The sequence below is a fragment of the Streptomyces sp. NPDC004266 genome (genome assembly GCF_042874095.1).
In the GTDB taxonomy this organism is placed as follows: Bacteria; Actinomycetota; Actinomycetes; order Streptomycetales; family Streptomycetaceae; genus Streptomyces.
The window spans coordinates 1-56357 of record NZ_JBIAMM010000003.1 but is presented as its reverse complement, the minus strand read 5'-3'; the positions used below and the strand labels follow the sequence as shown (position 1 = coordinate 56357).

General features: G+C 73.3%; 48 protein-coding genes, 1 pseudogene and 1 riboswitch. Of the genes and pseudogenes, 32 read left to right on the top strand and 17 right to left on the bottom strand.

Annotated elements, in window-relative coordinates; all coding sequences use genetic code 11:
• Positions 1-44: 44 nt before the first annotated feature.
• A complete protein-coding gene (locus tag ACFYUZ_RS08205) occupies positions 45-593 on the top strand; it encodes a DoxX family protein (protein WP_389307088.1) in 549 nt (182 codons plus the stop codon).
• Here ACFYUZ_RS08205 and ACFYUZ_RS08200 read toward each other — a convergent pair.
• Positions 503-763, bottom strand: a complete 261-nt coding sequence (locus tag ACFYUZ_RS08200; protein ID WP_389307087.1) for a hypothetical protein — start codon at positions 761-763, stop codon at positions 503-505. The genes ACFYUZ_RS08205 and ACFYUZ_RS08200 overlap by 91 nt on opposite strands.
• A complete protein-coding gene (locus ACFYUZ_RS08195) occupies positions 750-2090 on the bottom strand; it encodes a PspC domain-containing protein (protein ID WP_389307086.1) in 1341 nt (446 codons plus the stop codon). Before ACFYUZ_RS08195 ends, ACFYUZ_RS08200 begins: the two co-directional genes overlap by 14 nt.
• A gap of 156 nt (positions 2091-2246) precedes the next feature.
• Between ACFYUZ_RS08195 and ACFYUZ_RS08190 the strand changes: the two genes are divergently transcribed.
• Positions 2247-3509 carry a PspC domain-containing protein gene (locus ACFYUZ_RS08190; protein ID WP_389307085.1) on the top strand — a complete coding sequence of 421 codons (1263 nt, stop codon included), beginning with the start codon at positions 2247-2249 and terminating at the stop codon, positions 3507-3509.
• The gene (locus ACFYUZ_RS08185; protein ID WP_389307084.1) at positions 3506-4222 is read left to right on the top strand and encodes a LuxR C-terminal-related transcriptional regulator; all 717 of its coding nucleotides are present in this window, start codon (positions 3506-3508) and stop codon (positions 4220-4222) included. The genes ACFYUZ_RS08190 and ACFYUZ_RS08185 overlap by 4 nt, the downstream gene beginning before the upstream one ends.
• Positions 4223-4228: 6 nt before the next feature.
• On the opposite strand, the gene ACFYUZ_RS08180 is transcribed toward ACFYUZ_RS08185, so the two are convergent.
• Positions 4229-5344: an NlpC/P60 family protein gene (locus ACFYUZ_RS08180; protein WP_389307083.1), complete on the bottom strand. Its 1116-nt coding sequence runs from the start codon at positions 5342-5344 to the stop codon at positions 4229-4231.
• A gap of 344 nt (positions 5345-5688) precedes the next feature.
• On the opposite strand from ACFYUZ_RS08180, the gene ACFYUZ_RS08175 reads away from it, so the two are divergent.
• Both ACFYUZ_RS08175 and pcrA read left to right on the top strand, forming a co-directional pair.
• Positions 5689-6042, top strand: coding sequence for a hypothetical protein (locus ACFYUZ_RS08175; protein ID WP_389307082.1), 354 nt, complete (start codon positions 5689-5691; stop codon positions 6040-6042).
• A gap of 100 nt (positions 6043-6142) precedes the next feature.
• Entirely contained in the window at positions 6143-8590 is a 2448-nt protein-coding gene (pcrA, locus tag ACFYUZ_RS08170; RefSeq protein WP_389307081.1) for a DNA helicase PcrA, read from the top strand.
• Positions 8591-8665: 75 nt separating this feature from the next.
• Here pcrA and ACFYUZ_RS08165 read toward each other — a convergent pair whose 3' ends face one another.
• Together ACFYUZ_RS08165 and ACFYUZ_RS08160 are read right to left on the bottom strand one after the other, a co-directional pair.
• On the bottom strand, positions 8666-10261 hold the full coding sequence (locus ACFYUZ_RS08165; protein WP_389307080.1) for a M23 family metallopeptidase: 1596 nt from the start codon (positions 10259-10261) through the stop codon (positions 8666-8668).
• A 221-nt stretch (positions 10262-10482) separates the two neighbouring features.
• Positions 10483-11274 carry an esterase/lipase family protein gene (locus ACFYUZ_RS08160; RefSeq protein WP_389307079.1) on the bottom strand — a complete coding sequence of 264 codons (792 nt, stop codon included), beginning with the start codon at positions 11272-11274 and terminating at the stop codon, positions 10483-10485.
• A gap of 299 nt (positions 11275-11573) precedes the next feature.
• Here ACFYUZ_RS08160 and ACFYUZ_RS08155 point away from each other — a divergent pair, with 299 nt between their 5' ends.
• The gene (locus ACFYUZ_RS08155) at positions 11574-11981 is read left to right on the top strand and encodes a cobalamin B12-binding domain-containing protein (protein WP_389307078.1); all 408 of its coding nucleotides are present in this window, start codon (positions 11574-11576) and stop codon (positions 11979-11981) included.
• Between the two features lie 96 nt (positions 11982-12077).
• Here the strand turns inward: ACFYUZ_RS08155 and ACFYUZ_RS08150 are convergent, their stop codons facing one another.
• Both ACFYUZ_RS08150 and ACFYUZ_RS08145 read right to left on the bottom strand, forming a co-directional pair.
• Complete coding sequence (locus ACFYUZ_RS08150; RefSeq protein WP_389307077.1) at positions 12078-13769, bottom strand: DUF5691 domain-containing protein; 1692 nt, start codon at positions 13767-13769, stop codon at positions 12078-12080.
• 38 nt (positions 13770-13807) lie between these two features.
• The gene (locus ACFYUZ_RS08145) at positions 13808-15154 is read right to left on the bottom strand and encodes an SWIM zinc finger family protein (RefSeq protein ID WP_389307076.1); all 1347 of its coding nucleotides are present in this window, start codon (positions 15152-15154) and stop codon (positions 13808-13810) included.
• A gap of 144 nt (positions 15155-15298) precedes the next feature.
• Here ACFYUZ_RS08145 and ACFYUZ_RS08140 point away from each other — a divergent pair, with 144 nt between their 5' ends.
• The 6 genes from ACFYUZ_RS08140 (at position 15299) to sucD (ending at position 22973) form a co-directional block, all read left to right on the top strand.
• On the top strand, positions 15299-15712 hold the full coding sequence (locus ACFYUZ_RS08140; RefSeq protein WP_389307075.1) for a hypothetical protein: 414 nt from the start codon (positions 15299-15301) through the stop codon (positions 15710-15712).
• Between the two features lie 107 nt (positions 15713-15819).
• On the top strand, positions 15820-16977 hold the full coding sequence (locus ACFYUZ_RS08135) for an AAA family ATPase (RefSeq protein WP_389307074.1): 1158 nt from the start codon (positions 15820-15822) through the stop codon (positions 16975-16977).
• Entirely contained in the window at positions 16974-19334 is a 2361-nt protein-coding gene (locus ACFYUZ_RS08130; RefSeq protein ID WP_389307073.1) for a DUF5682 family protein, read from the top strand. The genes ACFYUZ_RS08135 and ACFYUZ_RS08130 overlap by 4 nt, the downstream gene beginning before the upstream one ends.
• A complete protein-coding gene (locus ACFYUZ_RS08125) occupies positions 19331-20494 on the top strand; it encodes a vWA domain-containing protein (RefSeq protein ID WP_389307072.1) in 1164 nt (387 codons plus the stop codon). Before ACFYUZ_RS08130 ends, ACFYUZ_RS08125 begins: the two co-directional genes overlap by 4 nt.
• A gap of 394 nt (positions 20495-20888) precedes the next feature.
• Positions 20889-22067 carry an ADP-forming succinate--CoA ligase subunit beta gene (gene sucC, locus ACFYUZ_RS08120; RefSeq protein WP_123454825.1) on the top strand — a complete coding sequence of 393 codons (1179 nt, stop codon included), beginning with the start codon at positions 20889-20891 and terminating at the stop codon, positions 22065-22067.
• 21 nt (positions 22068-22088) lie between these two features.
• Complete coding sequence (sucD, locus tag ACFYUZ_RS08115; protein ID WP_389307071.1) at positions 22089-22973, top strand: succinate--CoA ligase subunit alpha; 885 nt, start codon at positions 22089-22091, stop codon at positions 22971-22973.
• A gap of 201 nt (positions 22974-23174) precedes the next feature.
• On the opposite strand, the gene ACFYUZ_RS08110 is transcribed toward sucD, so the two are convergent.
• Complete coding sequence (locus ACFYUZ_RS08110; protein WP_389307070.1) at positions 23175-24476, bottom strand: sigma factor-like helix-turn-helix DNA-binding protein; 1302 nt, start codon at positions 24474-24476, stop codon at positions 23175-23177.
• A 119-nt stretch (positions 24477-24595) separates the two neighbouring features.
• On the opposite strand from ACFYUZ_RS08110, the gene ACFYUZ_RS08105 reads away from it, so the two are divergent.
• Positions 24596-26218: a DUF6350 family protein gene (locus ACFYUZ_RS08105; RefSeq protein ID WP_389307069.1), complete on the top strand. Its 1623-nt coding sequence runs from the start codon at positions 24596-24598 to the stop codon at positions 26216-26218.
• Positions 26219-26247: 29 nt separating this feature from the next.
• Here ACFYUZ_RS08105 and ACFYUZ_RS08100 read toward each other — a convergent pair whose 3' ends face one another.
• Positions 26248-26973, bottom strand: a complete 726-nt coding sequence (locus ACFYUZ_RS08100; protein ID WP_389307068.1) for a hypothetical protein — start codon at positions 26971-26973, stop codon at positions 26248-26250.
• A 220-nt stretch (positions 26974-27193) separates the two neighbouring features.
• Between ACFYUZ_RS08100 and purN the strand changes: the two genes are divergently transcribed.
• The 3 genes from purN (at position 27194) to ACFYUZ_RS08085 (ending at position 31008) form a co-directional block, all read left to right on the top strand.
• Positions 27194-27823 carry a phosphoribosylglycinamide formyltransferase gene (gene purN / locus ACFYUZ_RS08095; RefSeq protein ID WP_389307067.1) on the top strand — a complete coding sequence of 210 codons (630 nt, stop codon included), beginning with the start codon at positions 27194-27196 and terminating at the stop codon, positions 27821-27823.
• Positions 27798-29363, top strand: coding sequence for a bifunctional phosphoribosylaminoimidazolecarboxamide formyltransferase/IMP cyclohydrolase (gene purH, locus ACFYUZ_RS08090; RefSeq protein WP_389307065.1), 1566 nt, complete (start codon positions 27798-27800; stop codon positions 29361-29363). The genes purN and purH overlap by 26 nt, the downstream gene beginning before the upstream one ends.
• A gap of 211 nt (positions 29364-29574) precedes the next feature.
• On the top strand, positions 29575-31008 hold the full coding sequence (locus ACFYUZ_RS08085) for a DUF2079 domain-containing protein (protein ID WP_389307735.1): 1434 nt from the start codon (positions 29575-29577) through the stop codon (positions 31006-31008).
• 57 nt (positions 31009-31065) lie between these two features.
• Here the strand turns inward: ACFYUZ_RS08085 and ACFYUZ_RS08080 are convergent, their stop codons facing one another.
• Positions 31066-31644 (bottom strand): hypothetical protein, encoded by a 579-nt coding sequence (locus ACFYUZ_RS08080; protein ID WP_389307064.1) that lies wholly within the window; start codon positions 31642-31644, stop codon positions 31066-31068.
• 250 nt (positions 31645-31894) lie between these two features.
• On the opposite strand from ACFYUZ_RS08080, the gene ACFYUZ_RS08075 reads away from it, so the two are divergent.
• The 6 genes from ACFYUZ_RS08075 to ACFYUZ_RS08050 all read left to right on the top strand — a co-directional run bounded on the left by ACFYUZ_RS08075 (position 31895) and on the right by ACFYUZ_RS08050 (position 37986).
• A complete protein-coding gene (locus tag ACFYUZ_RS08075) occupies positions 31895-32755 on the top strand; it encodes a bifunctional methylenetetrahydrofolate dehydrogenase/methenyltetrahydrofolate cyclohydrolase (protein WP_389307062.1) in 861 nt (286 codons plus the stop codon).
• A gap of 1 nt (position 32756) precedes the next feature.
• Positions 32757-33269, top strand: a complete 513-nt coding sequence (locus ACFYUZ_RS08070; RefSeq protein WP_389307061.1) for a DUF3017 domain-containing protein — start codon at positions 32757-32759, stop codon at positions 33267-33269.
• Positions 33270-33608: 339 nt separating this feature from the next.
• Positions 33609-34598, top strand: a complete 990-nt coding sequence (locus ACFYUZ_RS08065; protein WP_389307059.1) for a malate dehydrogenase — start codon at positions 33609-33611, stop codon at positions 34596-34598.
• 194 nt (positions 34599-34792) lie between these two features.
• Positions 34793-36529 (top strand): hypothetical protein, encoded by a 1737-nt coding sequence (locus ACFYUZ_RS08060; protein ID WP_389307058.1) that lies wholly within the window; start codon positions 34793-34795, stop codon positions 36527-36529.
• Entirely contained in the window at positions 36522-36902 is a 381-nt protein-coding gene (locus ACFYUZ_RS08055; protein ID WP_389307056.1) for a hypothetical protein, read from the top strand. The genes ACFYUZ_RS08060 and ACFYUZ_RS08055 overlap by 8 nt, the downstream gene beginning before the upstream one ends.
• A 1-nt stretch (position 36903) precedes the next feature.
• Entirely contained in the window at positions 36904-37986 is a 1083-nt protein-coding gene (locus ACFYUZ_RS08050; protein ID WP_389307055.1) for a hypothetical protein, read from the top strand.
• On the opposite strand, the gene ACFYUZ_RS08045 is transcribed toward ACFYUZ_RS08050, so the two are convergent.
• The gene (locus ACFYUZ_RS08045; protein ID WP_389307054.1) at positions 37980-38753 is read right to left on the bottom strand and encodes an isocitrate lyase/phosphoenolpyruvate mutase family protein; all 774 of its coding nucleotides are present in this window, start codon (positions 38751-38753) and stop codon (positions 37980-37982) included. The two genes, ACFYUZ_RS08050 and ACFYUZ_RS08045, sit on opposite strands and share 7 nt — an antisense overlap.
• The gene (locus tag ACFYUZ_RS08040) at positions 38750-39256 is read right to left on the bottom strand and encodes a carboxymuconolactone decarboxylase family protein (protein WP_389307053.1); all 507 of its coding nucleotides are present in this window, start codon (positions 39254-39256) and stop codon (positions 38750-38752) included. The genes ACFYUZ_RS08045 and ACFYUZ_RS08040 overlap by 4 nt, the downstream gene beginning before the upstream one ends.
• 47 nt (positions 39257-39303) lie before the next feature.
• On the opposite strand from ACFYUZ_RS08040, the gene ACFYUZ_RS08035 reads away from it, so the two are divergent.
• Positions 39304-40725 carry a PLP-dependent aminotransferase family protein gene (locus tag ACFYUZ_RS08035; RefSeq protein ID WP_389307052.1) on the top strand — a complete coding sequence of 474 codons (1422 nt, stop codon included), beginning with the start codon at positions 39304-39306 and terminating at the stop codon, positions 40723-40725.
• Between the two features lie 6 nt (positions 40726-40731).
• Here ACFYUZ_RS08035 and ACFYUZ_RS08030 read toward each other — a convergent pair whose 3' ends face one another.
• Complete coding sequence (locus ACFYUZ_RS08030) at positions 40732-41562, bottom strand: hypothetical protein (RefSeq protein WP_389307733.1); 831 nt, start codon at positions 41560-41562, stop codon at positions 40732-40734.
• A gap of 101 nt (positions 41563-41663) precedes the next feature.
• Here ACFYUZ_RS08030 and ACFYUZ_RS08025 point away from each other — a divergent pair, with 101 nt between their 5' ends.
• Entirely contained in the window at positions 41664-41960 is a 297-nt protein-coding gene (locus ACFYUZ_RS08025) for a hypothetical protein (protein WP_389307051.1), read from the top strand.
• Between the two features lie 15 nt (positions 41961-41975).
• Positions 41976-43160: a glutathionylspermidine synthase family protein gene (locus tag ACFYUZ_RS08020; protein ID WP_389307050.1), complete on the top strand. Its 1185-nt coding sequence runs from the start codon at positions 41976-41978 to the stop codon at positions 43158-43160.
• A 284-nt stretch (positions 43161-43444) separates the two neighbouring features.
• Here ACFYUZ_RS08020 and rocD read toward each other — a convergent pair whose 3' ends face one another.
• Positions 43445-44650 (bottom strand): ornithine--oxo-acid transaminase, encoded by a 1206-nt coding sequence (rocD, locus tag ACFYUZ_RS08015; protein WP_389307049.1) that lies wholly within the window; start codon positions 44648-44650, stop codon positions 43445-43447.
• A gap of 108 nt (positions 44651-44758) precedes the next feature.
• A riboswitch (ZMP/ZTP riboswitch) is annotated at positions 44759-44849 on the top strand.
• Between the two features lie 63 nt (positions 44850-44912).
• Here rocD and glyA point away from each other — a divergent pair.
• The 3 genes from glyA (at position 44913) to ACFYUZ_RS08000 (ending at position 48052) form a co-directional block, all read left to right on the top strand.
• Positions 44913-46181: a serine hydroxymethyltransferase gene (gene glyA / locus ACFYUZ_RS08010; RefSeq protein WP_389307732.1), complete on the top strand. Its 1269-nt coding sequence runs from the start codon at positions 44913-44915 to the stop codon at positions 46179-46181.
• Between the two features lie 164 nt (positions 46182-46345).
• Positions 46346-47359 carry a tryptophan--tRNA ligase gene (trpS, locus tag ACFYUZ_RS08005; RefSeq protein ID WP_389307048.1) on the top strand — a complete coding sequence of 338 codons (1014 nt, stop codon included), beginning with the start codon at positions 46346-46348 and terminating at the stop codon, positions 47357-47359.
• Positions 47360-47461: 102 nt separating this feature from the next.
• Positions 47462-48052 (top strand): 2'-5' RNA ligase family protein, encoded by a 591-nt coding sequence (locus ACFYUZ_RS08000; RefSeq protein ID WP_389307047.1) that lies wholly within the window; start codon positions 47462-47464, stop codon positions 48050-48052.
• A 27-nt stretch (positions 48053-48079) separates the two neighbouring features.
• On the opposite strand, the gene ACFYUZ_RS07995 is transcribed toward ACFYUZ_RS08000, so the two are convergent.
• Positions 48080-48835 (bottom strand): decaprenylphospho-beta-D-erythro-pentofuranosid-2-ulose 2-reductase, encoded by a 756-nt coding sequence (locus ACFYUZ_RS07995; protein ID WP_389307046.1) that lies wholly within the window; start codon positions 48833-48835, stop codon positions 48080-48082.
• Positions 48836-48894: 59 nt separating this feature from the next.
• A complete protein-coding gene (locus ACFYUZ_RS07990; protein ID WP_389307045.1) occupies positions 48895-50268 on the bottom strand; it encodes an FAD-binding oxidoreductase in 1374 nt (457 codons plus the stop codon).
• Positions 50269-50490: 222 nt separating this feature from the next.
• On the opposite strand from ACFYUZ_RS07990, the gene ACFYUZ_RS07985 reads away from it, so the two are divergent.
• A complete protein-coding gene (locus tag ACFYUZ_RS07985) occupies positions 50491-51537 on the top strand; it encodes a YhjD/YihY/BrkB family envelope integrity protein (protein WP_389307043.1) in 1047 nt (348 codons plus the stop codon).
• Between the two features lie 343 nt (positions 51538-51880).
• Here the strand turns inward: ACFYUZ_RS07985 and ACFYUZ_RS07980 are convergent.
• Positions 51881-52606, bottom strand: a pseudogene (locus ACFYUZ_RS07980) (D-alanyl-D-alanine carboxypeptidase family protein); the annotation flags it as partial.
• Between the two features lie 388 nt (positions 52607-52994).
• Here ACFYUZ_RS07980 and ACFYUZ_RS07975 point away from each other — a divergent pair.
• From ACFYUZ_RS07975 to ACFYUZ_RS07965, 3 genes are all read left to right on the top strand, one after another.
• Positions 52995-54716, top strand: a complete 1722-nt coding sequence (locus ACFYUZ_RS07975) for a recombinase family protein (protein WP_389307042.1) — start codon at positions 52995-52997, stop codon at positions 54714-54716.
• Positions 54717-55207: 491 nt separating this feature from the next.
• Positions 55208-55354, top strand: a complete 147-nt coding sequence (locus ACFYUZ_RS07970) for a hypothetical protein (RefSeq protein WP_389307041.1) — start codon at positions 55208-55210, stop codon at positions 55352-55354.
• 2 nt (positions 55355-55356) lie between these two features.
• The gene (locus tag ACFYUZ_RS07965; protein ID WP_389307039.1) at positions 55357-55854 is read left to right on the top strand and encodes a hypothetical protein; all 498 of its coding nucleotides are present in this window, start codon (positions 55357-55359) and stop codon (positions 55852-55854) included.
• Positions 55855-56357 lie beyond the last annotated feature (503 nt).

Below are 56357 nucleotides of genomic sequence, written 5' to 3'. Positions count from 1 at the left end.
TCGTTCCGCGAACAGTCGTCCGGGGCGTGGAGAGGTGACCGACGATGACGGGACAGACGGACCGGCCGCACGACACGGGCGACCAGGGCGGGGCCGGCGGGCGTTTCGCCGAGCGGAAGGCCACCTTCGACCTGTGGAAGGCGACCGCCTCCCGCTACGCCCTCCTTCCGCTGCGGATCTTCCTCGGGGTCACCTTCATCTACGCCGGCCTCGACAAGCTCACCGACTCCGCCTTCTTCGCCGACACGGGCAGCGGCTCCATCGGCGAGATGATGCGCGGCGTCCGCGACAGCTCCGCGATCCCCGCCCTCGTCGACCTCGCCCTCAAGAACCCGGCCGGCTTCGGATACGCCATCGCCTTCGGCGAGCTCGCCGTCGGGCTCGGGACCCTCTTCGGCCTCTTCGCCCGACCGGCGGCGCTCGGCGGCGCGCTGATCTCGCTGAGCCTCTGGCTGACCGTGAGCTGGCAGGTGCACCCGTACTACCTGGGCAACGACCTGGCCTATCTGATGTCCTGGCTCCCGCTGCTGCTGGCCGGGGCCCCGGTGCTCTCGCTGGACCGGCTCCTCGCCGAACGACGCCGTATTCGATAGGCGACCCAGGTCGCGAGGGCGGCGGTGCCGAGGCCGCCGCAGAGCACGGGGACCACCGCGTACCACGGGGTCGTCCAGGCGTCGGCGGCGTCGCCCGCGTAGAGCGCGGCCAGGGCGAGGGCGGTCAGGCCGACGAGCAGCCGGCCGGGGCGGAACTCATGAAGCAGCACGGGTGACCTCCACCTGTCCGAGTCCGACCTCCAGCGAGAGGTCCAGGGTGCCCGCCGGGGTGGTCCCGGCCGGCGGGGTGAGCGTCCGGGTCACGTCACGGTCCGGCGAGATGTCGATGTCGCCGGCGGGCGCATCCGGCAGCTGCAGATCGCCCAGGCCCACCTGGGCGTGCAGCTTCACCACCGCGCTCTTCGGGACGATCACCTTGACCCGTCCGGCGCCCACGCCGACGTGTGTCGTCGCCGTCGTGCCGGCCGGGAGCGGGAGCCGGGACAGGTCGAGCGTGCCGACCCCGGTGCCCAGCTCGTAGCCCGGCCGCACCTCGGCGACCGAGGCGGGCCGCCAGGTCTCGCGGACCCAGTCCGTGGTGATGCGATCGGGCAGGGCCGAGGAGAGGGCCAGCAGGCCCGCCGTGACCACGGTCAGGAAGACCGTGCCGAAGCCGGTCCGTCCGAGGAAGCTGCTGACGGCGAGGCCCAGGCCGAACACCGCGAGCGCGGCCGCCAGACCGATCTGCAGGCTGGTGCCCAGCGGGTGGGTGTCCCAGGTCAGGCCCGTGCCGAGACCGCCCGCTGTCAGGGCGAGCAGGAAGACGAGCCCCCCTATGGAGAGCGGACTCCGGCGGGCGGAGGGTGTCGGGCGCCCGGGCGCCGCCGGGCCGGGGCCCCACTGGCTGCCCGGCTTCGGCACCTCGCCGTTCACCCGGCCGTCCTCGTCCAGGATTCCGTGCGGACCCCACAGATAGCCGACGGCGATCTTGCCCGTCGAGCCGTCCTTGACGATCGGGTCCTTCCACCAGGAGGGGAACTCGGCGAGCGGCGGTGCCTTGGTCTCGGGCGGCGCCTCGGCGACCGCGAGGACGGTCGCCGCGTCCGACCTGCCCTCGGCCTCACCGCCGACCCGCCGCCGCTGCGACCAGACCGCCGCCCCGCACACCGCGAGCGACAGCGTGAGGGTGAAGCCCAGCATCTCCCCGTTGTGCAGGGTCGACAGGAAGATCCCGCAGCCGATCAGCGCCATCAGCAGGGCCGCCAGGGAGGCCCCGGAGACCCGGCCCGTCAGCAGACCGCGCCCTTCGCTCTCCTCCTCGCCCACGAGCGGGATCAGCAGCCACGCGAAGCCGTAGAACACCAGCCCCAGACCGCCCGTCACCGACAGCACGCCGATCACCACCCGGAATATCACCGGGTCCAGGTCGAAGCGCCGCCCGAGACCTCCGCAGACGCCGCCCACGACGTTGCTTCCGCGCGAGCGCCGGAGCGGCGGGGCGGGATCGGCCTCCGCCGGCGGCGGGGCCTCGTGCTGCGAAGGCATCGAACTCGTCATGCCTCCATGGTGACGGCCCGTGACGTCCCGCGGCACCGGGGCCGACCCTGGCCCGACCCTGATATTCGCGGGGCCCTCGCCCCGGAGTGCGTACCAGGGACGATCTCAGGGCCGACCCTGATGTCCAGGGCGGGCCGAACGTGTGACGATCGGTGCATGTCCGCAACCGCTCGTGTCACCGACACCGACGAACCGCCCGTGCGCAGGCTCTACCGGAGCGCCGACGGGCGGTGGCTCGGCGGTGTCGCACGCGGTCTCGCGGGTCACCTCGGCCTGCCGGTCGTCTGGGTGCGCGCGCTCTTCGTGGTGCTGTCGTTCTCGAACGGCCTGGGCATCGTGCTCTACGCGGTCTTCTGGATCGTGGTCCCGCTCGGCGTCGGTGGCAGGTCCGCCCCGCGGTCCCTCTTCGAGACCACCTCGGACGGGCGCCGCAGACTGCGCAAGCCCGACCGGGGCCAGGTCGTCGCCCTGATCGCGCTCGGCATCGGCCTCGCGGCCCTCGTCGGGAACGTCAGCGTCGACAACGAGACCGGACGCTACATATGGCCGCTGATCCTCATCGCCGTCGGCGTCGTCCTCGTCTGGAGACAGGCGGACAACGCCCGCCGGGCCAGCTGGACCGATCCCGGGCGCCGCAAGCGCGCGTTCCAGCTCGTCCGCGGTCTCGTCGGCGTCGGTCTCGTCGGCACCGGCCTCGCGGTCTTCGTGGTGGTCCGCGGCTCCGTCGCCCAGTTCGGCACGGCCATCACCGCCGCCGTCGCCGTCCTCACCGGCATAGCGCTCCTCGCCGGCCCCTGGCTGGTCCGCATGTCGCAGGACCTCAACGACGAGCGGACCATGCGCATCCGAGCCCAGGAGCGCGCCGAGGTCGCGGCCCACGTCCACGACTCCGTGCTGCACACCCTGACGCTGATCCAGCGCAACGCCGACGACCCCGGCGAGGTGCGCCGCCTCGCCCGCGCGCAGGAGCGCGAGCTGCGGAACTGGCTCTACAAGCCCGAGGGCACCGGCAGGGACGAGGAGCCCGAGACCCTCGCGGAGGCGGTGAAGAGAGCGGCGGCCGAGGTCGAGGACAAGCACGGCGTCCCGCTGGAGGTGGTCGTCGTCGGGGACTGCCCCCTCGACGAGAAGCTGGCCGCGCAGATGCAGGCCGCGCGCGAGGCGATGGTCAACGCCGCCAAGTACGGTGGCGAGGGTGGGGCCGTGCAGGTGTACGCCGAGGTGGAGGGCCGTACGGTCTTCGTCTCGGTGCGGGACCGGGGACCGGGCTTCGACCTGGATTCGGTGCCCGAGGACCGGATGGGCGTACGAGAATCGATCATCGGCCGTATGCAGCGCAACGGCGGTACGGCCCGGCTGCGGTCACCGCAGGGCGGGGGCACCGAAGTGGAGCTCGAGATGGAGAGGGCGGACGGATGAGCGACGAGACCGGAGCGACGACCGGAACCGATGCGGAGGCGTCGGGCGCGGCGCGCCGGGTGCGGGTGGTGCTCGTCGACGACCACCGGATGTTCCGCACCGGGGTGCAGGCCGAGATCGGCCGGACCGAGGTCACCGGCGTCGAGGTGGTCGGCGAGGCCGCCGACGTCGACCAGGCGGTCACGGTCATCACCGCGACCCGCCCCGAGGTCGTCCTCCTCGACGTGCACCTGCCGGGCGGCGGCGGGGCCGAGGTGCTGCGGCGCTGCGCGAGCCTGATGGGCGCGCCCGAGGACCCGGTCCGTTTCCTGGCCCTGTCGGTGTCGGACGCGGCCGAGGACGTCATCGGGGTGATCCGGGGCGGTGCCCGCGGCTATGTCACCAAGACGATCACCGGGACCGACCTGGTGGACTCGATCTTCCGCGTGCAGGAGGGGGACGCCGTCTTCTCGCCGCGTCTCGCGGGCTTCGTCCTGGACGCCTTCGCCTCGACGGACGCGCCGCCGGTGGACGAGGACCTGGACCGGCTCACCCAGCGGGAGCGCGAGGTGCTGCGGCTGATCGCCCGGGGATACGCGTACAAGGAGATCGCCAAGCAGCTCTACATCTCGGTGAAGACGGTCGAGTCGCACGTCTCGGCGGTGCTGCGGAAGCTCCAGCTCTCCAACCGTCACGAGCTGACCCGCTGGGCCACCGCCCGCCGTCTGGTCTGAGGGGGCTCAGCCGACCCGGGTGGCCCCGGCGAAGGGCATCTCGTCGATGGGGGCGATGCGCACCGGGGCGCCCGGCCGGGGGGCGTGGATCATCTGGCCGCCACCGATGTAGAGCCCGACGTGGCTGATCCCGGAGTAGAAGAAGACCAGGTCACCGGGGGCGAGCTGGGAGCGGGAGACGCGACGGCCGGCGTTGATCTGGGTGTACGTCGTGCGGGGCAGGGAGACGCCGGCCGCGCGCCAGGCCGCCTGGGTGAGACCGGAGCAGTCGTAGGCGGAGGGGCCCGTCGCTCCCCACACGTACGGCTTGCCGAGCTGGGCGCGGGCGAAGGAGACGGCCGCGGCGGCCCGTCCGGCCGGGGCGGTCACCGGTTCGCGCTCGCCGCCCGAGGAGCGGTCGGCCCGTGTCGTCGGGGACGCGCCGGCCGTGCCCGTACCGCTCGGGCCGTCGGTCCGCGTCGAGGCGCCGGAGCCCTCCCGGGCCGCGGCGGCCGCCTCGTACCGCGCGCGTTCCTCCTCGGTCAGCCGGGCGAGCAGCGTCCTGGCCTCGGTCAGCTTGCCGACCACGGTCGCCTTCTGCCGCCGCAGCTCCGCCTCGTGCCCGCGCAGCGCGGTCAGCCTCCCCGCCGACTCGCCGCGCAGCTGCCGGATCGCGGTGAGCTCGCGCCGTACGGCCGTGACGGCGGCCGCCTGCCGGTCCCCGGCCTTCTCGGCGAGCGCGGCCCGCTCCAGGTACTGGTCGGGGTCGGAGGTGAGGGCGAGCTGGACCGCGGGGTCGAGCCCTCCGGAGCGGTACTGGGCGGCGGCCACGGCCCCGAGCGCGTCCCGGGCGGTGTTGAGGCGCTCGGTCCTGCGGGCGGCCTCGTCGCGCAGCCGGTCGAAGCCGGCGCGCGCCTCGTCGGCCTTCTCCTTCGCCCCGTTGTACCGCTCCGTCGCGACCTCGGCCTCCTCGTAGAGCCGGTCGACCTTCGCCTTGACCTGGGCGGTGGTGAGCCGGGGGTCCGCGTGTCCGGACCCTTCGAAGAGCGTCGCCGTCGCCGCGGAGGCGAGAGCGAGGGTGGCGGCGGTGCGGACCGCCGAGGCGCCGAGGGGGGACTGTTTGGACTTCCGGTGCGCTGCCACGGGGGCGGGTCACATCCTCTTCCCTGAGGGGGGCGGTGCCCACCGGGCCGGCGGCGGGCCGCACAGGGGAGACGGACCGCCGCCGGGTTTTCTCGGCGGGGGTGACCGACGCCGCCGGAACACCGGCGGTGGTGGGGAGCCGGTCACCTGGTGGAGGACGCTAAACCTGGGGTCACGGCCGGACGGGGAGTTGACCGCTATTGACGACAGTTGACGTGTCGGGGACCGATCTCTTTCGCCCGGAGTGAGGGGACGGGGTCATTCCGGCGGTCGTCCGACCGAAGCGGCGGGGGGAGTGGACCCGGCCGGAGAGCAGTGCTAGGGCCCCGGTTAGGCTCCGCCCCATGGACGTACTCATCAATGTCTTCGTCGCCCTGCACATCATCGGTATCGCCTCCCTCCTCGGCGGCTTCCTCACCCAGATGAAGGCGATGGGCGCGGGTACGGCCCGCTTCAGCCCCGCGATGCTGCACGGCGCGCTGACCATGCTGATCACGGGCATCGCGCTCGTCGGCCTCAACCAGGCCGACGACCACACCGTGAACAACCTCAAGATCGGCATCAAGCTGGCGATCCTCGTCGTGATCCTCGGCCTCGTCTACGTCAAGCGGGACGAGGAGAAGGTCGACAAGGGCCTCTTCGCCGCCGTCGGCGGCCTGACCACGGCGAACATCTTCATCGCGACCCTCTGGGTGTGAGCCGCGGGGGCCGCCGGGACCGCCGGGTGTGAGCCCTTCCACAGCCTCCGTCCCGAAGGCGGACCCGGATGTCGGCGGGGCGTCCTAGACTCGTGAGGCGATGAGCAGCCTCTTTGACGACAGCTTCCTGGCCGGCCTCCAGAACCACTCGGAGGAGCCGCCGCCCCACCCCGAGGACGACGAGCACGGCTCCCCGGCCGAGGAGGAGGTCCCGCACGACCTCTTCGGGGAGCACTTCGACGCGCCCCCGCCCGCCCGGGAGACGCACTACCGCGACGGCCACCCCCGGCCCGTCGTGGACCCCGCCGCGCTCCTGGAGGGGCTGAACGAGCAGCAGCGCGCCGCCGTCGTCCACACGGGCACCCCGCTGCTCATCGTCGCCGGCGCCGGCTCGGGCAAGACCCGGGTGCTCACCCACCGCATCGCCCACCTCCTGGGCACCCGGCACGTCCACCCCGGCCAGATACTGGCGATCACCTTCACGAACAAGGCCGCCGGCGAGATGAAGGAGCGCGTCGAGCAGCTCGTCGGACCGCGGGCCAACGCGATGTGGGTGATGACCTTCCACAGCGCCTGCGTCCGCATCCTGCGCCGCGAGTCGAAGAAGCTCGGCTTCACCTCCTCCTTCTCGATCTACGACGCCGCCGACTCCAAGCGGCTGATGTCGCTGGTCTGCCGGGACCTGGACCTCGACCCGAAGAAGTTCCCGCCGAAGTCGTTCAGCGCCAAGGTCTCGAACCTGAAGAACGAGCTGATCGACGAGGAGACCTTCGCCGACCAGGCCGCCGACGGCTTCGAGAAGACGCTCGCCGAGGCGTACCGGATGTACCAGGCACGGCTGCGCGAGGCCAACGCCCTGGACTTCGACGACATCATCATGACGACGGTCCACCTGCTCCAGGCCTTCCCCGACGTGGCCGAGCACTACCGGCGCCGCTTCCGCCACGTGCTCGTCGACGAGTACCAGGACACCAACCACGCCCAGTACACGCTGGTGCGCGAGCTCGTCGGCACCGGCTACGAGGACCTCGGCCCGGCCGAGCTGTGCGTCGTCGGTGACGCCGACCAGTCGATCTACGCCTTCCGCGGCGCGACCATCCGCAACATCCTCCAGTTCGAGGAGGACTACCCGGACGCGACGACGATCCTCCTGGAGCAGAACTACCGCTCCACCCAGACGATCCTCTCCGCCGCCAACGCCGTCATCGAGCGCAACGAGTCCCGCCGCCCCAAGAACCTGTGGACCAACGCGGGCGCGGGATCGCAGATCACCGGTTACGTCGCCGACACCGAGCACGACGAGGCCCAGTTCGTCGCCGACGAGATCGACCGGCTGACCGACGCGGGCGAGGCCAAGGCAGGGGACGTCGCCGTCTTCTACCGGACCAACGCCCAGTCCCGCGTCTTCGAAGAGATCTTCATCCGCGTCGGCCTGCCCTACAAGGTCGTCGGCGGCGTGCGCTTCTACGAGCGCAAGGAGGTCCGGGACGTCCTCGCGTACCTCCGCGTCCTCGCCAACCCCGAGGACAACGTCCCGCTGCGCCGCATCCTCAACGTCCCCAAGCGCGGCATCGGCGAGCGCGCCGAGGCGATGATCGACGCCCTGTCCCTGCGCGAGAGGATCACCTTCCCGCAGGCCCTCAAGCGGGTCGACGAGGCGTACGGCATGGCCGCCCGCTCGGCGAACGCCGTGAAGCGGTTCAACGCGCTCATGGACGAACTGCGCACCGTCGTCGAGTCCGGCGCCGGCCCCGCCGTCGTCCTGGAGGCCGTCCTGGAGCGGACGGGCTACCTCGCCGAGCTCCAGGCCTCGACCGACCCGCAGGACGAGACCCGCATCGAGAACCTCCAGGAACTCGCCGCCGTCGCCCTCGAGTTCGAGCAGGAGCGCGGCGAGGAGCCCGCGACCCTCGCCGAGTTCCTGGAGCAGGTCGCCCTCGTCGCCGACTCCGACCAGATCCCCGACGAGGACGAGGAGGGCCGGGGCGTCATCACCCTGATGACCCTGCACACCGCCAAGGGCCTGGAGTTCCCGGTGGTGTTCCTCACCGGCATGGAGGACGGCGTCTTCCCGCACATGCGCGCCCTCGGGCAGACGAAGGAGCTGGAGGAGGAGCGGCGCCTGGCGTACGTGGGCATCACGCGCGCGCGTGAGCGGCTCTACCTCACCCGCTCGTCGATGCGCAGCGCCTGGGGCCAGCCCTCGTACAACCCGGCCTCGCGTTTCCTGGAGGAGATTCCGCCCGCGTACCTGGACTGGAAGCGGACGGGGCCGATGGCCAAGCCCGCCGGGCCGACCTCGGGGATCACCTCCTCGCTCTCCTCCTCCCGCTCGCGCTCCGGCCCCTCCGGCTTCGCCACCCGGCGCGCCGGCGAGAAGCCGGTCATCTCCCTCCAGGTCGGCGACCGGGTCACGCACGACCAGTTCGGGCTCGGCACGGTCATGGCGGTGCAGGGCTCCGGCGGGGACGCCCAGGCGACGATCGACTTCGGCGACGACAAGCCGAAGCGACTGCTCCTGCGGTACGCGCCGGTCGAGAAGCTGTGACGAGTCGGTACGAGGAAGGGCCCCGGCGTCATCCGCCAGGGCCCTTCTCGTGGGCACTTCTCGTACGGGGAAGGCTCAGCCGAGCGGGTTGAGGCCGTGGCTCAGCAGCCAGGGCAGCGGGTCGATCGCGGAGCCGCCGCCGGGCCGGACCTCGAAGTGGAGGTGCGGGCCGGTGGAGTTGCCGGAGTTGCCCGAGTAGGCGATGACGTCGCCGGCCTTGACGTGACCCGAGCGGATCTTGGTGCTGCTGAGGTGGCAGTACCAGGTCTCGGTGCCGTCGGGGGAGGTCACGATCGCCATGTTGCCGTAGGCGCTGTTCCACTGCGTGCGGACGGTGCCGTCGGTGGCGGCCATGACGGGGGTGCCGTACTGCACGGGGAAGTCGATGCCGGTGTGCAGCGACATCCAGTTGACGCCGGCCTGGCCGAACCGGGCGCTGAGCTGGTGGAGCTTCACCGGCAGGAGGTACTTGGGGCGCAGCGCCTCCTTGCGGGCCGCCTCCTCCTCGCGCTTCTTCTTCTCGGCCGCCTGGCGGGCGCGGAGGTCGATGCGCTCCTGGGTGCGGCTGGCGCGGTCGCCGAAGTCGCGGGCGTCGGCGCTGAGCGCGGCGAGCTGGGTGTCGAGCGCGCTGTTGGCGGCGACCTGCTTGACCGAGGCCGGGTCGGCGGCGGCCAGCGCGGTCGTGTCGTCCTTCTGTCCGCCGGCCGTCTCGGGGTTGGTGAGGCCGCCGACGGAGGCGGCGGCGATGCCGGCGACCCCCATGACGCAGGCGGAGGGGACGGCGACGGTCAGCAGCGCGGACCGTTTGGCGGGGGTGCGGCGCCGGCCGCGGCTGCCGCCGGAGGAGCGGCGCACGGAGCGGCCTGCGAGGGAGGACTCCGTACGGAGCTCGACGGCCGGTCCGGCGGTCGGCTCGTCGTGGCCGTAGGCGTCGTCGTCCTCGCCGTCGAGGGCCTCCGGAGCTCCGGCGTCGGCCTCGGCGGGGTCGTAGGCCTCGTCGGCCTCGTAAGCGGGGTAGGTCTCGTCGGCCTCGTCCGAGGCGAGTCCCGCGTGCTCCTCGTGTTCCTGGCGCCCCTCGTGTTCCGCGGGGACGTACTCGAAGGAGAACTCGGCCGTGTGCTCGGCCTGCGGGGCGTACTGGTGGGGCACGACCGGCTCGGGCTCGGGGGCCGCGTGGTTCCACGCGGTCGCGTCGAAGGCGCCGGTCTCGGTCGCGAAGGCGGGGGCGGCCCACTGGCCGGTGGCGTCGTAGGCCTCGTAGCCGTACGTGCCCTGGGCGGCGTACGCGCCGGCGTGGACGGTCTCGTACTGGCCGGTGTGCTGGGCCTCGGTCCAGGCGGAGGCGTCCCACTGGCCGGTGGCGTCGTACTGCGTCGCGGTGGTGTCGTACTGCGTGGCGGTGGTCTCGTACGCGCCGGTGCTCTCGTAGGAGCCGGTGGCGTTCCACTGACCCGTGGTGTCCCACTGGCCGGTCGTGTCGTACTGCCCGGTGGTGTCGTACTGCCCCGTCGTCGCGTACGTGCCGGTGGCCGCGTACTGGCCGAGGTCCCACTGGCCGCTGTGGTCGGCCTGACCGCCGGGGTAGGCGCCGAACAGCGGGTCGATGGCGAAGCTGCCGGTGGTGTGGGCGCCGTCACCGGCGTACCCGGCGTGGGGGTGCTGGTCGTTCACCAACGTCTCTCTCGCCTCGGCAGCAGGACCAGTCCGGGGCGGGCCCGTGAGGGGTGTCCCGGGGGAAGCAGTGGCGCGACTGTACCCGGCGGTACGCGCGGCGGACAATCTTCGGCGGGGTTTGGGCCCGCAGGAAACGGGCAATCGGTCGCGTTTTGCCAGGTCGACTGCAGAGCTTTGGCCTTGTGTTCGATGAACGTTCGAAGAACGGTGTCGTGCGGTCAGGCGACGGAGGTGGCGCCGGGCTCCTCCTCCCGCGTTCCGACGGCCACCGGTCCGCCCGCGTCGAGGGCCTCCCGGACCCCGGCGGCCACCGTCGGGTGCACGGGCAGCGCGAGATGGCCGATGCCGCTCACCCGCACGTTGTGCACGAGCAGGTCGGGGTGGTCGAGACGGGCGGTCTCCACCGGGACCATCACCTGGTCCAGATCGCTCCAGAAGCTCACGAACCGGGTCCGGCAGTCCGGCGCGGGACCGGCGAGCTCCCGCAGGATCTCCGAACCGGGCCGCATCTGCCGCACCAGCGGATGCGCGTCGGCGAGCGGGGCCACCGTGGTGCCCGCGTGCGGGGTGCCGAGCGTGACCAGGGTGCGCACCCGGGAGTGGCCGTCCAGTCGCTGCACGTAATAGCGGGCGATCAGCCCGCCGAGACTGTGCCCGACGATGTCGACCTCGGCGTGTCCGGTGCGGGCGCGGACCTCGTCCACCCGGCGGCCCAGCAGCCCGGCGGCGGCCCGCAGGTCGCAGGTGAGCGGGGAGTAGTTCAGCGACTCCACGCAGCCACGGCCGTGCCGGAGGAGGGAGCGGCGGAGCATGACGAAGACCGACCGGTTGTCGACGAAGCCGTGGAGCAGGATCACCGGCCGGCTGCCCGGGGTGCTCGTCGTGGGCCGCGGGGCGGGGGAGAGCCGCTCGGCGACCATTCCGGAGGGGTAGAGGACGAGGTGGCCGGTGAGGATCGCGACTTCCAGCGCGGTGGCCTTCATGAGGGCGGTGACCTTGGCGAACTCCATGGCCGGCCTCCCGAACGGCACGCGGGGCCGAACGGTACGCCGGTCCGCCGTGCGCCGCGCCGCCCGGACGGCGGCACGAGGCGCGACGACCTCGTCACGGCTCCCTTCGCGACCGGCCCCGCTCGCGGCTGCTGGGCCCAGGAGGAGGGCCCGAAGCGGGGACGACGCAGAGCGAACATGTCCCATGTGTGATTTCCCCCTCGGGCGCCGTCGCGAAACGGTCCCGGTGCGGGATGCTGGGGATGACGTTCGTTCACCTCCCCGGCGGTCAGGCGCGGGGGTCGCATGTGGAGGCAGTGATGGGTGTGAGCGGTCCGATCCGTGTGGTCGTCGCCAAGCCGGGTCTCGACGGCCACGATCGCGGAGCCAAGGTGATCGCGAGGGCGCTGCGCGACGCGGGCATGGAGGTCATCTACACCGGGCTCCACCAGACCCCCGAGCAGATCGTCGACACCGCGATCCAGGAGGACGCCGACGCGATCGGCCTCTCGATCCTCTCCGGGGCGCACAACACGCTGTTCGTGAAGGTCCTGGAGCTCCTCAAGGACCGCGACGCGGAGGACATCAAGGTCTTCGGCGGCGGCATCATCCCCGACGCGGACATTCCGCCGCTCAAGGAGAAGGGCGTGGCGGAGATCTTCACGCCGGGCGCGACGACCGCGTCCATCGTCGAGTGGGTGAACGCGAACGTCCGCGTCGGCGCGTAGTCCGCTGCGCGGTGCGCCTGCGCCCCGGCCGACAGGGCCCTCCCCGGCCGGGAGGGCCCTGTCGGCGTCCGGGGGCGCCCCGGCCGGTCCGCCGCCTCAGGAGCCGGGTGGTGGTGCGGAGGCGTCCGGCGGGGGTGGCGGTGTGAGCTCGGCGCGCATCGCGGCGCGGAGGCGCAGGGTGGAGACCAGGCGCTGGAAGGCCTCCGACCAGTAGTCGCCCGCCCCGGGGGAGCTCTCCTCCGTCTCGTCCGGACGGGCCGTCAGGGACTCCAGCCGGCCCGCCGCCTCCGGGGCGAGGCAGCGCTCCGCCAGGCCCATCACCCCGCTGAAGCTCCACGGGTAACTGCCCGCCTCGCGCGCGATGTCGAGTGCGTCGATCACCGCCGCGCCGAGCGGCTCCGCCCACGGGACGGTGCAGACACCGAGCAGCTGGAACGCCTCCGACAGCCCGTGGGCCGCGATGAACGAGGCGACCCAGTGCGCCCGCTCCTCCACGGGCAGCGTCGACAGGAGCTGGGCGCGCTCGCCCAGGGACGAGGTGCCGGGGCCCGTCGCGGGCGGGACGGCGGGGGAGCCGAGCAGCGCGCGCGACCACGCCGGGTCCCGCTGTCGCACGGCGGCCCGGCACCAGGCGGCGTGCAGCTCGCCCTGCCAGTCGTCCGCGACCGGGAGCGCCACGATCTCCTCCGGGCCGCGTCCCCCGAACCTGGCGGACCAGGAGGGCAGCGGCGTCGCCTCGACGAGCTGGCCCAGCCACCAGGAGCGTTCGCCCCGGCCCGCCGGAGGCGTCGCCACCAGGCCGTCCCGCTGCATCGCCGCGTCGCACTCGTGCGGGGCCTCGACGGCGATCGTCGGCGTCGGGGCCGTCCGGTCCAGGCCGACGCAGGTGGCGGCCCGGGCCGCCATCCGGCCCGCGAGGGCGGAGGCCGGCAGAGCGGAGAGCAACTCGGCGGCGGTGGCCCGGACGTTGCGGCTGCGGTCGTCGAGGGCCTCCTCCAGGAAGCCCTCGTCGGCGTCGGAGAGCCCGGCCCGCAGCGAGTCCAGGAACATCAGCCGGTCCTCCGCCCGCTCGGCGGACCAGGTCGAGGCGAGCAGCGCGAGCCCGGCGGCCGGGTCCTCGGTCCGTACGGCGGAGAGCAGGGCGACCCGCTCGGCGAACAGGCCCTCGTCCCACAGCGCGCGGACCCCCTCGGCGTCCTCCGGGGACGGGAGGCGGCCGCCCGCCCCCCGGCCCCGGAGGGCGAACCTCCACTCGGGGTTGAGCCGGGCCAGCCACAGGCCGCGCGGGCCCGCCAGCCGTAGCGCCTGGGGGCGCAGATCGCTGCGGGCCCTGGCCGCGTCGAGCAGCGCGGGCAGGGCGGCGGGAGGCGCCTTGTAGCCGTGCCGGTCGGCGAGGACCAGCCACTGGGGGAGCAGCTCGGCCAGGTCGGGGGCGGCCCCGCGCCGCCCGGCGGGCGAGGGCGCGGTCCGGCCGGCGAGCAGCTGGTCGAGACGGAGCCGGGCGGCCTCGGGCAGCGGCGGCCGCGGATCCTCCGGCGCGGGCTCCGGCAGGGGCGCGGCGGGGCCGGGCCGCAGCCCCGCCCTGCGTCGTACGGTGTGCAGCGCGGCGGCGTCGAGCAGCACGCCCGGCAGGTCCCGGGCCGCGGCGGAGCCCGCGGGCGCGGCGGGGGGCCGGCGGTCCGTCCCCAGCATCGCCGAGCTGACGAGCTCCTCCCAGGACGGGGCGGACGCGTCGTCGGCGGTCGTTCCCGCAGCCGGGGCGGCGGGGGTGGTCGCGGTCGTGTCCATCGGGCTCCTCCGGTGGGCCGGTGCGCGGTGGCCGGACGTCATATGAGGGGGACCGTCTCGCCCGGGGCCTCCGGCGACCAGGCGGCGAGGGGGGTGAACCCCCGGTGCCCGACCTCCCCGAAGACGGCCACCGGGGCGCCGCCGGACAGGGCGACCAGGCGCCAGAGGCCGGGCCGGGACTGGGCGGCGGGCGTCAGGGGCAGTGCTTCGCGGCCGTCGGCGTCGGCGAGCTGCCAGCCGTACTCCGCGCGCACCGGCACGACCTGACCCAGCGTCACGGGCCAGGAGTCCAGCCACGGGTCCTCGCGGAGCGCACGGCCGTACGCGTCGAGCGTCGTGCCGACCGGTCCGCCCGCCGGCGGGGCGACGGGGCCCGCGACCGGGACGAACCGCTCGCCCGGCTCCGCCCGCACCTGCCCCGAGCCGGTGTGCGGCGTCAACTCGCCGTCCAGCAGGGCGCCCACGGGGAGCGCGAGCTGCGGCGCCCGGCCCGCCGCGCCGAAGGAGAGCAGGAGTGCGGTGCGCCCGGTCGTCGAGCCGTGCAGCCAGATCCGCCGGGTCGTCAGCCGGGTGTCGGCCGTGTCGTACTGCGCGAGGACCAGCCAGTGGTCGCGCACCGGGGCGCCGTCGGCCGGGGCGGTGAGGCCCACCCGGGTCCGCACCGTCGTCGCGAACGGGGCGGGCAGCCGGTCCGCCGCCAGCCAGGCCCGGCCGAGGAGGTGCGTCAGCGCGCACTCCTCCAGGAGCCGCACCGGCCAGCCCGGTCCCGAGCCCGGTATCGCCCCCAGCTCCCGGACCCGCCCGGCGAGCCCCGGCGCCTGGGCGTCGACCATGCGGGCCGCCGTCTCCTCCCACAGCCCGTACCCCGTCTGTCCGGCCACCGCCAGACCGCCGCGCAGCAGGTCGGCGAGCCGCTGCTCCAACTCCCGCGCGCCCGAGGTGATCCGGGCCGCCCTGCGCTCGGCCCGGCGGCGCGCCGCCTCCGGATCCGCCGTCGCCCCCGGGGCCCCCTCCCCGGCCCGCGGGTCCGCGCTCGCGGCCCCGCCGCGCCGCGCGGCGAGCCACTGCGCGGCCCAGTCGGGCGCGGGGCGGTCCTCGGCGGCGATCCCGTCCGCCGCCCGGAGCAGCAGCAGGCCCAGCGCGTGCTTGCAGGGGGACTTCCGGCTGGGGCAGCCGCAGGAGTACGCGGGCCCCGTGGTGTCGACGACCGTCCGGTACGGCGTGCTCCCGCTGCCCTTGCACAGGCCCCAGACGGCGCCGTCGCCGCAGCCCGTCTCCGACCAGGGCCCGGCCGTGCCGAGCTCGCTCCCCGCTCTGCGCGACGCTTCGTCAGGAGCCAGCGCGAGCACCTGTTCCGCCGTCCGGCGCACCCCCATGGCATTCATGTCGTCGAAGGTAGAGGCCGCCACTGACAACGCCCCCGGGCCGAGGGTTCGGGGCGGGGCGGAGGCGGGGAGATTTGACTTTACCTTCCCTTTACGATTCTCTGCGGCGACCGCCGAACCGCGCCACGCCGTCCAGGGGAACCCATGAACCGCACCGTCCGCACCGCCGTCTCGGCCCTCGCCGTCGCCGGCCTCGCCCTCGGCCTCGGGGCCTGCTCCGAGGCCGCCGAGAAGGCCGCCGACCAGGTCGACAAGTCCGTGAACGAGACCTACGAGGTCACCTACGAGGTCGGCGGCGAGAACGTCGAGTCGATCGACTACCACGCCGGCGGCGGCACCGCGATGGATCCGAAGATCGAGTCCGAGAAGAAGCCCGCCACGCCGTGGAGGAAGACGGTGACGCTGAAGGGCATCATGCCGCCGGCCGTCATGCCGGTCTCGCTCGACCCCGCCGACCTCACCTGCAAGATCATCCACAACGGCAAGGTCATCAAGGAGGCCAAGGGCCAGGAGGCGACGGCGGGCGGCTGCGTCGCCGTCTCCCCGATCGTCGGCTGACCCTCCCTCACCTCCCCAACCGGCCCTGACCAGCGGCGACATCCGATTGTCAGTGGCATGGTGCACGGTGGATCGCACAGCAGGTCGAACGATCTGGAGGGGGATCCATGCCCGTGCCCGAAACCATCGCGAAGCCCGGTTCCGGTGTCGAGACGGACACCGGACCGGGACGGCCGCAGACCGCCACCGAGGCCCTGCGACCGCACGCCGAGCACGCCTTCGCCCACGAACTCGCGGCCCTCGCCGCCGCCGACGACCGGCCCCGGCCCGCCCGCTGGCGCCTCTCCCCGTGGGCCGTCGCCACCTACCTCCTCGGCGGCACGCTCCCCGACGGCACCGCCATCACCCCCAAGTACGTCGGACCGCGCCGCATCGTGGAAGTCGCCGTCACCACGCTCGCCACCGACCGGGCGCTGCTCCTCCTCGGAGTCCCCGGCACCGCCAAGACCTGGGTCTCCGAGCACCTCGCCGCCGCCGTCAGCGGCGACTCCACCCTCCTCGTCCAGGGCACCGCCGGCACGCCCGAGGAGGCCATCCGGTACGGCTGGAACTACGCGCGACTCCTCGCCCACGGCCCCAGCGAGGACGCCCTCGTCCCCAGCCCCGTGATGCGCGCGATGTCCCAGGGCATGACCGCCCGGGTCGAGGAGCTCACCCGCATCCCCGCCGACGTGCAGGACACGCTCATCACGATCCTGTCCGAGAAGACCCTGCCCGTCCCCGAGCTCGGCCAGGAGGTGCAGGCCGTCCCCGGCTTCAACCTGATCGCCACCGCCAACGACCGCGACCGCGGCGTCAACGAGCTCTCCAGCGCCCTGCGCCGCCGCTTCAACACCGTCGTGCTGCCGCTGCCCGCGACCCCCGAGGCCGAGGTCGACATCGTCGCCCGCCGGGTCGAGCAGCTCGGCCGCTCCCTGGAACTGCCCGTCCCGCCCGCCGGCGCGGACGAGATCCGACGGGTCGTCACCGTCTTCCGCGAGCTGCGGGACGGGGTCACCACCGACGGCCGGACGAAGGTCAAGTCCCCCTCGGGGACGCTCTCCACGGCCGAGGCGATCTCCGTCGTCACCGGCGGACTCGCCCTCGCCGCCCACTTCGGCGACGGCGTCCTGCGCCCCGGGGACATCGCCGCCGGCATCCTCGGCGCCGTCGTCCGCGACCCGGCGGCCGACCGGGTCGTCTGGCAGGAGTACCTGGAAACGGTCGTGCGGGAGAGAGACGGCTGGAAGGACTTCTACCGCGCCTGCCGCGAGGTGAGCGCATGACCTCCACGGCCACGGCCCCCCACGCCTCCCGCCCACCGGACCCGCCCCGGGACGAGCCCCCGGCCCCGGGCGCCGGGCCCCGCTCCGGCGGGGACGGCGGGTGGCACGGGGAGCCCCTGCTGCTCGGGGTGCGGCACCACGGGCCCGGATCCGCACGGGGCGTGCGGGCCGCGCTGGAGGCGGCGCGGCCCGCCGCGGTGCTCGTCGAGGGGCCCGCCGAGGCCGACGCCCTCGTGGCGCTCGCCGCGGACCCGGACATGCGGCCGCCCGTCGCGCTGCTCGCCCACGCCGTGGACGATCCCGGACGGGCCGCCTTCTGGCCGATGGCCGACTTCTCGCCCGAGTGGGTCGCGATCCGCTGGGCCCTCGACCACGGCGCCGCCGTCCGCTTCGTCGACCTGCCCGCCGCCCACACCCTCGCCGCCGCCGACCCCACCTGGAGGGACGAGGAGGAGGCCACGGGCGGCGGCCCGAGGATCGACCCGGTCGCCGAACTCGCCGGGGCCGCCGGGTACGAGGACGCCGAGCGCTGGTGGGAGGACGTCGTCGAACTGCGCGGGGACGGCGACCCCACCGCCCCCTTCGAGGTCCTCGCCGAGGCCATGGGCGCCCTCCGCGAGGCGTACGGGCACGGCGGCCACCCCCGCGACCTCGTCCGCGAGGCGCACATGCGGCTCAAGCTGCGCGCCGCCCGCAAGGAGTTCGGGGACTCCGTCGCCGTCGTCTGCGGCGCCTGGCACGTGCCCGCCCTCACCCGCAGGACCACCGTCGCCGCCGACAGGGCCCTCCTCAAGGGCCTGCCCCGGGCGAAGGCCGAACTGACCTGGGTCCCCTGGACCCACCGCAGACTCGCCCGCCGCTCCGGCTACGGCGCCGGGATCGACGCGCCCGGCTGGTACGGACACCTCTTCGCCGCTCCCGACCGGCCCGTCGAGCGCTGGATGACGAAGGTCGCCGGGCTCCTCAGGGCCGAGGACCACCCCGTCTCCCCCGCCCACGTCATCGAGGCCGTCCGGCTCGCCGAGACGCTCGCCGTCCTGCGCGGCCGCCCGCGCCCCGGCCTCGACGAGACGACCGACGCCGTCCGCGCCGTCCTCTGCGAGGGCTCCGACGTGCCGCTCGACCTCGTCCGCGACCGCCTCGTCGTCGGCGACGTCCTCGGCGAGGTGCCGGCCGGCGCCCCCGCCGTACCCCTCCAGCGCGATCTGGACCGCCGGAGGCGCACCCTGCGCCTCAAGCCCGAGGCCCAGGAGCGCGAGCTCGGACTCGACCTCCGCAAGGAGACCGACGGCGAGCGCAGCCGGCTGCTGCACCGGCTGCGCCTCCTCGGCGTCCACTGGGGCGAGCCGGCCGCCGGACGGGCCGGCACCGGCACCTTCCGGGAGACCTGGCGGCTGCGCTGGGAGCCCGAGCTGCACGTCCGGGTCGCCGAGGCCGGCGTCTGGGGCACCACCGTCGAGGCCGCCGCCACCGCCAGGGCCGAGTCCCGTGCCCTCGCCGCGACCGCCCTCGGCGACGTCACCGCCCTCGCCGAGCAGTGCCTCCTCGCCGGGCTCACGGACGCGCTGCCGGTCGTCATGCGGGCGCTCGCCGACCGGGCCGCGCTCGACACCGACGTCGCCCACCTCGCGCAGGCCCTCCCGGCCCTGGCCCGCGCCCTGCGCTACGGCGACGTCCGCGGCACCGGCACGGCGGCCCTCGACGAGGTCGCCGCCGGGCTCGCCGAGCGGATCTGCGTCGGCCTGCCGCCCGCCTGCGCCGGACTCGACACGGACGCCGCCGCGCAGATGCGGGACCGGATCGACGCCGTCCACACGGCGATCGGCCTCCTCCCGGACCGCCCCGACCTCGTCGACCGGTGGGCCGGGGTGCTGCGCCGGCTCGCCGACCGCGACCGGACCCCGGGCGTCCTGCGGGGGCGGTCCGCTCGGCTGCTGCTCGACGAGGGCCGGATCGCCGACGGCGAGGCCGCCCTGCTCATGAGCCGTGCCCTCTCGCCCGGCACCCCGCCGGCCGACGCCGCCGCCTGGATCGACGGCTTCGTCGGCGGGGCCTCCGGCGGCGGACTGCTCCTCGTCCACGACGAGCGGCTCCTCGGGCTGGTCGACTCCTGGCTGACGTCCGTCCCGGCCGAGGCGTTCACCGACGTCCTGCCGCTGCTGCGGCGCACCTTCTCCGGTTACGAGCAGGGCGTGCGCCGCACCCTCGGCGAGCTGGTCGCCCGCGGCCCCCGGCCCGGCGGGGCCGGGCCCTCCGCGCCCGGCGTGCCCGGCTTCGCCCCGGACCCCGACCCCGAGCGGGCGGACGCCGTGCTGCCGCTGCTCCACCTCATCCTCGGAACGGAGGCCCCCGCATGACGCACACGACGCCCACCGACGACGAGCGGCTGCGGCGCTGGCGGCTGGTCCTGGGCGGCGGGGAGGCCGACGGCACCGGCCGGACGCTCACCGGCACCGACGCCGCCATGGACGGAGCCCTCACCGCGCTCTACGACCGCCCGGGCGGGAGCGGCCCCCGCACCGGACGGGACCGCACGGCAGGGCTCGGCGCGTCCGCGCCCTCCGTCGCCCGCTGGCTCGGCGACATCCGCACGTACTTCCCGAGCTCCGTCGTCCAGGTCATGCAGCGCGACGCCATCGACCGGCTCGGGCTCGCCGCCCTCCTCCTGGAGCCGGAGATGCTGGAGGCCGTCGAGGCCGACGTGCACCTCGTCGGCACCCTCCTCTCCCTCGGCAGGGCGATGCCCGAGACGACCCGGGAGACCGCCCGGGCCGTCGTCCGCAAGGTCGTCGACGACCTGGAGAAGCGCCTCGCCGCCCGCACCCGCACCACCCTCGCCGGCGCCCTCGACCGCTCCGCCCGGATCAGCCGCCCCCGCCACCGGGACATCGACTGGGACCGCACGATCCGCGCCAACCTCAAGCACTACCTGCCCGAGCAGCGCACGGTCGTCCCCGAGCGGCTCGTCGGCCACGGACGCGCCTCCCGGGGGGTCAGGAAGGAGATCGTGCTCTGCGTCGACCAGTCGGGCTCCATGGCCGCCTCCGTCGTCCACGCCGCCGTCTTCGGCGCGGTGCTCGCCTCGATGCGGTCGCTCGCGACCCGCCTCGTCGTCTTCGACACCTCCGTCGTCGACCTGACCGAGCAGCTCGACGACCCGGTCGACGTCCTCTTCGGCACCCGGCTCGGCGGCGGCACCGACATCAACCGCGCCCTCGCCTACTGCCAGTCGAGGATCACCCGCCCCGCCGACACCGTCGTCGTCCTCGTCAGCGACCTCTACGAGGGGGGCATCCGGGACGAGATGCTGAAGCGGGTCGCGGCCATGAAGGCCTCCGGCGTCCAGTTCGTCGCCCTGCTCGCGCTCTCCGACGAGGGCGCCCCCGCCTACGACCGGGACCACGCGGCGGCGCTCGCCGCGCTCGGCGTCCCCGCCTTCGCCTGCACGCCCGACCTGTTCCCGGAGATCATGGCGGCCGCCCTGGAGAAGCGCCCGCTGCCGGTGCCCGAGGACTGAGGGTGCGGAATCCGTCGCCGCGGGACCACCCACACGGGCGCGCCCGGCCCCACTGAGGTCCATATCACACTCGCGGCGGAACGACCCTCACCCCGGCCCCCGGCGCGTCGTGAGAACCCCGAAGGCCGGTCCCCGCCTGCCACGAGGGGGCTCCGGCCCCGTCCCGCCGCCCCTACGGACAGCCCCCCGGCCCGTACGTTCTGTGACCCGTATCACCGCTCTGGTGTGACCTGCGATTTAGGGACCCACGGCCCACGGGGATAACCTGCGAGACGGACATGCCGCGTCCACGGACTCCGTGAACGCCTCCCTTGTGACAGCGCAGTCACGTTGCCCTCCGCGGCACGCCCACGCAGACAACGAACCGCGATCATCAGAAAAGGGACGGACGCGCGTGGACCTGTTCGAGTACCAGGCGAGGGACCTCTTCGCCAAGCACGGTGTACCGGTGCTGGCCGGTGAAGTCATCGACACGCCTGAGGCGGCGCGCGAGGCCACCGAGCGTCTTGGCGGCAAGTCGGTCGTCAAGGCGCAGGTGAAGGTCGGCGGCCGCGGCAAGGCCGGCGGCGTGAAGCTGGCCGCCACCCCGGACGAGGCCGTCGCCCGCGCGACGGACATCCTCGGGATGGACATCAAGGGCCACACGGTCCACAAGGTGATGATCGCGGAGACCGCTCCGGAGATCGTCGAGGAGTACTACGTCTCGTACCTCCTCGACCGCACCAACCGCACCTTCCTCGCCATGGCGTCCGTCGCCGGTGGCATGGACATCGAGGAGGTCGCCGCGACGACCCCCGAGAAGCTCGCGAAGGTGCCGGTCGACTCCAACAAGGGCGTCGACATCGAGAAGGCCCGCGAGATCGTCGCCCAGGCGAAGTTCCCGGCCGAGGTCGCCGAGAAGGTCGCCGAGGTCCTCGTGACCCTGTGGAAGACCTTCGTCGCCGAGGACGCCCTCCTCGTCGAGGTCAACCCGCTGGCCAAGGTCGCCTCCGGCGAGGTCATCGCCCTCGACGGCAAGGTCTCCCTGGACGCCAACGCCGACTTCCGCCAGCCGGAGCACGAGGCGCTCGAGGACAAGGCCGCAGCCAACCCGCTCGAGGCTGCCGCCAAGGCCAAGGGCCTCAACTACGTCAAGCTCGACGGCCAGGTCGGCATCATCGGCAACGGCGCGGGCCTCGTCATGTCGACGCTGGACGTCGTCGCGTACGCCGGTGAGAACCACGGCGGCGTGAAGCCGGCCAACTTCCTCGACATCGGCGGCGGCGCCTCCGCCGAGGTCATGGCGAACGGCCTGGAGATCATCCTCGGCGACCCGGACGTCAAGTCCGTGTTCGTCAACGTCTTCGGTGGCATCACCGCCTGTGACGAGGTCGCCAACGGCATCGTGCAGGCCCTGGAGCTCCTCGCCTCGAAGGGCGAAGAGGTCACCAAGCCGCTGGTCGTCCGTCTCGACGGCAACAACGCGGAGCTGGGTCGCAAGATCCTGTCGGACGCCAACCACCCGCTCGTGCAGCGCGTGGACACCATGGACGGCGCGGCCGACAAGGCCGCCGAGCTCGCGGCTGCGAAGTAAGGGACAGGGGAAACCACAGCCATGGCTATCTTCCTCAACAAGGACAGCAAGGTCATCGTCCAGGGCATGACCGGTGCCACGGGCATGAAGCACACCAAGCTCATGCTCGGTGACGGCACCAACATCGTCGGCGGCGTGAACCCGCGCAAGGCCGGCACCAAGGTCGACTTCGACGGCACCGAGGTCCCGGTCTTCGGCACCGTCGCCGAGGCGATCAAGGAGACCGGCGCCAACGTCTCGGTCCTCTTCGTCCCGCCGGCCTTCGCGAAGGCCGCCGTGGTCGAGGCGATCGACGCCGAGATCCCGCTCGCCGTCGTCATCACCGAGGGCATCGCCGTCCACGACTCGGCCGCGTTCTACGCGTACGCCGTCGAGAAGGGCAACAAGACCCGCCTCATCGGCCCGAACTGCCCCGGTCTCATCACCCCGGGCCAGTCCAACGCCGGCATCATCCCGGGCGACATCACGAAGCCGGGCCGCATCGGCCTGGTCTCGAAGTCCGGCACGCTGACGTACCAGATGATGTACGAGCTCCGTGACCTCGGCTTCTCCTCCGCCGTCGGCATCGGTGGCGACCCGGTCATCGGCACCACGCACATCGACGCCCTCGCGGCGTTCGAGGCGGACCCCGACACCGACCTGATCGTCATGATCGGTGAGATCGGCGGCGACGCCGAGGAGCGCGCGGCCGACTTCATCAAGGCCAACGTCACCAAGCCGGTCGTCGGCTACGTCGCGGGCTTCACCGCGCCCGAGGGCAAGACCATGGGCCACGCCGGCGCCATCGTCTCCGGCTCCTCCGGCACCGCCCAGGCGAAGAAGGAGGCCCTCGAGGCCGCCGGTGTCAAGGTCGGCAAGACGCCGACCGAGACCGCCAAGCTGGCGCGCGCCATCCTCGCGGGCTGAACAGGCTGAAACGCACAGCGGCCTGACAGGCGGCACGCGAGTGGGCCCCGCCCCTCCCGGGAGACCGGGAGGGGCGGGGCCCGCTTCATGTCCGGCGGCCGGGGGCCGCCCGGCGGATCGGGGGCGGAGAGGCCCCGCCGGCCGCCGGGATCAGGGCGGGACCGACCCCGGCCGGCCCCCGGGACCAAGGCCGGACAGGCCCTAGCCGACCGCCGGGACCAGCCGTTCCGGGCCCGGGTTGGGCTCGGAGCGCAGCTTGTCGCGGAGCTCCACGTCCTCCGGGCTGAGCTTCTGGGGGCCGCCGCGCACCGGCACGCCGTTGACGGCCTCGCCGGGGGCGTTCACCGGGATGTAGCGGGTCGGCGCGGTCGCCGCCGTGAAGCCGGTCATCACGATGAGGACCGCCGTCATCCCGAGCACCGCCCGCGTCCAGCTGCGGGCCCGGCGCTCGCTGCCCGTCCGGACGGCGCGGGCGGGCGGCAGCTTCGCCGTCGGAGCCTCTGCGACCAGCGCGCTCAGACACCGGTGCAGGGCCTCGGGCTCGGCGAGCTCGGGGATCCGCTCGCCGAGGACCGTCCGGGCGTGCAGCAGCCGGTTGGCGGCGGCGGGCGTGCTCGCCTCCGTCTCGGCCGCCGTCTCCGGCAGGTCCAGGCCGAGCCCGTCGTAGAGCAGGACGGTGCGGCGGTACGGCGGCGGCAGTTCGAGGAGTGCGCCGAGCAGCGCCCGGCGGTCCGCCTCGGCCGGCGGGGCGTCGGGGTGCCGGTGGGCGCGCCGGAACCGGTGCCAGGGGGAGAGGGCGTACTCGTACGCCGCCGCCCGCACCCAGCCCGCGGGGTCGGCGTCCACGGCGACCTCGGGCCAGTGCTGCCAGGCGTGGTGGAAGGCGTACTCGACGGCCTCCCGGGAGAGCCCGCGGCGTCCGGTGAGCAGGTACGTCTGGTGGACGAGGCCGGACGCGGCGTGCGCGTACAGCGCGTCGAAGGCCTCCTCCGGGGTGAGGGCCGGCGGCCCCGCCGGGACGGCCGGCTCCGCGGGGGCCTCCGCCGCCACCGGTTTCAGCCGCTCCGGCGGCTTCGCGGGGCCTTTGCGGGCGGGGCCCGGTGAGATGGCCGGCGCCGGCGACGGGGCCCGCGGCGGCTTGGCGGCCCGCTTGGCGGCGGCCCGGGGGCGCACGCTGCCCGAAGCCGACGACTGCGGCTGCTGCTGGGGGTGCGGCTGTGCCTGCGGCTGCGACCAGACCGGCTCCGCCTCCGCCCGGGGCTCGGCCTCGGGGCGTACGGGATCCGCGGGCCCGGGCGTGCCGAGCAGCTTCGCGTACGCCTCGCGCTTGCGGCCCCGGGGCGCCGAGCGTCCGGTCTCCCAGGACCTCACCGTGGCCTTCGTGACGCCCATGGCCTCGGCGACCTGCTCCTCGCTCAGGGCGAGGGCCTCACGCAACCTGCGCCGCTCCTTCGGGGCCGGCAGGGGGACGGAGGATGCGGAATCCGCGGTGCTCCGGCTCATCGGCGTCGACCTCCCGCAGAGCTGCTCTGGGCGGAAAAGTACATAAACGTATATTGAGCGACACAACGGATGTTTGCCTGTTACGCGGTGAAAGCGCGTGTCGTTGGCAGCATGGCCCCGTGACCCATGTGACCGAGCAACCCCTGGTCCAGGGCGGTCGTTCCGCCGCGCTCGCCACCGCCTGCGTCCGGGGCGGGGTCGCCGCCGGACTCGGCCTCGGCGTCCTCGCGGTCCTGGTGATCGCGGCCTGGATCAGCTCCCCGTATCCCGACAGCGGTCCCGTCGGCGCCCTGCACGTCGCCGCCGGCATCTGGCTGCTCGCCCACGGCGTGGACCTGTTCCGCGCGGACACCCTGTCCGGCCTGCCCGCGCCCCTCGGCATCGCCCCGCTGCTGCTCGCCGCGCTGCCCCTCTGGCTGGTGCACCGGACCGCCCGCGACACCCTCGACCCGGGGGACGACGGGACCCGGCCGCGCCCCTCCCCGGGCGGCGCCGTCGCCGCCGTCGCCGGGGGATACCTGCTGGTGGCGGCCGCCGTCGTGGTCTACAGCGAGAGCGGCCCGCTGCCCGCCGACCTCGTCACGGCCGGGCTCTGGCTGCCCGCCGTCGTCACCGGCGCGGCGGGGGCGGGCGCCTGGACGGCGCTGGGCCGCCCGCTGCCGGGGCAGCGGCAGGCCGCCGCGGCCCTGCGCGCCGCCGGGCTCGGGACGCTGACGCTGCTCGGCGGCGGCGCGGTGGCCGCGGCCGGCTCGCTCGCCTGGCACGCGGGCCGGGCGCAGGCCTCGTTCGAAGGGCTCGCGGGGGAGTGGTCCGGTCGGGTGACGGTCCTGCTGCTCGTCCTGGCGCTGCTGCCGAACGCGGCCGTCTGGGGAGCCGCTTACGGCCTCGGGCCCGGCTTCGTCCTCGGCGCGGGAGCGCTCGCGACCCCGCTGGGCCTCGTCGGCGATCCGGCCGTGCCGCCCTTCCCGCTCCTGGCGGCGCTGCCCTCCGAGGGGCGCGGCACCTGGTTCCACTGGGCTGCCCTCGCGGTCCCGCTGGTCGCCGCGGTGGTCCAGGGGCACCGCGTGGGCCGGGCCGCCCGGACCTGGGCGGCCCGGGAAGCGGCCCTGGCGGCGCTCGGCGCGGCCGGGGGGTGCGGGGCGGCCGTCGCCGTCCTGGCGGCCGCGGCGGGCGGCCCGCTCGGCACCGGCCGGCTCTCGGCGTTCGGCCCCGTGTGGTGGCAGGCGGGCGCGGCGGCGGTGCTGTGGGGGGTCTGTGCGGGGGTGCCGGCGGCGCTCGGAGTACGGGCCTGGGGCCGCCGGGCGCCGCGCTCCGAGAAGTCCCGGCCGTCGGCCGTGCCCGTGCCGGCACCCGTGGCCGCGTCCGTCGCGGAGGGCGGTCCCGCGGCGGCCCCGTCCGGACTCCTGGCGGCCCTGTCCGGGCTCGTGGCGTCCCGGCCCGGCCCCGTGGAGGTCCGGCCGGAGGCGACCGCGTCCAAGGCGACGACGTCGCCCGGGGCCGGCACCGACGGGGGGACCGGCACCGACAGGGGGGTCCGGACCGGCGCGGACCCGCAGGGCGGCTCGTCCGCCGTCCCGTCCCCCGACCGGTACGCCGCCCCGTACGCCGACCCCTTCGGCGACGACCCCGGCTACGAGCCCTACGACTTCCTCCCGGCGGCCTGGGAACCCTCCTCGCCGCCGCCCCCACCGCTGCCGCCGCTGCCGCCTCCGCCGTCGTCGCCTCCGCCCGCCTCCGACTGACGGCGGCCGGCTGCTCCCGTACCGGCCTGCTACTCCCGTACCCCGAAGCCCGCGCGCAGCGGCTTCGGCAGGAGGTCGTTGCAGGCCAGCTCGCCCGCGTGGGTCAGCGCGTCGTCGCGGCACTGGTAGAAGTCGCGGTAGACGAGCTGCATGGTGAAGCTCCCCGCGACGATCATCAGCGCCAGGCTCGCCGCGACGAGACCGCTGATCGCCGCCGTCCGCATCGAGCGGAGCGGCATGGTCGCGGCGGACGCCCCCTGGCCCGAGGGCCGGCCGGGCGAGGGCTGTGCCGACGGGGGCTGTGATGTCGGCGACAGTTCCTGGGCCGCCTTCGGCTTGGCGCGCAGCGAGCTGATCGCCCAGTAGAGGCCGAGGGCGCCGAGCAGCAGCGCCAGCTCCGGGATCTCGAAGATGGCGAAGAAGAAGCCCCACATGCCGGAGAGGATCGCGTACCGCGCCCTCCGCTGCGCCGGGTCCGTCGGGTCCCAGCGGGTCCCCGGGCCCGGTCCGGGCCCGCCCTGCCCGGGGCCGCCCTCCGGCCGGCCCTGCCGCTCCGGCCCCCGGCCGAAGCCGTCCTGCGAGGGGCCCGGCTGGCGCGGGCTCCAGCGGCCGTCGGACGGCCCCGACGAGTCCGGGGTGCCGGACGCGTCGTCGTCCGAGCCCTCCGGTCGCCGCGGCTGCCACGGCTGGTCCGGCCTGCCCTCGGGCGGTGGCGCGAACGGGTTGTTGTCGTCCGTGGACTGGCGTTCCGGCATCTGCTGAACGTCTTCCCTCTGTCGTCGTGACCGCGGCCGCACCCACGGCCCCTGCTGGCGTCGGACCCTGACGCTACCGCCCTGCTCCGCCCCCGTCCCGTGGGGGCCGTCCCGTGTGCCGGTATCGTTGCTGACGGTCGAGCCATTCGTAGGGTTCCCCGTATCGAGGGGCACGATTCGTTCGTACGACCGCACAAACACCACGGAAAGAGTGACCCCTGTGGCTGCCGCCCGCCTCGTCGTCCTGGTCTCCGGGTCCGGTACCAATCTGCAGGCCCTCCTCGACGCCATCGCCGCCGACCCCGAGGGGTACGGCGCGGAGGTCGTCGCCGTCGGCGCCGACCGCGACTCCATCGTCGGCCTGGAGCGCGCCGAGCGGGCCGGGCTGCCGACCTTCGTGTGCAGGGTGAAGGACCACGCGACCCGCCAGGAGTGGGACCGCGCGCTGACCGAGGCCACCGCCGCGTACGAGCCGGACCTCGTGGTCTCGGCCGGTTTCATGAAGATCGTCGGCAAGGAGTTCCTCGCCCGCTTCGGCGGCCGGGTCGTCAACACCCACCCGGCGCTCCTCCCCAGTTTTCCCGGTGCCCACGGGGTGCGTGACGCCCTCGCCTACGGCGCGAAGGTCACCGGATGCACCGTCCACTTCGTCGACGACGGTGTCGACACCGGCCCGATCATCGCCCAGGGCGTGGTCGAGGTGCGGGACGAGGACGATGAAGCCGCTCTGCACGAGCGCATCAAGGAAGTCGAGCGCTCGCTGCTCGTCGACGTCGTGGGGCGCCTCGCCCGGCACGGCTATCGCATTGAGGGACGAAAGGTTCATGTCGGTGAACACGGACACCGTTAAGCCCATCCGCCGCGCGCTGGTCAGCGTCTACGACAAGACGGGGCTCGAGGAGCTGGCCCGCGGTCTGCACGAGGCCGGTGTCGAGCTCGTCTCCACCGGCTCCACCGCCGGGAAGATCGCCGCCGCCGGGGTCCCGGTCACCAAGGTCGAGGAGCTGACCGGCTTCCCCGAGTGCCTCGACGGGCGCGTCAAGACGCTGCACCCGCGCGTGCACGCCGGCATCCTCGCCGACCTGCGCCTGGAGTCGCACCGCGCGCAGCTCGCCGAGCTGGGCGTGGAGCCCTTCGACCTCGTCGTCGTGAACCTGTACCCGTTCCGCGAGACCGTCGCCTCCGGCGCCACCCCGGACGAGTGCGTCGAGCAGATCGACATCGGCGGCCCGTCGATGGTCCGCGCCGCCGCCAAGAACCACCCGTCGGTCGCGATCGTCACCAGCCCCGACCGGTACGCCGACGTGCTCGCCGCCGTCAAGGCAGGCGGCTTCGACCTGACCGCCCGCAAGCGGCTCGCCGCCGAGGCCTTCCAGCACACCGCCGCGTACGACGTGGCCGTGGCCTCCTGGTTCGCCGACGACTACGCGGCGGCCGACGACTCCGGCTTCCCCGACTTCCTGGGCGCCACGTACGAGCGCAAGAACGTCCTGCGGTACGGCGAGAACCCGCACCAGGGCGCCGCGCTCTACGTCGACGGCACGGGCGGCCTCGCCGAGGCGGAGCAGCTGCACGGCAAGGAGATGTCGTACAACAACTTCACGGACACCGACGCCGCGCGCCGGGCCGCGTACGACCACGCCGAGCCGTGCGTCGCGATCATCAAGCACGCCAACCCGTGCGGCATCGCGGTCGGCGCCGACGTCGCCGAGGCGCACCGCAAGGCGCACGCCTGCGACCCGCTGTCCGCGTTCGGCGGCGTCATCGCCGTCAACCGCCCGGTCTCGGTCGCGATGGCCGAGCAGGTCGCCGAGATCTTCACCGAGGTCATCGTGGCCCCCGGCTACGAGGACGGCGCGGTCGAGATCCTCGCGAAGAAGAAGAACATCCGCGTCCTGAAGGCCGAGGGCGCCCCGGCCAACCCGGTCGAGGTCAAGCCCATCGACGGCGGCGCCCTCCTCCAGGTCACCGACCGCCTCCAGGCCGAGGGCGACGACCCGGCGAACTGGACCCTCGCGACCGGCGAGGCGCTCTCCGCGGAGGAGCTCGCGGAGCTCGCTTTCGCCTGGAAGGCCTGCCGCGCGGTCAAGTCCAACGCGATCCTGCTCGCCAAGGACGGCGCCTCGGTCGGCGTCGGCATGGGCCAGGTCAACCGCGTCGACTCCGCGAAGCTGGCCGTCGAGCGGGCGGGCGAGGAGCGGGCGCGCGGCTCGTACGCCGCCTCCGACGCCTTCTTCCCCTTCCCCGACGGTCTGGAGATCCTCACCGCGGCCGGCGTGAAGGCGGTCGTGCAGCCGGGCGGCTCGGTGCGCGACGAGCTCGTCGTCGAGGCGGCGCAGAAGGCGGGCGTGACGATGTACTTCACGGGCACGCGCCACTTCTTCCACTGACGGGCACAGCACGGAACGGGCGGCCCGCCGGCACCCCAGGGGTGCCGGCGGGCCGCCCGCGCGTTCCGTGGATCCCGTGGCCGCAGAACGTCACCCCCCGGACACGGGGCGCTCCGGGGCCGTCCGGGGCACGCGGCGGCAGATCCGCCGAACGGGTGGACTCTGGTCTAATGGGTTGCTCTTTTGTCGGCCGCCGTTAGTGGGGGACGTGGTGTTGGACGTACTGAACAGGCCCCCGGCGGACACCACCGACACGGACCCGTCCGACGGCCTCGACCCGGCCCCGCTCCGCCCGTACCTGATCCTCGCGGGCGTCCTCTGCGGCCTGTACTTCCTGTACTCCTGGGTGCAGTACGCGCACTTCCGCACGCCCTCCTGGGACCTCGGGATCTTCGGGCAGTCCGTCCGGGCGTACGCCGAGCTCCGCTCTCCCGTCGTCGACATCAAGGGCCCCGGCTTCCAGATACTCGGCGACCACTTCAGCCCCGTCACCGCCCTGCTCGCCCCCCTCTACTGGATCTGGCCCTCGCCCGCCGCGCTGCTCCTCGGACAGGCCGCGCTCTTCGCCGCCTCCGCCGTCGTCGTCGGCCGCACCACGCAGCAGATCCTCGGCAGCCGGGCCGCCGGCATCGGCCTGACCGTCGCCTACGGCCTCTCCTGGGGGCTCCAGGAGGCCGTCAAGTCCGACTTCCACGAGATCGCCTTCGCCGTCCCGCTGCTCGCCCTGGCCTGCCGGGCCCTGCTCCTCGGACGCTGGACCGCGGCCGCCGCCTGGTCCGTCCCGCTCGTCCTCGTCAAGGAGGACATGGGCCTCACCGTCGCCATGGTCGGCGCGGTCCTCTTCCTGAAGGGGCGGAGGCGGCTCGGCGCCGCCCTGGCCGGCTTCGGCGTGGCGGCCTTCGCGCTGACGGTCCTCGTCCTGATCCCGGCGGCGAGCCGGCTCGGCCAGTACGACTACTGGGCCAAGATCGAGAAGACCGGCCAGGGGGCCGACACCTCCTTCGGGCAGGTCATCGGCGACGCCCTCGTCTCGGGCGAGCGGTGGGAGATGGTCTTCTACCTGCTCGCCATCACCGGCTTCCTCGCCCTGCGCTCCCCGCTGGTCCTGCTCGTCCTGCCGACCCTGGGCTGGCGCTTCCTCTCCCAGGACGCCAACCACTGGGGCATGCACTGGCACTACAGCGCGGTCCTCATGCCCGTCGTCTTCCTGGCCCTCGTGGACGGCGTCCGCTCGGTCCGCACCTCGCCGCGCGCCTGGCTCGTCTCGTACGGCAACGTCGTCGTCCCGGTCGCGACGGCGGTCGCCCTCGTCCTCGCGGCGAACCTGCCGCTGCGGGAGCTGACGAAGCCGGAGACGTACCGGACGGACGCCCGGACCCTGGAGGCGCGGGCGGCGGTCGACGCCGTGCCGGAGGGGGCGAGCGTCGAGGCGGACGTCTCGCTCCTCGCGCACCTCACGGCGGACCACCGGGTCTACTGGGTGGGCACGTCGAAGGGCGCCACGCCGGACTACCTCGCCTTCGACCTGCGGGGCTGGGGGCAGCAGGTGTCGGATCCGGAGCAACTGGCTTCGCAACTGCACCCGGAGGCGCGGTACGAACCCGCCTACCGCTCGGACGGCTTCGCGGTCCTGAAGCGGCGGTGACACGCGTGAGGGGCGGGACCCGTGGTACGGACCCCGCCCCTCAGAGGCGCGTCAGGCTCAGTACTGCTGCCTGTTCCGGTTGAACCAGGCCGAGCCGTCCGACTTCGCCACGAAGACGATGATCAGGACGCCGAGGGCGAGGCTCACGATGCCGAGCGGCAGCGAGAAGAGGCTGAACAGCACCGCGAACGCGGCCCAGACGATGGCGCCGATGCGGACGCCGTTGCCACCGGACTTGAACTTGGCGGCGAGCACCATGCCGAGGACGGCGAAGATCAGCGAGACGATGCCGGCGCCGATCAGGATGCCCTGGCCCAGGTTCGCGAAGGTCTCCTCGTCGCCGGACAGGGAGCCCGACTTCTCCAGCTCGTTGGTGAAGCTGAAGGAGAGGCCGATCGCCGCGATGCCGCCGATCACGTTGAACGCGCTCAGGATCCACAGCATCACGCGCGCACCCTTGACGCCGCCGGGCATCTCCATGGCCGCGCCCGGGTAGCCGCCGTAGGCCGGAGCCGCCGGGTAGCCGTAGCCCTGCTGCGGCACGCCCTGCGGGGCCTGCTGCGGGTAGCCGTAGCCCGGCTGCTGGCCCTGTCCCTGCGGCTGGCCGTAGGGGTTGTTCGGATCGCCGAAGCTCATCGCGGGATTCCTCCGTGAATTTCTCTGTGCGGGGACGACGCGGCCCGCGCGGAGGACTTTCACGGCATTTGAGCGGATTTCCCCCCGGCACTTTCCGCGCTACTACGTCGGTCATCGTCGTCGCAATGGCGAGATTTTGTCCAGTCGATACACAGCGGAGTTGTGCAAGTGCAACCTCTCGCTCCGCATCGCCGTCCTCTCCCCGGGAGCGAATTGGAACAAGGCGGGGTTCATCCGGGAGGATGTCTCCATGAGCGCCCAGATTCTCGATGGCAAGGCCACCGCAGCCGCGATCAAGTCCGATCTGACCGTCCGTGTGGCGGCCCTCAAGGAGAAGGGCATCACGCCCGGCCTCGGCACGGTCCTGGTCGGCGACGACCCGGCCAGCCAGAAGTACGTCGCCGGAAAGCACCGCGACTGCGCGGAGGTCGGCCTCGCCTCCATCCAGCGCACCCTGCCGGGCACCGCCACCCAGGAGGAGATCGAGGCGGTCGTGCGGGAGCTCAACGAGGACCCGGCCTGCACCGGCTACATCGTCCAGCTGCCGCTCCCCAAGGGCATCGACGAGAACCGCATCCTGGAGCTGATGGACCCGGCCAAGGACGCGGACGGCCTGCACCCGACCAACCTCGGCCGGCTCGTCCTCAACGAGCCCGCCCCGCTGCCCTGCACGCCGAACGGCATCGTCACCCTGCTCCGCGCCCACGGCGTGGAGATCAACGGCGCCGAGGTGGTGGTCGTCGGCCGCGGCGTCACCATCGGGCGCCCGATGCCGCTCATCCTGACCCGTCGCTCCGAGAACGCGACCGTGACCCAGTGCCACACCGGCACCCGGGACCTCTCGGCGCACCTGCGCAACGCCGACATCATCGTCGCGGCGGCCGGCGTGCCGCACCTCGTCAAGCCGGAGGACGTGAAGCCGGGCGCGGCCGTCCTCGACGTCGGCGTCTCCCGCAACGGCGAGGGCAAGATCGTCGGCGACGTGGACCCGGGCGTCGCCGAGGTGGCCGCCTGGATCTCCCCGAACCCCGGCGGCGTGGGCCCGATGACCCGTGCGCAGCTCCTCGTCAACGTCGTCGAGGCCGCCGAGCGCGCGGCCGCGGCGCTCTGAGGTGACTTCCGGGACCCCGGGGAGGCCCGGCGACCCGGACGGCGCGGACGGCGTGGAGAGCACGGACGCGGCGGGCGGTACGGACACCGTCGACGGCGACGCGGCGGAGGGCGGGGTGAAGCGCGGTCCGCGGCAGCGGCTCACCACCGACACCGCGCGCCCCGAGGGCGGCGGCCGGGCGGCCCCCGGCGACGCGCCGGCGCCCGCGCGCCAGTGGCCGCTGCTCACCGTCCTCGTGCTCGCGGGACTCGGTCTGCTCGTGGTGGGGACGGATCCCTTCCCGCAGGCCTTCCGGATCGGGGCGATCCTGGTCGGCGCGGCGCTCCTCACGGGTGCGGCGCTGCGGCGGGCGCTGCCGTCCGTCGGCATGCTGGCCGTCCGCTCCCGCTTCACGGACATGATCACGTACGGGGTGATGGGCGGCCTGATCGTGCTGCTCGCGCTCATGGTGCAGCCGGCGCCGTGGCTGCGGATCCCGTTCCTGGAGGACGTCCTCCACCTGACGGTGACGTAGCCCCCCCACACGTGAGGCACGGCGCCCGCCCTCTCCCCCGTGGGAGGGCGGGCGCCGTCACGATCAAGGGTCATGTACGTACCAAGCCGGTTCAAGCTCCGTCGGGGCGCTGTGGCACGGAAGTGACCATTCCGCTACCTCGGCCCGGCGCCGGGGCGGGCGACGGTGCCCGGACGGGTGGCAGTGAGCCGGACCACAAGGGGTTGGGGATTCGCGGGGGTCCGGGTCGGATAGCCTGACCGCTGGATATCTCTTCATGTCGAGACACCGATCGATCAAGAGAGCTATCCCGCACCAGGGGCAGGGACCCCCACCGCCAGCTGTCTTACGGAGATCGCCATGACCCGCACTCCCGTGAATGTCACCGTGACCGGCGCGGCCGGCCAGATCGGCTACGCGCTGCTCTTCCGCATCGCCTCCGGCCACCTGCTCGGCGCGGACGTGCCGGTCAAGCTGCGCCTCCTCGAGATCCCCCAGGGCGTGAAGGCCGCCGAGGGCACCGCCATGGAGCTCGACGACTGCGCCTTCCCGCTGCTCAAGGGCATCGACATCTTCGACGACCCGAACAAGGGCTTCGAGGGCGCCAACATCGGCCTGCTCGTCGGTGCCCGCCCGCGCGGCCCGGGCATGGAGCGCGGCGACCTGCTCGCCGCCAACGGCGGCATCTTCAAGCCGCAGGGCGAGGCCATCGCCGCCCACGCCGCGGACGACATCAAGGTCCTCGTCGTCGGCAACCCGGCCAACACCAACGCCCTGATCGCCCAGTCCGCCGCCAAGGGCGTCCCGGCCGAGCGCTTCACCGCGATGACCCGCCTGGACCACAACCGCGCGCTGACGCAGCTGGCCCAGAAGACCGGCTCCTCGGTCACGGACATCAAGCGCCTCACCATCTGGGGCAACCACTCCGCGACCCAGTACCCGGACATCTTCCACGCGGAGATCGCCGGCAAGAACGCCGCCGAGGCCGTCAACGACGAGGCGTGGCTGGCCGACACCTTCATCCCGACCGTCGCCAAGCGCGGCGCCGCGATCATCGACGCCCGAGGCGCGTCCTCCGCGGCCTCCGCCGCCAACGCCGCCCTCGACCACGTCTACACCTGGGTCAACGGCACCGCCGAGGGCGACTGGACCTCCATGGGCGTCCCGTCCGACGGCTCCTACGGCGTCCCGGAGGGCCTCATCTCCTCCTTCCCCGTCACCTGCAAGGACGGCAAGTACGAGATCGTCCAGGGCCTGGAGATCAACGACTTCTCCCGCAAGCGCATCGACGCCTCGGTGAAGGAGCTCTCCGAGGAGCGCGACGCCGTTCGCGAGCTCGGCCTGATCTGAAGCCGACCGGCCGGCCTCGTCCGAGGCCGGCCGCGGCTCCACACTCCCGGCGTCCCCGGACCGTACGACCGACCGTACGGCCCGGGGGCGCCGTTTTTCGGGCCGACACGGAACTCCGCCTCCCCTATGCTGTCCCCTCGGTTCCCAGCCAACTGGGCCGGAAACATGGACGGTTCCACACCATCGGGGGAGTTTTGCCGCAGTCGTCCGTACCCCATCAGTCCGGCGGGCCGTCGCCCGCCGTCGACCCGCGCCGCTTACCGGCCGCCAGCGAGGCGACCCGGCTGCTCTGCGCCGGTACGTACCTCGACGAAGGATTCCGCGACGCGGTCATCGACCAGCTGTACGTCCACGAGGAGCGCTTCGCCGCCCCCTCCCTCGGCCACGACGCGAGCCGCGTCCTCGCCCACGCGCTGCGCGCCCGCCGCGTCGAACTCGCCTGGGCCGCCGGCATCCTCGCCCTCTGGATCGTCGCGATCCCCCTCACCAAGGGCCTGATCGCGCTCCTCATCACCCCCTTCCTGGTGCTCGGCATCGCCCGCTGGGTGCGCGGCCGGTCCACCACCGCCCCCCTCTACCGGACCGTCCCCGCGTTCCTGCTGCGCTGGTACGGCCGGCTCGTGTTCCTCCAGTCCGCGCTGCTCCTCTTCTTCCTCGCGTTCGGCGACGACGAGTCCGGCGGCGACTTCCTCTACGAGGTCTCCGACACGGCCGGCTTCCTCGGCCTCGCCGTCGACCTCGCCGCCCAGGAGATGTGGGGCGTCGGCACGCTGGAGGTGTGGATCACCATCGCCGTGCCGCTCCTCGTGGCCTGGGCGGTGGCCGCCCAGCGCGGCCAGTTCGCCCGCGCGCTCACCCAGGAGCTGTCCCGCGAGCGCTTCTCCGACCAGCGCTCCGACCCGGCCGAACTCGCCGAGGGCGCCCGCTTCCGCCGGCTGCGCGACCGGATCCGGGTCGAGCAGCACGCCCGGCTGATCATGTACGACGCCGACGTCCCGTTCTGCGGCGCCGGCTCCCCGTACGAGCCCTGGTCGCTCTCCGTCGAGCTGCGCCCCCGCAAGAACCTCGACGGCAAGGCGCCCGAACCGCTCGACAACAGCGCCGTCCTGCGGCACGTCGTCCCCCTCCTGGAGGCGCTCCGCGTGCCCTCCCTCCACGGCTCGCCGCAGCGACAGGCGGCCGTGCGGGACCGGCTGCGCGAGCTGGAGATCGACGAGGTCGTCTTCCTGCCCGTCGACGGACTGCCGTCCCGCACGGCCGCCCCGTACACCCCCGAGGGCTTCGAGGCGCACCGCTCGCGCGCCATCGAGGAGGGCGGCGAGACCCGCCGTCACTTCCTCCGCATCCGGGTCGGCGGCTGGGGCGAGGAGATCGTCACCACGGTCTTCGTCCGCGTCCACACCCAGGGCGGCATGCTGATGCTGGAGGTCGCCCCGCACGTCCTGCGGCCGGTGAGGCCGCTCTACCGGCACGCCGACCGGATCGCCCACCGCTACCGCCACAACCACCACTTCGGCAAGGCCGTCTGGGCGCTCGGGCAGACCCCGCGCTCGGCCGGACGGTCCGTGGTCACGATCGGGCGCGCGCTCGTCCAGCTGTGGCGGGTCCTCACCGCCGGCCACGCCAACGCGCTGCCCGAGGGGCCGTGGATCTCGGTCCGCGAGCTCGGCTCCGACGACGAGGCCTCCCTCTTCCAGGAGATGGACGTCAGCCGCTACCTGAAGAGCGTGCAGGACCGCGTCGCGAACGGCGTGACGCTCGCGCTCCGCGAAGCCGGTTACGAGACCGCCGAGTTCGAGCAGAAGATCGTCCACGTGGCCGAGGGCGGCACGTTCATCGAGAACACCAAGGGGAACGTCACCGTCGGGCACCACAACACCGTCACCAGCAAGACCTTCACCACTTCCACGACCGGAGGCGACCGTGGCTGAGACAGGGAACTCCCGTGACCGTGGCGGCATCCACGTCACCAACACCAGCGGCAACGTCACCATCGGCGACAACAACACCGTCACCAGCACGGTGAACGGCACGCAGCCCGCCCGTGACGCCCGGCAGGAGGAGCTCCTCCAGGCCATCCGCCGGCTCCGCGCCGACCTGGAGGGCGTCGTCCCCTCCGAGCAGACGACCGCGCTCGACGCCGAACTCTCCGACGCCGAGGACGAGATCGAGGGCACCGGACGGGCGGGCACCGGACGGCTCGCCGCCCTGCGCCGCGCCCTCGTGGACGCGGGCGCGGTGACCGGGATCCTCGCCTCGGGCGTCGCCGTGGGGCAGGCCGTCGGCGCCCTGCTCGGAGGATGAGATGAGCGGTCACGGGGGCGTTCCGGCGGGCGGGGCCCGCTGGAACGACGAGACGCAGAGCTGGGAGAGCGGGGCGGCGGAGACCGCGCCCGCCCCCGCGTGGACCGGAGACCCGGCCGGACCCGTGGTCCCGGAGGGTGCGGGGGCCGCGGGGCCGGTGGTTCCTGAGGGTGCCGGTTACCCGGGGCCCGTGGTCCCCGAGGGCGCCGGGCCCGTGGTCCCCGTCGGGCCACCGTCCCCGCAGACCGCCGGGGCCACCGTGGCCACCGGGCCCGTCGTTCCGCTGCCGCCGCCTCCTCCGGAGTACGCGCCGGACCACGGCCCGGGCCGCCTTCCGGGCCCCCCGGGGTACGCCCCCGACGCCGGTGGCCCGCAGTACCCCGGAGCGCCCGTCCCGGCGCCCCGGGACCGTTCGCGGGCCGTCCTGGCGGCCGGGGTGGCGGTGGCCGTCCTCGCGGCGGGTTCCGTGGGCGCCTGGCTGGTCTGGGGCCGGGGTGGGAACGGACCGGACCCGGTGGCGGGCCCCCCGGCCTCCGTCTCGGCCACGGCGGAGACGGGCGGGCCGACCTCCGAGGCCCCGTCGGAGACCCCCTCGGAGTCCCCGTCCGACACGTCCACGCCCCCGGACGACGTGCCGCCGCCCGGCTACCGCGCCCAGGAGGACCTCAAGGGCTTCACCATCGCCGTCCCCGAGGGCTGGGACCGCACCGAGTCCGAGCAGGGCGTGTTCTACAACGCGCCGGACGGGCGGAGCCTGATCCAGGTCTTCGTCATCCAGGAGGCGGGCATCACGCCGTACGAGGCGCTGCGCGGCGCCTCCGAGGACGGCCGGACCAACAAGCCCGGCTACACCGAGGTCAGCCTCGAACGGGTCACGGGCGAGGCCGGCGCGCCCGCCGGCTCCGCCGAACTCGTGTACGCGTACGACCGTGAGGGCGGCCGCCGCAAGGTCGTCGACCGCGCCTTCACCGCCGAGGACGGCAACCAGTACGCGATCCTGGCCGCCGGCCCGGACGCCGACTGGCCGAAGCAGCGCGAACGGCTCCGCGTGGCCCTGGAGTTCTTCCGGCCCGGGGCCTACTGAGCCCGCAGCTCGGCCGCCAGCTCCGCGAGCCCGCGCAGGGTCCGGAGGAGCAGGCCGGGACCGAAGGTGACGCGGGTCGCGCCCAGTCGGCCGAGTTCGGCGAAGGACGGACCGCCCGGCAGGGACAGGGCGTTGACCGGCAGGTCGCCGAGGGCCGCCCGCAGGCCCGGCAGGTCGGCGGGCGGCGCCTTGATGGGGTAGACGCAGTCCGCGCCCGCCGCCGCGTAGAGGCGGGCGCGGACGAGCGCCTCCCCGGCCGGGTCGGCGACGTCCTCGCGGAGGTACGTGTCGACGCGCGCGTTCAGGAAGAGGCCGGGCCCGGCCGCCGCCCGCACCTCCGCCAGCCACTCCGCGTGCGCCTCGGGGTCCTTGAGGCCGCCGGCGTCGCTGTCCTCCAGGTTCACGCCGACCGCGCCGGTCTCCCGCACCCGCTCGACGAGTTCGGCGGCGGACAGCCCGTATCCGCCCTCCAGGTCCGCCGTGACGGGGACGGACACGGCCCGGACGACGCGCGCCACGGCGGCGAACATCTCGTCGGCGGGCGTCGCCCCGTCCTCGTGGCCGAGGGACGCGGCGACGGCGGCGCTCGGGGTGGCGAGGGCGGGGAAGCCGGCGGCCTCGAAGGCGCGGGCGCTCGCCGCGTCCCACGGGCCGGGCAGCACGAGCGGGTCGCCGGCCGCGCGGTCGTGGTGCAGGGCGCGGAGCACCTCGGCGTTCTTCGAGGCGGCTGCCGAGGCACCCTCCGAGGCGTTCACCGGGGTGCTCACGACGAGGACTTCGGGGTGTAGTGGCCCGGCGTCATGCGCGTCGTGACGCCGATCCGGTTCCAGGCGTTGATCGTGACGATCGCGGCGACGACCCGGGCGAGTTCGGTCTCGTCGAAGTGCTCGGCGGCCCGCGCGTACACCTCGTCGGGCACGAAGCCGTCGGTGAGGACGGTGACGGCCTCGGTCAGGGCGAGCGCGGCGAGTTCCCGCTCGGTGTAGAAGTGCCGGGACTCCTCCCAGGCGGCGAGCTGCACGATCCGCTCGATGCTCTCGCCCTCGGCCAGCGCGTCCTTGCTGTGCATGTCGATGCAGAACGCGCAGCGGTTGACCTGCGAGGCACGGAGCTTGATCAGGTGGTACAGGGTCGGGTCGACGTCCTTCGCGGCCGCCGTCTCCAGCCGGATCATCGCCCGGTAGAACTCGGGGAGGTGCTCGGCGAGGGGGAGGCGGGGGGCGTGCTCGTGGGCGTACACGGTCGGTTCGATCGATTCCGTCGTCGTCATGCCGACCACCGTATGAAGCGGTTGGCTCAGCTGTATGGTCCATTTCCATGGCGAACGAATGGGCCACTTTCGGGGCCGACCTCCACCTGGAACTCCGTGGCCCCCGGCTCCGCGCGGGCCTGATGGACGCCCTGCGGGAGGCGGTCCGCAGCGGTCGCCTGGAGGCCGGCACCCGGCTGCCGTCCTCCCGCTCGCTCGCCGCCGACCTCGGCATGGCCCGCAACACCGTCGCCGACGCCTACGCCGAACTCGTCGCCGAGGGCTGGCTCACCGCCCGGCAGGGCTCCGGGACCCGCGTCGCCCGCCGTGCCGCGCCCCGCCCCCCGGCGCCGTCCGCACCGCCCCCGCCGTCCGGCCCCGGCCCCGGCCGCGGCCGGACCGCCGCACTCGTGCACAACCTGCAGTCCGGCACCCCCGACCTCGCCTCCTTTCCGCGCGCCGACTGGCTCAAGGCGTACCGCCGGGCCCTCGTCGACGCCCCCCACGAGGCCTTCGGGTACGGCGATCCGCGCGGCCGGCCCGAACTGCGCACCGCGCTCGCCGAATACCTCGCCCGCGCCCGGGGCGTGCACGCCCGGCCCGAGCGGATCGTGATCTGCGCCGGCTTCGTGCACGGCCTGATGCTGATCGGCGAGGTGCTGCGGGCCCGGGGAGCACGGGACGTGGCCGTCGAGTCGTACGGGCTCTGGCTCCACGACGACCTCCTGCGCCGGGCCGGACTCCGCACTCCCGCCCTGGGCTTCGACGAGCGCGGCACGAGGACCGAGGAGCTGGCCGGCCTCGACGGCTGCGGGGCCGTCCTCATGACGGCCGCCCACCAGTACCCGCTGGGCGGCGCCCTGCCCCCGGACCGGCGGGCGGCCGTCGTCGACTGGGCGCGCGCCTCCGGTGGCTTCGTCCTGGAGGACGACTACGACGGGGAGTTCCGCTACGACCGGCAGCCGGTCGGCGCCCTCCAGGGCCTCGACCCCGACCGCGTCGTCTACTTCGGCACCGCCAGCAAGTCCCTGGCGCCCGGCCTCCGCCTCGCCTGGATGGTCCTGCCGCAGGAGCTGGCGCGGGAGGTGGCGGCGGCGAAGGGAGCCGTGGACTGGACGTCGAGCGCGCCGGACCAGCTGGCCTTCGCCGAGTTCCTGCGCTCGGGGGCGTACGACCGGCACGTCCGGGCGATGCGGCTGCGCTACCGGCGCCGCCGCGACCAGCTGGTGGCGGCCGTCGCCGCCCACTCGCCGGAGACCCGGGTCAGCGGCATCGCGGCCGGCCTCCACGCCGTCCTGGCCCTCCCGCCCGGCACCGAGCAGGCCACCCTGCGGGCCGCCGCCTGGCGCGGCCTCGCCGTCCAGGGCGTCAACCGGTTCCGCCGCCCCACGGTGCCGCCCACCCTCGACGGCCTCGTCGTCGGCTACGCCACGCCCCCCGACAGCGGCTGGCAGAGCGCCCTCCGGGCCCTGTGCGGGGTGCTGCCGTGAGCGCCGCTACAGCGTGGCGGACTCCGGGGCCGGGGCCGGGGCCTCGCCGAAGCGGGCCAGCGTCAGGGAGCCCGCCACCGCCACGGCGAAACCGACGATCGCCAGCCAGTCGAACCCTTCCCGCGTGCGGTCCCCCAGCCAGGCCACCCCGACGATCGCGGGCCCGATCGTCTCCCCGAGCACCGCGCCCGCCGTCGCCGTGGTCACCGAGCCGCGCTGGAGTGCCGAGGTCAGCAGGATGAACGCGGCCCCGCCGCCCACGAGGAGCGCGTACCAGGCGGGATCGGCGAAGTCGACGCCGTCGATCAGCCGGACCGCCACCTCCACCACCCCGAAGCCGAACCCCGCCCCGAGGCCGAGGACCAGCGCCCGGGGCCGCTCCGGCAGCCGTCCCCCCACGACGCCCAGCAGCAGGACCCCGAAGGAGATCCCCAGCAGCGCCCAGGGCAGCGCCTCCGAGCCGTCCCGGTGGCCCTCCTTGCCGGAGGCGAGCGCCAGCATCGCGAGCCCCGAGCAGACCACGGCCACGGCCGTCCACTCCACCCGGCTCAGCCGCGCCTTCAGCACCCGGGAGGCGATGACCGCCGTGACCGCCAGGCTCGCGGCGAGGGCCGCGCCCACCATGTAGATGGGCAGCGTCCGCAGGGCCACGATCTGCAGGACGAATCCCAGGGCGTCCATGCCGAGACCGGCGAGATAGCGCCACTGCCGCAGCACCCGCCACATCAGCGCGACGTCGACGCCGCCGCCCGTCCCCGGCTCGGCGGCGCGGGCCCCCATCGCCTGGAGCACCGATGCCGCGCCGAAGCAGACGGACGAGGCCAGCGCACAGATCATCCCGAGTAGCACGAAACGACTCTAGGGCGTGAGGCCGGAAAACACCGGCCTACACTGTGCGGTCGCGACGGACGTGACGCGGTGAAGGGGAGGCGACGGACATGCGCAGGCTGAGGTCGAGCACGGTGGTGCTCGGCGGGATGGGTGTGCTCGCGGCGACGATCACCGCGTGCGGTGCGGAGCCGGACCGCCGGTGCGTGGACCCGCTGACCCGGGAGGAACTGCCCAGCTACCGGTGCGAGAGCGGCGGCGGAAGCGACGACGACAACGGCAGCACCACCCGGGGCGCCTACTACTACGGCGGATCCGTCCGCGACAAGCGCGTCAGCGGCGGCAGCTTCGACAAGACCGCCGTCGACACCGGAGGCTTCGGCTGCTCCGGCACCGGCGGCGGCTGAGACGGGCACGGCACCATGGAACGCCACACCGTCGAACCCCGGCCCGACTGGCAGCGGACGGTCGAGGAACAGGGGCTCGTCTACCCCCTGACCCGCCACCCCGACGGCTCGCTGCGCCCGTACTGGGACGAGAGCGCGTACTACTCCTTCTCGCTGCCCGAGGTCGAGGCCCTGGAGGAGGTCGTCGAGGAACTGCACGCGCTGTGCCTGGCGGCGGCCGCGCACATCGTCGAGCACGACCGCTTCGCCGAGCTCGGGATCACCGACCCCAAGCTGGCGGGCCTGGTCGCCGAGTCCTGGCGACGGCGGGCCGAACTCCCCTCCCTGTACGGCCGCTTCGACCTCCGCTACGACGGCACGGGTCCGGCCAGGATGCTGGAGTACAACGCCGACACCCCCACCTCCCTGGTGGAGGCGGCGAGCCCCCAGTGGTTCTGGATGGAGGAACGATTCCCCGGCGCCGACCAGTGGAACTCCCTCCACGAGCGGCTCGTCGACGCCTGGAAGCGCCAGGCCCACCTCCTCCCGCCCGGCCCCGTCCACTTCGCCCACTCGGACGGCGACGAACTCGGCGAGGACCTGATGACGGTCGCGTACCTGCGCGAGACCGCCCAACAGGCCGGACTCGACACCGAGGCGCTCTCCGTCGAACGGATCGGCTGGGACCGGCTCTCGCGCCGCTTCGTGGACGACCGGCTCCGCTTCATCCGCAGCTGCTTCAAGCTCTACCCGTGGGAGTGGCTGACCACCGACCGCTTCGGCCCCCACGTCCTCGACACCCTCGACAACGGCGGCGGCACCGGCACGACCTGCTGGATCGAACCCGCCTGGAAGATGCTGCTCTCCAACAAGGCGCTCCTCGCGATCCTGTGGGAGCTGAACCCCGGCCACCCCAACCTGCTGCCCGCCTACCTCGACGGGCCGCGCGAACTCGCCTCCACCACCGGCTGGGTCGCCAAGCCGCTGCTCGGCCGCGAGGGCGCGGGCGTCACCCTGCACGAGGCCGGCACGGAGCCCTTCGTACGGGACGGGGAGGCCTGCTGCTACCAGGAACTGGCCCCCCTGCCCGACTTCGACGGCAACCGGGTGGTGCTGGGGGCGTGGGTCGTCGAGGACGAGGCGGCGGGCTTGGGGATCCGGGAGTCGACGGGCCTCGTCACCGACGAATACGCCCGCTTCCTCCCCCACGTGATCCTGTAGCCCCCGCGCCCCCGACGTGGGCGCACCCGCCGGGGCGTTGCCCCCGCCCCTCCGTTGTGGGCAGGCGTTCCGCCGGGGCGAGGGGGGTCCCCCCTGCTCGAGCGAAGCCGAGAGCTCGGGGGAGGGTGGGCACAACGGAACGGCGCCCCTGCCGGCGCCAGAGGCTCCCGCGCCTGGACCCGCACCGGCAGGTACGGCACACACGGGGTGCGGGTCCAGGCGCGTAAGGCGGGGGTACCGCCCCGGCGGGCGCGCGCCCGCACGACGGGCGCACCGCCCGGGCGTCAGTCCGACAGGACGCCCCTCAGCTGCTCCAACCCCCAGTCCAGGTCCTCCTTCGAGATCACCAGCGGCGGCGCGATCCGGATCGTCGACCCGTGCGTGTCCTTCACCAGGACGCCGCGCTCCATGAGCCGCTCCGAGATCCGCCGGCCCGTCCCCTTCGAGGGCACGATGTCGACGCCCGCCCACAGCCCGCGCCCGCGCACCGCCTCCACCGAGCCGCCGCCCACGAGCAGCCCCAGCTCCGCGTGGAGGTGCTCGCCCAGTTCCGCCGCCCGCTCCTGGAACTCGCCCGTCCGCAGCATCGCGATGACCTCCAGGGCCACCGCGCAGGCCAGCGGGTTCCCGCCGAACGTCGACCCGTGCTCGCCCGGCCGGAACACCCCGAGCACGTCACGGTCGGCCACCACCGCCGACACCGGCACCACCCCGCCGCCCAGCGCCTTCCCGAGGACGTACACGTCCGGCACCACGCCCTCGTGCTCGCACGCGAACGTCCGTCCCGTCCGGCCCAGGCCCGACTGGATCTCGTCCGCCATGAAGAGCACGTTCCGCCGGCGCGTCAGCTCCCGCACCCCCGCCAGATAACCGGCCGGCGGGACCAGGACCCCCGCCTCGCCCTGGATCGGTTCGAGCAGCACGGCCACCGTGTTCTCGGTGACCGCCGCCTCCATCGCCGTCAGGTCCCCGTAGGGCACGATCTCGAACCCCGGCGTGTACGGCCCGTAGTGGTCCCGCGCCTCGTGGTCCGTCGAGAAGCTCACGATCGTCGTCGTCCGGCCGTGGAAGTTGTTCGCCGCGACCACGATCTTCGCGTGCCCGTCCGGCACGCCCTTCACCTCGTACCCCCACTTCCGGGCGGTCTTCACGGCCGTCTCGACCGCCTCCGCCCCCGTGTTCATCGGCAGCACCGCCTCCTTGCCGCACAGCTCCGCGAGCCGCGCGCAGAACTCGGCGAACCGGTCGTGGTGGAAGGCGCGCGAGGTCAGCGTCACCCGCTCCAGCTGCGCCTTCGCCGCGTCGATCAGACGCCGGTTGCCGTGCCCGAAGTTGAGCGCCGAGTACCCGGCGAGCATGTCGAGGTAGCGACGGCCCTCGACGTCGGTCATCCAGGCGCCGTCCGCCGAGGCGACGACGACCGGAAGGGGGTGGTAGTTGTGCGCGCTGTGCGCGTCCGCGGAAGCGATCGCCTCTTCTGTCCTCGACACGGGATCTCCGTTCGTCCTGCGGCTCGGGGGGTACGTGTGGCCCCCTTCTTATCGTCGCTCGGATGCCGGACAGGGAAACCTCGGCGGCGGCGCGCCCGCTACTGTGGAAACACGCACGGCGACTGGCGTACGGGGAAGCGACCCCGGGGGAGCCGCGCGCGCTCCACCACACGAGGTGCCGCCCGCCTGGGCATCACGGGATCCCGGTCCCGTGCGCACCTCAGCCCGGGACCGTTCCACCGAACGCCCGGAGGACACCACCATGACCGCCCCGCAGCAGCACCCCGCCCTCGCCGCCGCCGACCCCGAGCTCGCCGCCCTCGTCGGCGCCGAGGAACGGCTCCAGGCCGAGACCCTGCGCCTCATCCCCAGCGAGAACTACGTCTCCGCCGCCGTGCTCGAAGCCTCCGGCACCGTCCTCCAGAACAAGTACAGCGAGGGCTACCCCGGCCGCCGCTACTACGAGGGCCAGCAGAACATCGACCAGGTCGAGACCCTCGCGATCGAGCGCGCCAAGGCCCTCTTCGGCGTCGACCACGCCAACGTCCAGCCCTACTCCGGCTCCCCGGCCAACCTCGCCGTCTACCTCGCCTTCGCGCGGCCCGGCGACACCGTCATGGGCATGGCCCTGCCCATGGGCGGCCACCTCACCCACGGCTGGGGCGTCTCCGCCACCGGCAGCTGGTTCCGCGGCGTCCAGTACGGCGTCCGCCAGGACACCGGGCTCATCGACTTCGACCAGGTCCGCGACCTCGCCCTCAAGGAGCGCCCGAAGGTCCTCTTCTGCGGCGGCACCGCACTGCCCCGCACCATCGACTTCGCCGCCTTCGGCGAGATCGCCCGCGAGTCCGGCGCCGTCCTCGTCGCCGACGTCGCCCACATCGCCGGCCTCATCGCGGGCGGCGCCCACCCGTCCCCGGTCGGCCACGTCGACGTGATCTCCACGACCACCCACAAGACCCTCCGCGGCCCGCGCGGCGCCATGCTGATGTCCACCGAGGAGCACGCCAAGGCCCTCGACAAGGCCGTCTTCCCCGGCCTCCAGGGCGGCCCCCACAACCAGACCACCGCCGCCATCGCCGTCGCCCTCCGCGAGGCCTCCCTGCCCTCCTTCCGCGACTACGCCCACGCCGTCGTCGCCAATGCCAAGGCCCTCGCCGAGGCGCTCCTCGCCCGCGGCTTCGACCTGGTCTCCGGCGGCACCGACAACCACCTGATCCTGATCGACCTCACCCCCAGGCAGGTCCCGGGCAAGATCGCCGCGAAGGCCCTCGACCGGGCCGGGATCGTCGTCAACTACAACACCGTCCCCTACGACACCCGGAAGCCCTTCGACCCCTCCGGCATCCGCATCGGCACCCCCTCCCTCACCTCCCGGGGCCTCACCACGGACCACATGGCGAAGGTCGCCGAGTGGATCGACCGCGCCGTCACCGCCGCCGGCGAGGGCGACGAGGACACCCTCCGCACGGTCCGCGCCGAGGTCGCCGACCTCATGGCCGCCCACCCGGCCCCGGGCCTCCCGGTGTGACCGGCGAGACACCCCCCGGGGACCGGTGGCCCCGCACTCCCGTCCCACGGGAGCGCGGGGCCACCGGCCGCGCCGTGCTCCCGGTCGCGTCGGGGACCGGGTCCGCGCGCTCCCGACGGACGGGCAGTCGGGGAACGGTTCCCACACCTGAGAGAATGATGTGCATGGCCTCTGACAGTCCCCGCGTGCTCTCCGGAATCCAGCCCACCGCAGGTTCGTTCCACCTCGGCAACTACCTCGGCGCCGTCCGCCAGTGGGTCGCCCTGCAGGAGACCCACGACGCCTTCTACATGGTCGTCGACCTGCACGCGATCACGGTCCCGCAGGACCCCGCCGAGCTGCGCGCCAACACCCGGCTCGCCGCCGCCCAGCTGCTCGCCGCCGGTCTCGACCCGGAGCGCTGCACCCTCTTCATCCAGAGCCACGTCCCCGAGCACGCCCAGCTCGGCTGGGTCATGAACTGCCTCACCGGCTTCGGCGAGGCCTCCCGCATGACCCAGTTCAAGGACAAGTCCGCCAAGCAGGGCGCCGACCGCGCCACCGTCGGCCTCTTCACGTACCCGATCCTCCAGGTCGCGGACATCCTGCTCTACCAGGCCGACCAGGTTCCGGTCGGCGAGGACCAGCGCCAGCACATCGAGCTGACCCGCGACCTCGCGGAGCGCTTCAACGGCCGCTTCGGCGAGACGTTCACGATCCCCAGGCCGTACATCCTCAAGGAGACGGGGAAGATCTACGACCTCCAGGACCCGACGATCAAGATGAGCAAGTCGGCGTCCACGCCGAAGGGCCTCATCAACCTCCTGGACGACCCGAAGGTCACCGCGAAGAAGGTCAAGAGCGCCGTCACCGACACCGACACGGTGATCCGCTTCGACCCGGAGAACAAGGCCGGCGTCTCCAACCTGCTCGGCATCATGTCCACGCTCACCTCCACCTCCGTCGAGGACCTGGAGAAGAGCTACGAGGGCAAGATGTACGGCGCGCTGAAGACGGATCTCGCCGAGGTCATGGTGGACTTCGTCACGCCCTTCAGGGCCCGCACCCAGGAATACCTGGACGACCCGGAGACGCTGGACTCGGTCCTGGCCAAGGGAGCGGAGAAGGCCCGCGCGGTCGCCGCGGAGACGCTGGCGCAGACGTACGAGCGGATCGGCTTCCTGCCCGCCAAGCACTGAGACGGCACTGAGTCCAAGGACCCTGGCCGAAAGGGTGGTGCAGGCCGCACACTGGCGCTGCACCACCCGTACACATTTCGACGGACGACGGAGGAGAACGACGTGGGGACCGTAACGCTCGGCGTTTCGATCGCGGTCCCGGAGCCCTACGGCAGCCTGCTCCAGGAGCGGCGCGCCGGCTTCGGGGACCCGGCCGCGTACGGCATCCCCACGCACGTCACCCTGGTACCGCCGACCGAGGTCCCCGAGGAGCGGCTGCCGGAGATCGAGGCCCACCTCGCGGGCGTCGCCGCCGAGCACCAGCCGTTCCCCGTGCGCCTCAAGGGCACCGGCACCTTCCGCCCGCTCTCCCCGGTCGTCTACGTGAAGCTGGAGGAGGGCGCCACCCCCTGCCACCGCCTCCAGCACCGCATCCGCGACGAGGCCGGGCCGCTGGTGCGCGAGCTCCAGTTCCCGTACCACCCGCACGTCACCGTGGCGCACGGCATCTCCGAGGAGGGGATGGACCGGGCCTTCGAGGAGCTCGCGGGGTACGAGGCGGCCTGGACCTGCCGCTCCTTCGCGCTGTACGAGCAGGGCCCGGACGGGGTCTGGCGGAAGCTGTACGACTACGAGTTCGGCAGCGGCCGCCCGATCGCCGCCGTCCCCGCCCAGGGCGGCAGCCCCGTCGACACCCCGACGCCGACGGCCTGACCCGCCGGGCCGGTCCGGAGCCGTACGTCACACCGGCAGACGCCGGAACAGCGGCCTCGGCACGTGCCGTACCGCCGCCATCACCATCCGCAGCGGACCCGGCACCCACACCGTCTCCGAGCGCCGCCGCAACCCCAGCTCGATCGCGCCCGCGACCGCCTCCGGGGTCGTCGCGAACGGCGCCTCCGCGAGCCCGGCCGTCGCCTTCGAGCGCACGAACCCGGGCCGCACCACCATGACGTGCACGCCCGTGCCGTGCAGCGCGTCCCCCAGGCCCTGCGCGAAGGCGTCGAGCCCCGCCTTCGACGAGCCGTAGATGAAGTCGGCGCGGCGCGCCCGCTCGCCCGCCACCGACGAGAGCACCACCAGCGAACCGTGCCCCTGCGCCTGGAGCGCGCCCGCGCACACCAGACCGGCCGAGACGGCGCCCGTGTAGTTGGTCTGCGCGACCCGGACGGCGGCGGCCGGATCCGACTCGTCGCGCGCCTGGTCGCCGAAGACCCCGAAGGCGAGCAGCACCATGTCGACGTCCCCCTCGGCGAAGACCTTCCCGAGCCGCTCCTCGTGCGACGCGGTGTCGAGCGCGTCGAAGGGCACGGTGCCCACGTCCGCCCCGAGCCCGCGCAGCGAGTCGGCGGCGGCCGTGAGCGCGGGGGAGGGGCGGCCCGCCAGCCGGACCGTGCGGGTGCGGCGCGCGATCAGCCGGCGGGCGGTGGCGAGCCCGATCTCGGAGGTGCCGCCGAGGACGAGCAGCGACTGCGGGGCACCGAAGGCGTCCTTCACGTGAACTCCTTGAGGTCCTTGAGGCCCTGAGGTCCTTGAGGCCCTGAGGCCCTGAGGTCCTAGAGGCCGAGACGGCGGGCGAGGTCCGAGACGAAGACGGACCGCGGGTCGAGCGCCGCGCGCAGCGCCCGGAACTCGTCGAGCCGGGGGTACATCGCGGCCAGGGCCTCCGGCCGGACCCGGGAGTCCTCGGCGAGGTCGACCCGGCCGCCGGCGCCCGCGACCTCCTCGTCGAGCGCGTCGAGGAAGCGCCCGAGCCCGGGCAGGCCGGTGGGGAGGCCGAGGGCGAGGGCCCAGCCGGGGAGGGGGAAGGAGAGCGGGCCGGGGCCGCCCGCGCCGAACCGTCTCAGGACGGCGGGGAAGGAGGGCAGGCCCCGGTCCGCGATCCGCCGCACGATCCGCCGGAGGGCGTCCTCCCGCCCGTACGGGACGACGAACCGGTACCGGACGAAGCCCTCGGGCCCGTGGATCCGGTTCCGGTGGGGGATGCCGTCGAAGGGGTGGAAGAAGGCCGGCAGTGACCGGAGGCGGCCGGCGGCGCGAGGGGACCCGCGGTACCAGAGCTCGTTGAGGAGCCCCACGGACGTGCGGCCGAGCGGTCCGCCGGGGACGTACGGCGGCGGTGCGGGCAGTCGTCCCGGCCGGAAGTCCAGCGGCGCGCGGCGGGCCCGGTGGCGGCGGGGCAGCGCGTGGTACGGCACGTGGTCGCCGCGGGTCAGGACGGCGCGGCCGGTGGCGGCGCCCCGGGCGAGCAGGTCGATCCGGGCGGCGGAGTAGCGGTACCGCCGGCCGTCGTCGGCGAGCCGGGCCAGCAGCGCGTCGAGGTCGGGGACGCGCTCGGTGTCCACGCGCATCAGGGAGGTCTCGACGGGCAGCAGCCGCAGGGTGGCCGTGAGGATCACGCCGGTCAGGCCCATGCCGCCGGTGGTGGCGTCGAAGAGCGGGGTCCCGGGCGGCACGGTGCGGATCCGCCCGTCGGCGGTGAGGAGTTCGAGCGCGGTCACGTGCCGGCCGAAGGAACCCGAGACGGGGTGGTTCCCGCCGTGGACGTCGGCGGCGATCGCCCCGCCGACGGTCATGTACCGGGTGTCGGGGGCGACGGGGACGAACCAGCCGAACGGCAGCAGCGCCTCCGTCAGCCGGTGCAGGGTGACGCCCGCCTCGCAGACGACGAGCCCGGCGGTGGTGTCGACGGCCGGGATCCGGTCGAAGCCGGTCATGTCGAGGACGGTGCCGCCGGCGTTCTGCGCGGCGTCGCCGCAGGCGCGTCCCAGGCCGCGGGCGACGACGCCCCGGCGACCGGGGGCGAGGACGGCCTCGACGGCCTCGGCGTGCCCGCGGGGCCGGTGCACGCGCGCGAGGGTGGGAGCGGTGCGGCCCCAGCCGCTGATCGCTTCGCAGTCCTCGTCGGGGACGCGGGTCTCGACAGCCATGGAGGTGACCGTATAGCCCGATATGGCGTTTATGCCGGTATTACGGAGCGGCTCGTCGGGACGGATGCCCGAAGGAACGCAAGGGACACCGGGAAAGAACCCGCACGGCCCGGCACCGGCCGCGCCGTACGGGATGTCGGTCGCGGGTCCCCGAGCCCCGGCGGGGGATTCTCGTACCTGAGTGACCCGAGTGATCGACGGCGCGAGGAGCAGACGTACGACATGGACTGGCTGACCAGACTCCCCGTCATCGGCCCGTGGATCGCCCGCCTCATGCGGACCCATGGCTGGCACGCGTACGAGACCCTCGACGCGGCGCACTGGACGCGGCTCGCCGCCGCGATCACCTTCGTCTCCTTCATCGCCCTCTTCCCGCTGATCACGGTCGCCGCCGCGATCGGCGCCGCGCTCCTCACCGACGACCAGCTCGACACCATCGAGAAGAAGATCGGCGACCAGGTGCCCGGCATCTCCGACCAGCTCGACATCGGCGGGCTCGTCGCCAACGCCGGCACCATCGGGATCGTCGCCGGCGCCGTCCTGCTCGTCACCGGCATCAGCTGGATCGGCTCCGTGCGGGAGTGCCTGCGCGCGGTCTGGGGGCTCGACGACGTCGAGGGCAACCCGATCCTGCTCAAGGGCAAGGACGCGCTGATCCTCCTCGGCCTCGGCGGCGTCGCGCTCGGCTCGCTCGCCGCGTCCTGGCTCGGCTCCACCGCCGTCGGCTGGAGCGCCGACCGGCTCGGCATCTCCGGCGAGGGAGCGGGCGGCTACCTGCTCCAGACGGCCGCCGTCCTCGTCGCCGTCGTCGCCGACTTCCTGATCCTGCTGTACGTGCTGACGCTGCTGCCGGGCGTCGAACCGGCCCGCCGGGACCTCGTGACGGCGGCGCTGATGGGCGCGGTCGGCTTCGAGCTGCTGAAGCTGCTGCTCGGCGGCTACATGAAGGGGGTCGCGGCGAAGTCGATGTACGGGGCGTTCGGCGTCCCGGTCGCCCTGCTCCTCTGGATCAACTTCACCGCGAAACTGCTGCTGTTCTGCGCGGCCTGGACGGCTACGGAGTCGCGCCGGCAGCGCCCTTCGGATCCGGAGCCGAGGCCGGGGCCGGGGTCGGATCCGGGGTCGGAGCCGAGGCCGGGGCCGGAGTCGGATCCGGGGTCGGATCCGGGGTCGGGGACTCCTCCGAAGACTGCTCCGGGGACCCCTCGGGTGACGGGGAAGGGCGCCGCCGGGGCGCCGCCGACCCGGCCAGCGGCCAGCGGCGGTTGACCAGGAAGGCGGCCGCGGCCAGGAGGACGGCGACACCACCCGCCACGCCCAGCGCGATCGCCATCCCACCGGTCTTCCCGACGGGGGCCGCCGCGTGGACCGGCTTCTGCGGCGCGTCCTTCCCGGCCGCGGGGGCCGTGCCGTCCGCCGGGACGGGGGACGCCGTGCGCGCCGAGAGCGGCGGCACCAGCTCGCCCACCGGCGTCACCTTCCCGGAGGCGGCGAAGCCCCAGTCGAGCAGCCGGGCGGCCTCCCGGTAGACCGCGTGCTGCTCCTCCGAGGAGGGGTTCATGACGGTGACGAGCAGCACCCTGCCGTTGCGCTCGGCGACCCCGGTGAAGGTGGCGCCCGCGTGCGTGGTGTTGCCGTTCTTGACCCCGGCGATGCCCGGGTACGGGGCGACGCCGATGTCTCCGGTGAGGAGCCGGTTGGTGTTCTGGATCTCGAAGGTCTCGCGCTTCTTGCCCGGCTTGGCCTCGCCGGGGAAGACGGCGCGGGCCGTGGCGGCGTACGCGCGGAAGTCCGCGTTCTGCATCCCGTGGCGGGCGATGAGCGTCAGGTCGTACGCGGAGGAGACCTGGCCCGGGGCGTCGTAGCCGTCCGGGGTGACGACGTGGGTGTCGAGGGCCTGGAGTTCGACCGCCTGGTCGTTCATGTCCTGCACGGTCTGCTGGAGACCCTTGTTCATGCTGGTCAGCACGTGCACGGCGTCGTTGCCGGAGCGGAGGAAGACGCCGAGCCACAGGTCGTGGACGCTGTAGGTCTGCTTCTCCTTGATGCCGACCAGGCTGGAGCCGTCCCCTATCCCGGCCAGGTCCGCGGTGGTGACCAGGTGGTTCCGCGTCTTGTTGGAGAACTTCGGCAGCAGGGTGTCCGCGAAGAGCATCTTGAGCGTGGAGGCCGGGGCGAGCCGCCAGTGCGCGTTGTGCGCGGCGAGGATCTGCCCGCTCTCCGCGTCCGCGACGATCCAGGAGCGGCCGGACAGCTCCTTCGGCAGCACCGGAGCACCGGGACCGAGCCGCACCTGCGTCCCCGGCGTGCCGAGCAGGGCGCCGCCGACCTTGGACATCACGGCGGGGGGCCTGGGCTGCTTGTCCTTCCCGTCCTTTCCGTCCGCGTGCGCCGCGGGCGCGGCGGTGACGAGCGGCAGGAGCACAGCAGCGGCGACCGCCCAAGCGGTCTTCTTCGAAGCAGACACGGTCGAGAACGTACAGGTACGCCCAACCGATCCGAACCCCGGCAGGCGGTTCACCCGCCCTCGTCCACCCGGAAGCGGGGGCCGGGAGGCCGACGGTGATACTGGGGTCATGAAGCTCAGCCGCCGCGTCTCCTGGTTCCTGCTCGCGTTCGGGGTGTGGAGCTGGTTCATTTGGATCACTTTCTACATGTAGCTAACCGGTAGAGCTTCAACGACAGGAAAGAGCAGGTGAGAGACCTTGACCCCCTTCGTTTCGCCCATGGGAGCCGAGCAACTGGACACCGTGCGGGTGGCTGTCTACGCCCGGCAGTCCAAGGCGCGCCCCGACTCCTCCGAGGCGTCGCCGGAAGCCCAGGTGGCAGCCGGTGAGGCGCTGGCGGCGAGCCGGGGGTGGGAGGTGATTCACACGTTCAAAGACGTCGGTCGGTCCGGATGGGATCCCAACGCCCTCCGCCCGGGATTCGAAGACCTCATGTCCGCTGTCCGCGCGGGTGAGGTCGACGTGGTGGTGGTCAACGAACTGTCTCGGCTGACCCGCAAGGGCGCGCACGACGCGCTGGAGATCGACAAGGAGTTCAAGAAGTACGGAGTCCGCTTCGTCTCCGTACTCGAACCGTTCCTCGACACGTCGAACCCGATCGGCGTCGCGATCTTCGCGTTGATCGCAGCACTCGCGAAGCAGGACAGCGACATCAAGGCGGAGCGCCTGCGCGGAGCCAAGGACGAGATCAGGACGGTCGGTGGCCGGCACTCCAGCTCGGCGCCGTACGGCATGCGGGCGGTGCGCGAGAAGATCGGCAACCTTGTCGTCTCCGTCCTGGAGCCGGACGAGGACAACCCGGACCACGTCGCGATCGTCAAGCGCATGGTGGAGATGTCGTTCGCCGGAATCTCCGACAACAAGATCGCGACGACGCTGGAATCGGAGGATGTACCGGCGCCCGGCGAGGCCGAGCGGCGTGCCACCGAGAAGCGAATGGAGTTCATCAAGAAGCGGCGCGTGTCGAAGGAGGACAGCCCGATCCGCTGGCGAGCCCAGACGGTGCGCTGGATCCTTTCCCACCCGGCCATCGGTGGCTTCGCCAGCGAGCGCGTGAAGCGCGGCAAGGCGTACGTGAACGTGATCGCCCGGGAGGAGGGCGGGTCGCCCCTGACTCCCCACCGAGGCGTCGTCGCGGGGGCCAAGTGGTTGGAACTCCAGGAGCAGCGCAGCAAGCGCAATAAGACGAACAGGCAGCCTGGCGGACAGGCCACGCCCACACTCCTGAGCGGGTGGCGCTTCACCACCTGTGGGCTCTGCACGGGGTCCATGGGGCAGAGCAAGAACAACGGCGGACAGGACTACTACATGTGCGCCAACCCCAAGGGGCACGGCGGACTGAGCATCAAGCGCAAGGACGCCGACGACTACGTGGCCCGGCGCGTTTGGGCACGTCTTGCCGCTGCGGACGTCGACGACAACGAGGACAGGGAATGGTTGGCGGAGGCGGCACTCCGATTCGCGCTCCAGCGCGACCTGTCCGGAGTCCAGGAGGAGCGGCGCGAGACGGCGGCGCACCTTGAGCACGTTCGGAACTCCATCGCCGAACTCCAGGCCGACCGCAAGGCGGGGCTCTATCGGGGGCGGGACGAGCTGGCCATGTGGCGCGCGACGATGACGCAGTACCGGGCTTTCGAGGACCAGTGCACGGCCAGGTTGGAAGCACTGGACGAGCAGACCACGGCAGCGATCCAGGTTCCCTCGGACTGGTTCGAACCGGGCGAGGACCCCTTGGGCGCCGGCTCCCCTTGGGCGGCGTGGGACGTGTTCAAGCGACGCGAGTTCCTGGACCTGTTCCTCTCCGGCGTCTCCATCGGCCCCGGCCGGGACCCGGAGTCCCGCAAGTACATCGCCATCGAGGAACGCGTGACGCTCCACTGGCGGGCCCTTGAGACGGACGAGGACCACGAAGACGACGAAGAGACGCTAGCCGCTCTCTGACACTCGCCGAAGCCCCGGTAGTCCCTCGCGGACCGCCGGGGCTTTGCTGTGCCCGCAGCGGGGCCGACCAGCGGGCGGAGGCATGGCGGTATGACGGTTCAGAGTGTTTTTTCGTATGCACAAGAAAAAATAAGGAGAAAACCAAACCGTGCATCGAAACGCCATCCCGTCATGCTCGGCCGCCAGGATCTTCCCGCTCTCTACACCACAGTGAGGGGCCGAGCGGCACGGCTCGCGGCGTACAGACGGCGCGGGAATCTGCTGGTCCCCACAACACGGTGAGGGACCGCACAGAACCACCGAGCACGCCGCACCGCGGGTGCCGGGGAACCTCTGGTCCCTACCAGTTGCAGCGCACCGGCACGCGTGGCAGTGCCGCCAAACAGATAGGCATAAATGGTCATGGGGGAAATTCTCAGTGGAGCAGGTTTTCTGGACGGGCCGAGGAACAAGGGGCAGATCCAGGCCGATGCTGGAAGCGGGACGAGCGGATGGAGGAACTGGCAGCGCTCAAGGTGTCGAACCCCGAGACGTTCGACCGTCTGAGCCCGACCGTGCGGATGAGTCTCGGCTACTACGAGCAGGACAAGAATCTGGCTGCCGAGCACGGCCGCGATGTGACCAACGGGGGTAAGTGAGCATGGCTGGCGAGATCGAGAAGGCTGCCGAGCGGGTGGCGAAGCTGCGCGCACAGGCTGAGAAGTTCGCCGAGCCGCTGGCCGCAGCGGAAGCCGAGTTGGAGGCTGTCCGGGAGGCGGAGGCAGCGCGCCGTGCCGATCGAGAGAAGGCGTACGACCGCAAGGTGGTCGACACGTGGATGGAGCGTGCGCAAGAGGCCGTCGACTCCGGAGACGAACCCCACAAGCGGTTCATGGAGGCTCTTGCGGCCGAGCCCTGGTTCGCGGCGTATGTCGAGTACCGGTCGGCTCGCTACAAGCATGGCCACGTACTGACTGAGGCTCAGCGCTCACAGACCGCGCTTCGTGAGGTCATGACGGTGCCAGAGCCCCGCTTGTACGACGTCGCGCTTCTGGACGAGATTCAGAACGCAGTGGAAGCGCAGGCGGCAGCGCTGGGAGCCAAGTTCTCCGAGGAACTGGACGCGCAGCGCGAAGCCTTCGTTGCGGAACGGGGCTGACGATGGCCGTTGACGCGCTGGACCCGGGCCCGAACGGGGACTACCCGTACTTCCCACGTGATGCGCAGGGACGGCGCCTCTGGTCCGACTCGGCTGACGCCGTGGAGGGTGGCACAGCGATGCCCCGCGGCGTCCAGCAAATGCGCGATCCGGCAATCCCCGGTGGCGTCGTGATGGTGGATGTCACACCACGCCTGCCGGACGGCTCTCCCATCAACCCGTCGACCATCCCGCCCAACGGAACGACCCCTGCCTAGTGCAGGGGTCGTGTGGCAGAGCGCGGGGGACTGCACCGCCCATGAGTAACCGGCTCGTCCGCGAGTCGCCGAAAGGGGTCGTAAGCGCGTGCGGTCCCCATCGTGTCCGGCCGGTCCCGCAGACGAGGACGACCAAGCCCACCTGACCCAATGAGCCGTTTTCATCCTGTCTCTGTGGGGTGAAATGGCAGGTCAGCAGGGGTGTGCAACGAGACGAGGCTCCTGGTCGTTGCGGTGGTGTTCTCT

What these genes read in the sequence shown, in the direction of transcription:
- ACFYUZ_RS08025 (WP_389307051.1), top strand. Translation starts at nt 41,664, where the DNA reads ATGCGCAGGCTGAGGTCGAGCACGGTGGTGCTCGGCGGGATGGGTGTG.
- ACFYUZ_RS08195 (WP_389307086.1), bottom strand. Translation starts at nt 2,090, where the DNA reads ATGACGAGTTCGATGCCTTCGCAGCACGAGGCCCCGCCGCCGGCGGAG.
- ACFYUZ_RS08155 (WP_389307078.1), top strand. Translation starts at nt 11,574, where the DNA reads ATGGGTGTGAGCGGTCCGATCCGTGTGGTCGTCGCCAAGCCGGGTCTC.
- ACFYUZ_RS08040 (WP_389307053.1), bottom strand. Translation starts at nt 39,256, where the DNA reads ATGACGACGACGGAATCGATCGAACCGACCGTGTACGCCCACGAGCAC.
- ACFYUZ_RS08100 (WP_389307068.1), bottom strand. Translation starts at nt 26,973, where the DNA reads ATGCCGGAACGCCAGTCCACGGACGACAACAACCCGTTCGCGCCACCG.
- ACFYUZ_RS08135 (WP_389307074.1), top strand. Translation starts at nt 15,820, where the DNA reads ATGCCCGTGCCCGAAACCATCGCGAAGCCCGGTTCCGGTGTCGAGACG.
- ACFYUZ_RS08145 (WP_389307076.1), bottom strand. Translation starts at nt 15,154, where the DNA reads ATGAATGCCATGGGGGTGCGCCGGACGGCGGAACAGGTGCTCGCGCTG.
- sucD (WP_389307071.1), top strand. Translation starts at nt 22,089, where the DNA reads ATGGCTATCTTCCTCAACAAGGACAGCAAGGTCATCGTCCAGGGCATG.
- ACFYUZ_RS08205 (WP_389307088.1), top strand. Translation starts at nt 45, where the DNA reads ATGACGGGACAGACGGACCGGCCGCACGACACGGGCGACCAGGGCGGG.
- ACFYUZ_RS08150 (WP_389307077.1), bottom strand. Translation starts at nt 13,769, where the DNA reads ATGGACACGACCGCGACCACCCCCGCCGCCCCGGCTGCGGGAACGACC.
- purH (WP_389307065.1), top strand. Translation starts at nt 27,798, where the DNA reads ATGTCGGTGAACACGGACACCGTTAAGCCCATCCGCCGCGCGCTGGTC.
- glyA (WP_389307732.1), top strand. Translation starts at nt 44,913, where the DNA reads ATGACCGCCCCGCAGCAGCACCCCGCCCTCGCCGCCGCCGACCCCGAG.
- ACFYUZ_RS08175 (WP_389307082.1), top strand. Translation starts at nt 5,689, where the DNA reads ATGGACGTACTCATCAATGTCTTCGTCGCCCTGCACATCATCGGTATC.
- ACFYUZ_RS08160 (WP_389307079.1), bottom strand. Translation starts at nt 11,274, where the DNA reads ATGGAGTTCGCCAAGGTCACCGCCCTCATGAAGGCCACCGCGCTGGAA.
- ACFYUZ_RS07975 (WP_389307042.1), top strand. Translation starts at nt 52,995, where the DNA reads ATGGGAGCCGAGCAACTGGACACCGTGCGGGTGGCTGTCTACGCCCGG.
- pcrA (WP_389307081.1), top strand. Translation starts at nt 6,143, where the DNA reads ATGAGCAGCCTCTTTGACGACAGCTTCCTGGCCGGCCTCCAGAACCAC.
- ACFYUZ_RS08190 (WP_389307085.1), top strand. Translation starts at nt 2,247, where the DNA reads ATGTCCGCAACCGCTCGTGTCACCGACACCGACGAACCGCCCGTGCGC.
- ACFYUZ_RS08030 (WP_389307733.1), bottom strand. Translation starts at nt 41,562, where the DNA reads ATGATCTGTGCGCTGGCCTCGTCCGTCTGCTTCGGCGCGGCATCGGTG.
- trpS (WP_389307048.1), top strand. Translation starts at nt 46,346, where the DNA reads ATGGCCTCTGACAGTCCCCGCGTGCTCTCCGGAATCCAGCCCACCGCA.
- ACFYUZ_RS08080 (WP_389307064.1), bottom strand. Translation starts at nt 31,644, where the DNA reads ATGAGCTTCGGCGATCCGAACAACCCCTACGGCCAGCCGCAGGGACAG.
- ACFYUZ_RS07970 (WP_389307041.1), top strand. Translation starts at nt 55,208, where the DNA reads ATGGAGGAACTGGCAGCGCTCAAGGTGTCGAACCCCGAGACGTTCGAC.
- ACFYUZ_RS08110 (WP_389307070.1), bottom strand. Translation starts at nt 24,476, where the DNA reads ATGAGCCGGAGCACCGCGGATTCCGCATCCTCCGTCCCCCTGCCGGCC.
- ACFYUZ_RS08035 (WP_389307052.1), top strand. Translation starts at nt 39,304, where the DNA reads ATGGCGAACGAATGGGCCACTTTCGGGGCCGACCTCCACCTGGAACTC.
- ACFYUZ_RS08075 (WP_389307062.1), top strand. Translation starts at nt 31,895, where the DNA reads ATGAGCGCCCAGATTCTCGATGGCAAGGCCACCGCAGCCGCGATCAAG.
- ACFYUZ_RS07965 (WP_389307039.1), top strand. Translation starts at nt 55,357, where the DNA reads ATGGCTGGCGAGATCGAGAAGGCTGCCGAGCGGGTGGCGAAGCTGCGC.
- ACFYUZ_RS08140 (WP_389307075.1), top strand. Translation starts at nt 15,299, where the DNA reads ATGAACCGCACCGTCCGCACCGCCGTCTCGGCCCTCGCCGTCGCCGGC.
- ACFYUZ_RS08065 (WP_389307059.1), top strand. Translation starts at nt 33,609, where the DNA reads ATGACCCGCACTCCCGTGAATGTCACCGTGACCGGCGCGGCCGGCCAG.
- ACFYUZ_RS07990 (WP_389307045.1), bottom strand. Translation starts at nt 50,268, where the DNA reads ATGGCTGTCGAGACCCGCGTCCCCGACGAGGACTGCGAAGCGATCAGC.
- ACFYUZ_RS08185 (WP_389307084.1), top strand. Translation starts at nt 3,506, where the DNA reads ATGAGCGACGAGACCGGAGCGACGACCGGAACCGATGCGGAGGCGTCG.
- ACFYUZ_RS07985 (WP_389307043.1), top strand. Translation starts at nt 50,491, where the DNA reads ATGGACTGGCTGACCAGACTCCCCGTCATCGGCCCGTGGATCGCCCGC.
- ACFYUZ_RS08125 (WP_389307072.1), top strand. Translation starts at nt 19,331, where the DNA reads ATGACGCACACGACGCCCACCGACGACGAGCGGCTGCGGCGCTGGCGG.
- ACFYUZ_RS08020 (WP_389307050.1), top strand. Translation starts at nt 41,976, where the DNA reads ATGGAACGCCACACCGTCGAACCCCGGCCCGACTGGCAGCGGACGGTC.
- ACFYUZ_RS08050 (WP_389307055.1), top strand. Translation starts at nt 36,904, where the DNA reads ATGAGCGGTCACGGGGGCGTTCCGGCGGGCGGGGCCCGCTGGAACGAC.
- ACFYUZ_RS08130 (WP_389307073.1), top strand. Translation starts at nt 16,974, where the DNA reads ATGACCTCCACGGCCACGGCCCCCCACGCCTCCCGCCCACCGGACCCG.